The sequence below is a fragment of the Pseudonocardia sp. genome (assembly GCF_035305885.1).
GTDB lineage: Bacteria > Actinomycetota > Actinomycetes > Mycobacteriales > Pseudonocardiaceae > Pseudonocardia.
In genome coordinates this window covers 1-57,671 of sequence record NZ_DATGOP010000089.1, presented here as the reverse complement: position 1 = coordinate 57,671, position 57,671 = coordinate 1, and the positions used below count along the sequence as shown (strand labels likewise).

50 protein-coding genes and 1 pseudogene (1 of these 51 running past the window's edge) are annotated in these 57,671 nt (G+C 75.0%); 24 read left to right on the top strand and 27 right to left on the bottom strand.

What is annotated here, in order from left to right; all coding sequences use genetic code 11:
* On the top strand, nt 1-656 hold the final stretch of the coding sequence (locus VKZ81_RS18695) for an FAD-dependent oxidoreductase (protein ID WP_324242882.1). It extends 862 nt beyond the left edge of the window; 656 of the gene's 1,518 nt are visible here — the last part of the coding sequence; its start codon lies beyond the left edge, outside the window; it ends in the stop codon at nt 654-656.
* Entirely contained in the window at nt 653-2,260 is a 1,608-nt protein-coding gene (locus VKZ81_RS18690) for a bifunctional 3'-5' exonuclease/DNA polymerase (RefSeq protein ID WP_324242881.1), read from the top strand. Before VKZ81_RS18695 ends, VKZ81_RS18690 begins: the two co-directional genes overlap by 4 nt.
* 94 nt (nt 2,261-2,354) lie before the next feature.
* On the opposite strand, the gene VKZ81_RS18685 is transcribed toward VKZ81_RS18690, so the two are convergent.
* The 6 genes and pseudogenes from VKZ81_RS18685 to VKZ81_RS18660 form a co-directional block, all read right to left on the bottom strand.
* Nucleotides 2,355-3,026: a DUF899 family protein gene (locus tag VKZ81_RS18685; protein ID WP_324242880.1), complete on the bottom strand. Its 672-nt coding sequence runs from the start codon at nt 3,024-3,026 to the stop codon at nt 2,355-2,357.
* Nucleotides 3,023-3,490 carry an SRPBCC family protein gene (locus tag VKZ81_RS18680; protein WP_324242879.1) on the bottom strand — a complete coding sequence of 156 codons (468 nt, stop codon included), beginning with the start codon at nt 3,488-3,490 and terminating at the stop codon, nt 3,023-3,025. Before VKZ81_RS18680 ends, VKZ81_RS18685 begins: the two co-directional genes overlap by 4 nt.
* Nucleotides 3,487-3,816 carry an ArsR/SmtB family transcription factor gene (locus VKZ81_RS18675; RefSeq protein WP_324242878.1) on the bottom strand — a complete coding sequence of 110 codons (330 nt, stop codon included), beginning with the start codon at nt 3,814-3,816 and terminating at the stop codon, nt 3,487-3,489. The genes VKZ81_RS18680 and VKZ81_RS18675 overlap by 4 nt, the downstream gene beginning before the upstream one ends.
* A gap of 89 nt (nt 3,817-3,905) precedes the next feature.
* On the bottom strand, nt 3,906-4,811 hold the full coding sequence (locus VKZ81_RS18670) for an SGNH/GDSL hydrolase family protein (protein ID WP_324242877.1): 906 nt from the start codon (nt 4,809-4,811) through the stop codon (nt 3,906-3,908).
* A 48-nt stretch (nt 4,812-4,859) separates the two neighbouring features.
* Nucleotides 4,860-6,054, bottom strand: a pseudogene (locus VKZ81_RS18665) (RNA polymerase sigma factor).
* Between the two features lie 11 nt (nt 6,055-6,065).
* Nucleotides 6,066-7,196: an NAD(P)/FAD-dependent oxidoreductase gene (locus tag VKZ81_RS18660; RefSeq protein WP_324242876.1), complete on the bottom strand. Its 1,131-nt coding sequence runs from the start codon at nt 7,194-7,196 to the stop codon at nt 6,066-6,068.
* Nucleotides 7,197-7,257: 61 nt separating this feature from the next.
* On the opposite strand from VKZ81_RS18660, the gene VKZ81_RS18655 reads away from it, so the two are divergent.
* Nucleotides 7,258-7,719 (top strand): pyridoxamine 5'-phosphate oxidase family protein, encoded by a 462-nt coding sequence (locus VKZ81_RS18655; protein ID WP_324242875.1) that lies wholly within the window; start codon nt 7,258-7,260, stop codon nt 7,717-7,719.
* Between the two features lie 7 nt (nt 7,720-7,726).
* On the opposite strand, the gene VKZ81_RS18650 is transcribed toward VKZ81_RS18655, so the two are convergent.
* Complete coding sequence (locus VKZ81_RS18650) at nt 7,727-9,058, bottom strand: ABC transporter substrate-binding protein (RefSeq protein WP_324242874.1); 1,332 nt, start codon at nt 9,056-9,058, stop codon at nt 7,727-7,729.
* A 409-nt stretch (nt 9,059-9,467) separates the two neighbouring features.
* Here VKZ81_RS18650 and VKZ81_RS18645 point away from each other — a divergent pair, with 409 nt between their 5' ends.
* Nucleotides 9,468-12,116, top strand: a complete 2,649-nt coding sequence (locus VKZ81_RS18645) for a sensor histidine kinase (protein WP_324242873.1) — start codon at nt 9,468-9,470, stop codon at nt 12,114-12,116.
* Here VKZ81_RS18645 and VKZ81_RS18640 read toward each other — a convergent pair whose 3' ends face one another.
* A complete protein-coding gene (locus VKZ81_RS18640) occupies nt 12,117-13,130 on the bottom strand; it encodes an acyl-CoA dehydrogenase family protein (RefSeq protein WP_324242872.1) in 1,014 nt (337 codons plus the stop codon).
* 26 nt (nt 13,131-13,156) lie between these two features.
* Nucleotides 13,157-14,326, bottom strand: a complete 1,170-nt coding sequence (locus tag VKZ81_RS18635; protein WP_324242871.1) for an acyl-CoA dehydrogenase family protein — start codon at nt 14,324-14,326, stop codon at nt 13,157-13,159.
* Nucleotides 14,327-14,425: 99 nt separating this feature from the next.
* Between VKZ81_RS18635 and VKZ81_RS18630 the strand changes: the two genes are divergently transcribed.
* Nucleotides 14,426-15,925, top strand: a complete 1,500-nt coding sequence (locus tag VKZ81_RS18630) for an NAD-dependent succinate-semialdehyde dehydrogenase (protein WP_324242870.1) — start codon at nt 14,426-14,428, stop codon at nt 15,923-15,925.
* Nucleotides 15,926-15,946: 21 nt separating this feature from the next.
* Here the strand turns inward: VKZ81_RS18630 and VKZ81_RS18625 are convergent, their stop codons facing one another.
* The 5 genes from VKZ81_RS18625 to VKZ81_RS18605 all read right to left on the bottom strand — a co-directional run bounded on the left by VKZ81_RS18625 (nt 15,947) and on the right by VKZ81_RS18605 (nt 22,028).
* The gene (locus tag VKZ81_RS18625) at nt 15,947-16,531 is read right to left on the bottom strand and encodes a hypothetical protein (protein WP_324242869.1); all 585 of its coding nucleotides are present in this window, start codon (nt 16,529-16,531) and stop codon (nt 15,947-15,949) included.
* A complete protein-coding gene (locus VKZ81_RS18620; protein WP_324242868.1) occupies nt 16,528-18,498 on the bottom strand; it encodes a hypothetical protein in 1,971 nt (656 codons plus the stop codon). Before VKZ81_RS18620 ends, VKZ81_RS18625 begins: the two co-directional genes overlap by 4 nt.
* Before the next feature lie 215 nt (nt 18,499-18,713).
* Nucleotides 18,714-20,180, bottom strand: a complete 1,467-nt coding sequence (locus tag VKZ81_RS18615; protein WP_324242867.1) for a polysaccharide biosynthesis protein — start codon at nt 20,178-20,180, stop codon at nt 18,714-18,716.
* Nucleotides 20,181-20,232: 52 nt separating this feature from the next.
* A complete protein-coding gene (locus VKZ81_RS18610) occupies nt 20,233-20,589 on the bottom strand; it encodes a hypothetical protein (protein WP_324242866.1) in 357 nt (118 codons plus the stop codon).
* A gap of 173 nt (nt 20,590-20,762) precedes the next feature.
* Complete coding sequence (locus VKZ81_RS18605) at nt 20,763-22,028, bottom strand: glycosyltransferase family 2 protein (RefSeq protein WP_324242865.1); 1,266 nt, start codon at nt 22,026-22,028, stop codon at nt 20,763-20,765.
* A gap of 298 nt (nt 22,029-22,326) precedes the next feature.
* Between VKZ81_RS18605 and VKZ81_RS18600 the strand changes: the two genes are divergently transcribed.
* The 5 genes from VKZ81_RS18600 (at nt 22,327) to VKZ81_RS18580 (ending at nt 26,514) form a co-directional block, all read left to right on the top strand.
* Nucleotides 22,327-23,172 carry a glycosyltransferase family 2 protein gene (locus tag VKZ81_RS18600; protein ID WP_324242864.1) on the top strand — a complete coding sequence of 282 codons (846 nt, stop codon included), beginning with the start codon at nt 22,327-22,329 and terminating at the stop codon, nt 23,170-23,172.
* Between the two features lie 738 nt (nt 23,173-23,910).
* A complete protein-coding gene (locus tag VKZ81_RS18595; protein ID WP_324242863.1) occupies nt 23,911-24,621 on the top strand; it encodes an energy-coupling factor ABC transporter permease in 711 nt (236 codons plus the stop codon).
* Entirely contained in the window at nt 24,618-24,977 is a 360-nt protein-coding gene (locus VKZ81_RS18590; protein ID WP_324242862.1) for a PDGLE domain-containing protein, read from the top strand. Before VKZ81_RS18595 ends, VKZ81_RS18590 begins: the two co-directional genes overlap by 4 nt.
* Nucleotides 24,977-25,744: a cobalt ECF transporter T component CbiQ gene (cbiQ, locus tag VKZ81_RS18585; RefSeq protein WP_324242861.1), complete on the top strand. Its 768-nt coding sequence runs from the start codon at nt 24,977-24,979 to the stop codon at nt 25,742-25,744. Before VKZ81_RS18590 ends, cbiQ begins: the two co-directional genes overlap by 1 nt.
* Complete coding sequence (locus VKZ81_RS18580; RefSeq protein WP_324242860.1) at nt 25,741-26,514, top strand: energy-coupling factor ABC transporter ATP-binding protein; 774 nt, start codon at nt 25,741-25,743, stop codon at nt 26,512-26,514. The genes cbiQ and VKZ81_RS18580 overlap by 4 nt, the downstream gene beginning before the upstream one ends.
* 379 nt (nt 26,515-26,893) lie before the next feature.
* Here the strand turns inward: VKZ81_RS18580 and VKZ81_RS18575 are convergent, their stop codons facing one another.
* The 3 genes from VKZ81_RS18575 to VKZ81_RS18565 are packed head-to-tail and all read right to left on the bottom strand — an operon-like array spanning nt 26,894 to nt 29,617.
* A complete protein-coding gene (locus VKZ81_RS18575) occupies nt 26,894-28,291 on the bottom strand; it encodes an SPFH domain-containing protein (protein ID WP_324242859.1) in 1,398 nt (465 codons plus the stop codon).
* Between the two features lie 32 nt (nt 28,292-28,323).
* The gene (locus VKZ81_RS18570) at nt 28,324-28,758 is read right to left on the bottom strand and encodes an NfeD family protein (protein WP_324242858.1); all 435 of its coding nucleotides are present in this window, start codon (nt 28,756-28,758) and stop codon (nt 28,324-28,326) included.
* A 46-nt stretch (nt 28,759-28,804) separates the two neighbouring features.
* The gene (locus VKZ81_RS18565) at nt 28,805-29,617 is read right to left on the bottom strand and encodes a DUF3097 domain-containing protein (RefSeq protein ID WP_324242857.1); all 813 of its coding nucleotides are present in this window, start codon (nt 29,615-29,617) and stop codon (nt 28,805-28,807) included.
* A gap of 142 nt (nt 29,618-29,759) precedes the next feature.
* Here VKZ81_RS18565 and VKZ81_RS18560 point away from each other — a divergent pair, with 142 nt between their 5' ends.
* The 3 genes from VKZ81_RS18560 (at nt 29,760) to VKZ81_RS18550 (ending at nt 32,557) form a co-directional block, all read left to right on the top strand.
* Nucleotides 29,760-30,581, top strand: coding sequence for an Rv1486c family protein (locus VKZ81_RS18560; protein WP_324242856.1), 822 nt, complete (start codon nt 29,760-29,762; stop codon nt 30,579-30,581).
* Nucleotides 30,582-30,702: 121 nt separating this feature from the next.
* A complete protein-coding gene (locus VKZ81_RS18555; RefSeq protein ID WP_324242855.1) occupies nt 30,703-31,215 on the top strand; it encodes a hypothetical protein in 513 nt (170 codons plus the stop codon).
* 34 nt (nt 31,216-31,249) lie between these two features.
* Nucleotides 31,250-32,557: a sensor histidine kinase gene (locus tag VKZ81_RS18550; protein WP_324242854.1), complete on the top strand. Its 1,308-nt coding sequence runs from the start codon at nt 31,250-31,252 to the stop codon at nt 32,555-32,557.
* 3 nt (nt 32,558-32,560) lie between these two features.
* On the opposite strand, the gene VKZ81_RS18545 is transcribed toward VKZ81_RS18550, so the two are convergent.
* From VKZ81_RS18545 to VKZ81_RS18510, 8 genes are all read right to left on the bottom strand, one after another.
* Nucleotides 32,561-33,322 (bottom strand): response regulator transcription factor, encoded by a 762-nt coding sequence (locus VKZ81_RS18545; protein WP_324242965.1) that lies wholly within the window; start codon nt 33,320-33,322, stop codon nt 32,561-32,563.
* Complete coding sequence (sbnA, locus tag VKZ81_RS18540; protein WP_324242853.1) at nt 33,322-34,332, bottom strand: 2,3-diaminopropionate biosynthesis protein SbnA; 1,011 nt, start codon at nt 34,330-34,332, stop codon at nt 33,322-33,324. Before sbnA ends, VKZ81_RS18545 begins: the two co-directional genes overlap by 1 nt.
* A gap of 110 nt (nt 34,333-34,442) precedes the next feature.
* The gene (locus VKZ81_RS18535; RefSeq protein WP_324242852.1) at nt 34,443-37,052 is read right to left on the bottom strand and encodes an amino acid adenylation domain-containing protein; all 2,610 of its coding nucleotides are present in this window, start codon (nt 37,050-37,052) and stop codon (nt 34,443-34,445) included.
* Between the two features lie 23 nt (nt 37,053-37,075).
* A complete protein-coding gene (locus VKZ81_RS18530) occupies nt 37,076-40,396 on the bottom strand; it encodes a Pls/PosA family non-ribosomal peptide synthetase (RefSeq protein ID WP_324242851.1) in 3,321 nt (1,106 codons plus the stop codon).
* A gap of 734 nt (nt 40,397-41,130) precedes the next feature.
* Nucleotides 41,131-41,334 carry a hypothetical protein gene (locus VKZ81_RS18525; protein WP_324242850.1) on the bottom strand — a complete coding sequence of 68 codons (204 nt, stop codon included), beginning with the start codon at nt 41,332-41,334 and terminating at the stop codon, nt 41,131-41,133.
* Between the two features lie 429 nt (nt 41,335-41,763).
* Nucleotides 41,764-42,888: a M20 family metallopeptidase gene (locus VKZ81_RS18520; protein WP_324242849.1), complete on the bottom strand. Its 1,125-nt coding sequence runs from the start codon at nt 42,886-42,888 to the stop codon at nt 41,764-41,766.
* The gene (locus VKZ81_RS18515; protein WP_324242848.1) at nt 42,885-44,186 is read right to left on the bottom strand and encodes an MFS transporter; all 1,302 of its coding nucleotides are present in this window, start codon (nt 44,184-44,186) and stop codon (nt 42,885-42,887) included. The genes VKZ81_RS18520 and VKZ81_RS18515 overlap by 4 nt, the downstream gene beginning before the upstream one ends.
* Nucleotides 44,187-44,280: 94 nt before the next feature.
* The gene (locus VKZ81_RS18510; RefSeq protein ID WP_324242847.1) at nt 44,281-45,099 is read right to left on the bottom strand and encodes an SDR family oxidoreductase; all 819 of its coding nucleotides are present in this window, start codon (nt 45,097-45,099) and stop codon (nt 44,281-44,283) included.
* A gap of 39 nt (nt 45,100-45,138) precedes the next feature.
* On the opposite strand from VKZ81_RS18510, the gene VKZ81_RS18505 reads away from it, so the two are divergent.
* Both VKZ81_RS18505 and VKZ81_RS18500 read left to right on the top strand, forming a co-directional pair.
* A complete protein-coding gene (locus tag VKZ81_RS18505; protein WP_324242846.1) occupies nt 45,139-46,107 on the top strand; it encodes a LysR family transcriptional regulator in 969 nt (322 codons plus the stop codon).
* Nucleotides 46,104-46,796, top strand: coding sequence for an SDR family NAD(P)-dependent oxidoreductase (locus VKZ81_RS18500; RefSeq protein WP_324242845.1), 693 nt, complete (start codon nt 46,104-46,106; stop codon nt 46,794-46,796). Before VKZ81_RS18505 ends, VKZ81_RS18500 begins: the two co-directional genes overlap by 4 nt.
* A gap of 3 nt (nt 46,797-46,799) precedes the next feature.
* Here VKZ81_RS18500 and VKZ81_RS18495 read toward each other — a convergent pair whose 3' ends face one another.
* On the bottom strand, nt 46,800-47,861 hold the full coding sequence (locus tag VKZ81_RS18495) for a coiled-coil domain-containing protein (RefSeq protein WP_324242844.1): 1,062 nt from the start codon (nt 47,859-47,861) through the stop codon (nt 46,800-46,802).
* Between the two features lie 216 nt (nt 47,862-48,077).
* Between VKZ81_RS18495 and VKZ81_RS18490 the strand changes: the two genes are divergently transcribed.
* Nucleotides 48,078-49,232, top strand: coding sequence for an acetyl-CoA C-acyltransferase (locus VKZ81_RS18490; protein WP_324242843.1), 1,155 nt, complete (start codon nt 48,078-48,080; stop codon nt 49,230-49,232).
* A 33-nt stretch (nt 49,233-49,265) separates the two neighbouring features.
* On the opposite strand, the gene VKZ81_RS18485 is transcribed toward VKZ81_RS18490, so the two are convergent.
* Nucleotides 49,266-50,465 (bottom strand): ROK family transcriptional regulator, encoded by a 1,200-nt coding sequence (locus VKZ81_RS18485; RefSeq protein ID WP_324242842.1) that lies wholly within the window; start codon nt 50,463-50,465, stop codon nt 49,266-49,268.
* A gap of 115 nt (nt 50,466-50,580) precedes the next feature.
* On the opposite strand from VKZ81_RS18485, the gene VKZ81_RS18480 reads away from it, so the two are divergent.
* The 8 genes from VKZ81_RS18480 to VKZ81_RS18445 all read left to right on the top strand — a co-directional run bounded on the left by VKZ81_RS18480 (nt 50,581) and on the right by VKZ81_RS18445 (nt 57,599).
* Nucleotides 50,581-51,843, top strand: a complete 1,263-nt coding sequence (locus VKZ81_RS18480) for a sugar ABC transporter substrate-binding protein (RefSeq protein WP_324242841.1) — start codon at nt 50,581-50,583, stop codon at nt 51,841-51,843.
* On the top strand, nt 51,840-52,769 hold the full coding sequence (locus VKZ81_RS18475) for a carbohydrate ABC transporter permease (protein ID WP_324242840.1): 930 nt from the start codon (nt 51,840-51,842) through the stop codon (nt 52,767-52,769). Before VKZ81_RS18480 ends, VKZ81_RS18475 begins: the two co-directional genes overlap by 4 nt.
* A gap of 20 nt (nt 52,770-52,789) precedes the next feature.
* A complete protein-coding gene (locus VKZ81_RS18470) occupies nt 52,790-53,593 on the top strand; it encodes a carbohydrate ABC transporter permease (RefSeq protein ID WP_324242839.1) in 804 nt (267 codons plus the stop codon).
* Nucleotides 53,590-54,825 (top strand): Tm-1-like ATP-binding domain-containing protein, encoded by a 1,236-nt coding sequence (locus VKZ81_RS18465; protein WP_324242838.1) that lies wholly within the window; start codon nt 53,590-53,592, stop codon nt 54,823-54,825. The genes VKZ81_RS18470 and VKZ81_RS18465 overlap by 4 nt, the downstream gene beginning before the upstream one ends.
* Nucleotides 54,826-54,832: 7 nt before the next feature.
* Nucleotides 54,833-55,684: a phosphoenolpyruvate hydrolase family protein gene (locus VKZ81_RS18460; protein ID WP_324242837.1), complete on the top strand. Its 852-nt coding sequence runs from the start codon at nt 54,833-54,835 to the stop codon at nt 55,682-55,684.
* 10 nt (nt 55,685-55,694) lie between these two features.
* Entirely contained in the window at nt 55,695-55,988 is a 294-nt protein-coding gene (locus VKZ81_RS18455) for an EthD family reductase (protein WP_324242836.1), read from the top strand.
* Nucleotides 55,985-57,139, top strand: a complete 1,155-nt coding sequence (locus tag VKZ81_RS18450) for a Gfo/Idh/MocA family protein (protein WP_324242835.1) — start codon at nt 55,985-55,987, stop codon at nt 57,137-57,139. Before VKZ81_RS18455 ends, VKZ81_RS18450 begins: the two co-directional genes overlap by 4 nt.
* Before the next feature lie 190 nt (nt 57,140-57,329).
* The gene (locus tag VKZ81_RS18445) at nt 57,330-57,599 is read left to right on the top strand and encodes an MBL fold metallo-hydrolase (protein ID WP_324242834.1); all 270 of its coding nucleotides are present in this window, start codon (nt 57,330-57,332) and stop codon (nt 57,597-57,599) included.
* Nucleotides 57,600-57,671 lie beyond the last annotated feature (72 nt).

Genomic DNA, 57,671 nt, shown 5'->3' with positions numbered 1-57,671 from the left:
ACCTCGTGCTCGCCACCGACCCGCCCGCCCTGCGGGCGCTGCTCGCCGCGTCGCCCGAGGCGGCGGCCGCGGTGCCGCGGCTGGCGGCCAAGGCCTCCGCCATCCCGGTGGCGCCGCCGTTCGCCGTCACCCGGCTGTGGCTCGACCGCGACGTCCGCGCCGACCGCGCCACGTTCAGCGCCGTGAGCCGCGAGCGCACCCTCGACTCGATCACGGTCTACTCCCGGCTCGAGGAGCCGTCGCTGCGCTGGGCGGCGCGCACGGGCGGCTCGGTCGTCGAGCTGCACTCCTACGCCTGCACCGCCCCCGACGCCGCCACCGCCGCCGCGCGCATGCGCGAGGAGCTCGCCGCGCTGTGGCCCGAGACGGCCGCCGCCCGCGTGGTGCACGAGGTGGCGCGGATGGAGGCCACGGCGCCGACGTTCCCGCCCGGGGGCGCGGCGGCCCGGCTCACCGTCACCGGCGAGGGGCGCGGCGTGCGGGTGGCGGGCGACCACGTCGACACCGGATTCCTCACCGGCCTCATGGAACGCGCCGCGGTGTCCGGGGTGCTCGCGGCCAACGACGTGCTCGCGGAGGTCGGGGCGGGCCCCGAGGAGATCCGCGGCGGCCCGCAGCGGGGCCTGCTGGCCGGGCTGCTGCCGCGGTCGCGGTGAGGGTCGCGTTCACCCCCGGACCGCGCGAGGGCCCGCCGCGGATCCAGCGGCTGCACTCCGACGGCAGCCCGGCGGCACCGCCCGAGACGCTGCCCGACCTCGACGCGGTCGCCGCCGTGGAGAAGGCCGAGGCGCCGCGGTGGGTGTTCGCGCGGGCCCGCAGCTACCGCCGGCTGCTCGCCGCGGGCGTCGAGGTCGGCCGCGCGCACGACGTCGAGCTGGTCGAGGGCCTGCTCGTCGCCGCGGACGGGAGGTTCGGCGAGCCGCACGGCCTCGCCGCCGCCGTCGCCCGCCTCCAGGGACGCACCCCCGAGCCCGACCCGCCCGCCGCCGACGACGGCCCGCCCGCGCTGTTCGACGCCGCCCCGCCCGGCGACGAGCTCGCCGACGTCGTGGCGGTGCACGCGGCCCAGCAGCGGGCGCTCGCGGCGGCCGGGCCACGCATGCGGTTGCTCGCTGCGGCCGAGTCGGCCGGGATGCTGGTGGCCGAGGAGATGACGGCGACCGGCCTGCCCTGGCGCGCCGACGTGCACGACCACCTCCTCGTCGAGCTGCTCGGGCCGCGCCCGCCGCTCGGCGGTCGGCCGCCCAGGCTCGCGGCGCTGGCCGAGGAGGTCGCCGCCGCGTTCGGGCGCCCGGTCAACCCCGACTCCCCCGCCGAGCTGCTGCGCGCTTTCGCCCGCGCCGGACACGAGCTCACCAGCACACGTTCCTGGGAGCTCGAGCGGGTCGACCACCCGGCGGTCGCCCCGCTGCTGGAGTACAAGGAGCTCGCCCGGCTGCACTCCGCCCACGGTTGGGCGTGGCTGCGCACCTGGGTGCGCGACGGCCGGTTCCGCCCCGAGTACGTGGTGGGCGGGGTCGTGTCCGGGCGGTGGGCCACCCGCGGTGGTGGCGCGCTGCAGATCCCGAAGGCGGTGCGGGCCGCGGTGCGCGCCGACCCCGGGTGGCGGCTCGTGGTCGCCGACGCCGCCCAGCTGGAGCCGCGCGTGCTGGCGGCACTCTCGGGCGACCACGCCCTCGCCCCCGGCGAGGAGGACCTCTACACCGCCCTCGCGGCCCGCGAGTTCGACGGCGACCGGGCGAAGGCCAAGCTCGCGCTGCTCTCGGCGATGTACGGCCAGACCTCCGGCGGTGCCGCCGTCCTGCTGGCCACGCTGCGCCGTCGGTATCCCGCGGCGATGGCGTTCGTCGAGGACGCCGCGCGGGCCGGTGAGGAGGGCCGCCTGGTGCGCTCGCACCTGGGCCGCACCTGCCCACCCGCGCGTCCGGGCGACGAGCGGCCCGCCGCTGCGCGGGCCAGGGGGCGGTTCACCCGCAACTTCGTGGTGCAGGCCACGGCGGCCGAGTGGGCGCTGGTGATGCTCGCCGAGCTGCGCGGGCTGCTGCGCGCGGCGGGCAGCCCGGCCCGCATCGTGTTCTTCCAGCACGACGAGGTGGTGCTGCACGCACCCGCGGAGGTGGCCGACGAGGCCGCGGCGGCCGTCCACGCGGCCGCCGCCACCGCGGGCAGGCGCCTGTTCGGCAACACCCCCGTGCGCTTCCCGATGCAGGTCCGCGTGGTCGAGGGCTACGACCAGCGCCAGCCGGGCAGCCACCGGTAGGCGTCGGTCCCCGCGCCCGCGACGCCGTCGACCGTCCGCCCCGAGGCGATCCAGCGGCCGATGAGCGGCGCGAACGCGCGCAGATCGGGTTCGATCAGTACTCGTCGTGGAGGCGCCACCAGTCGTACGGGGCGCTCTGCGGCCGGCCGGGCGGGGTGTCCTCCCAGGTCTCCTGGCGGCCGAGCGGGGTGCGGTCGAGGATCGACCACACCGTGCCGACCGCCTCGACGCCCCGGCCGTTGGTGAAGTAGGTGCGGAAGACGCGGTCGCCGTGGCGCAGGAACACGCTGAGCCCGAAGCCCTCGGCGGTGCCGCAGTCGGCGGCGAAGTCGGTGCCCGCGCAGGAGTAGAACGGCACCTGCCAGCCCATGCGTTCGCGCAGCGCGGCCAGGTCCTCGTACCGGGCGAGCGACACGTTGGCCACCGTGGTGTCGCGGGCGTGGATGTGGGCGAGCTCGCTGATCTGGTCGGTGAACATGCAGCAGCCCTCGCACCACGGCGGCCCGGACATGAACTGGTAGACCACCAGCTGCAGGCGGCCCTCGAACAGGTCGAGCAGGGTCGCGGGCCCGTTGGCGCCCCGGAAGGTGTAGGAGCCGAACTCCACCATCGGCATCCGGCGCCGCCGGGCCGCGAGCTCGTCGCCCGCGCGCATGTGCGCCTTCTCGGCGGCGCGCAGCTCGGCGGCCGCCGCCTCCCACTCCTCCGCGGTGACGATCGGAGGCAGCGCCTGCACCGGGAGCTCGGTGCGGGTCGGGGTGCTCATGATCCGGTTCCCTCCTCGGTGGTGTGCCCGGCGAGGTGCTCGGAGAGGCGCTCGAGCGCGCTCTCCCAGCCGTCCTGGACGTTCTCCCAGGTCTCCTGGGTGGTGAAGCCGGATTGGTGGAAGGTCATCGCGGTCCGCCCGTCGCCGAGGTCGGCGAGCTCGACGGTGATCACCGACTCCGCGTCCCCGCCGGGCTCGCGCCAGGTGAACACGAGCCGCTCCGGTGGGCGGACCTCCAGGTAGAACCCGCCGGTCGGGAACTCCTGGCCGGTGGCGTCGAGGATCATCGTGGCCCGCCACGCGCCGCCGGGGCGGACGTCCGCGCTGATCGACTCCAGCGGCGTCGAGCAGCCGCGCGGCCCGTACCAGCGGGTGAGGTGGCGCGGGTCGGTCCAGGCCCGGAAGACGAGCTCGCGCGGCGCGGCGAACTCCCGGGTGATCGTGAACTCCCGGGTCGTGCTCACGCCCGGCCTCCCTCCTGCATCTCCCGCAGGTGCTCGTCGAGGCGGTCGAAGCTCTCCTCCCAGAACCGCCGGTAGGCCAGCACCCACTCGGCGACGTCCGCGAGCGGGGCGGCCACCAGCCGGCAGGGCCGCTGCTGCGCGTTGCGCCCGCGGCTGATCAGCCCGGCGCGCTCGAGGACCTTCAGGTGCTTCGACACCGCGGGAAGGCTCATCGCGAACGGCTCGGCCAGCTCGGTGACCGTGGCCTCGCCGTCGGCCAGCCGCGCCAGGATCGCGCGCCGGGTCGGGTCGGCGAGCGCCGCGAACACGGCGTCCAGCTTCTCCACGTACCAAACCTCTCGGTTAATTAACCTCGAGGTTGAGAATAGGAGCCGAGTCAACCCCCGTCGAGGGGGTGCGGTGGGAACGCGACCCGTCAGGCGGTGGCCCGGGACGACGCGTCGCCGAGCGCGTCGACGACGATCTCGCCGATCTCCCGCATGCCGAGCGCATTGGGGTGCACCGGGGCCGCCGGGGCGGTCGGCACGATGCCCTCCACCCACTTCCTGCCCGGCGGCTGGCAGACGTCGTGGCCGATCGACGGTGTGTAGGTGTCGACGTACCGCACGCCGGCCCGGTCCGCGACGTCGGCCAGCATCGCGTTGAGCTCCTTCTCGACTCCGCGCAGGTACTCGACGTCGCCGGGGCTGAACGGCACCACGGGGAAGCAGCCCGGTCCCTCGTCGGGCAGGATCGCCGGGTAGCCGACGAGCAGCACGCGCGCGTCCGGGGACCGGTCCTGGATCGCCTCCAGCACGCGGGCCACCTTCGGGGCGGCCTCGTCGATCCGCTCGGCGAGGCCGTCGGTGCCGCCCGCGGTGTAGTGGTCCTTGCACGCGCTGCCGGTGGGCCGCTGCGGCGAACGCTGCGCGCACTCGGTGACGATGTCGGCGAAGCCGATGTCGTTGCCGCCGATCGAGATCGTCACGAGCTGCGTGTCGGGCGACAGCGCCTCGAGCTGCGGCGGGTTCTCCCCCAGCGGCACGCTCTGCGGGCCGGTGATGTGGTCGGTCCTCGCCCCGCTGCAGCTGGCGTCGCGGAACTCGGCGACGCCCAGCTTCCGCGCCACCACCGACGGGTAGTTCTGGTTCGACCGCAGGCACCCGGCCGGCTCGCCGGTCGTGACCGGCACGAGCGGGCCGGCGGCGTAGGAGTCGCCGAGCGCGACGTAGCGCTGCACGGACGCCTGGCCGGGCTCCGCGGCGGCGGTTGCGGCCGTCGCGAACGGCACGACGGCGGCGAGCACGAGCGGGGCGACCCATCGGACCGGGGAGCGGCGCACACCGGATCAACGACGCGGTGATCGACCCGTTACTGCCGGGTTCGCGGTTCACCCGAGCCGGGCGGCCCGCTCCTCCCGGTCCCGCCGCTCCGGTTCGCCGGCCGTCCCGCGGGCGGCCTCGCGGTAGGCCGCCCGCGGCGCGGCCCGTTCCCCCGCCATCTCCGGCAGGTGGGCGCGTACGGCCGCCACCCGGTGGTGGCCGGCGAGCGGGCCGCCCTCCAGCGTCGCGAGCAGGTCGAGGCCCGCCGCCGCGCCGTCGACCACGGCGACCGCGACGGCCCGGTTCAGCGTGACGACCGGCCCCGGCGCCACCACCGACTGCACCCGGTACGGCTGCGCGATCTGTGCTCGGTGGGTGTCCCCGGCCCGCTCGGCCTCGCCGTGCACCGCGGCGATGGCCGCCTGCAGCTGGTAGGGCCCGATCGGGGCGCGCGCCGTCGTCCGCTCGATCAGCGCGATGCCCTCGGCGAGCAGGCAGCGGTCCCAGCGGCTGCGGTCCTGCTCGGCGAGCGGCACCCGGTCGCCGTCGGGTGGGTGCGGGCGGGCCTGCACGCCTCGGTGATGAGCATCAGGGCGAGACGCCGCGACCTCGGGGCCCGACCTGCACCGGCCCGACCTCACCCGGGAGGCGCTGCGGCTGGTCCGCGGCCTGCACGGGCTTCTGCCCGACGACGGCGAGGTGGCGGGGCTGCTCGACAGGGGGAGAGCACGCGCAGCACCGCGGCGAGGCGGGCCGGCCGCTCGGCCTCGTCCGGCGTCGCGAAGGCGGCTCCCGCGTCCGTGCGCTTCGCGCGGCTGATGCGCTGGGCGATCGTGGCCTCGGGCACGAGGAACGCGATCTCGGCGGTGGTGGGCCCGCCGACCGCGCGCAGGGTGAGCGCCACCTGCGAGGGGTCGAGGCCGGGTGGCAGCGCAGGAACGGCAGCGTGAGCGTGTCGTCGGACGCGGGCGGCTCGACCGGCGCGGCCGCGCCGCGGCGCTCGAGCAGGGCCGACGTCGCCTCGCGGCGCCACCGCGCACGCTCGGCACGCCAGTGGTCGGCCGGCCGCCGCGAAGCGACGGTGAGCAGCCGGGCCCGCGGGTTGTCCGGCCCGCCCTCGGCCGGCCACCGGGCGGAGGCGGCGAGCGGCGCCTCCTGCACCGCGTCCTCGCGCGCCTCGAACCGCCCGTGCCGGCGCACCAGCACGGCGAGCACCTGCGGGGCGAGCGGGCGCAGCACGTCCGCGAGCGCCGCGCGGACCACGGTCGCCGACCCTAGGAAGCGGTGAGCGCGTAACTCAGGGCGACGTGGGCCAGCGCGGACAGCGTCGCCGTCCCCCGCCCGAGCCCCAGGTCGACAGCGGCGTCGAACACGGATTGGCGCCGCGCCGCCGCGTGCACCGCGGCATCCAGGAACCGGGGGCGGCGCAGCAGCCGGGCCAGCACGGCGCCGTGCGCGTGGTGGCGCTCGAACGTGCGGCGCATCGCGGCCCGGTGCGCCGCACCCGCGGCCGCGCCGAGCAGCGCCGCCCGCCCGGCCAGCGCGCCGGAGGCGAGCGCGTCGAAGATGCCCTCCCCGGTCAGGGGGTTGACCAGCGCCGCGGCGTCGCCGGCGAGCAGCACGCGGCCGTCGGGGTGGTAGCGGGGCGCGGTGGACAGCGGCAGGTGGTGGCCCCGGACCGACGCCGGGTCGGGCTCGTGGCCCGGCAGGAGCGCCCGCAGAGCGGCCACGAGCTCGGCGCGCGAACCGCTGCCGCGCTTGTCGAACACCCCGAACCCGACGTTGGCCCCGCCGCCGGGCAGCGGGAACGACCAGGCGTAGGCCGGGTAGGGGCCGCGGGCGAACTCGATGACGAGCGCGTCCGGGTCCACCGCCGTGCGGGCGTAGCCGCGCACCGCCACCGCGACGGCCGACGGCGGGGCGACCGGGGCGCCGATCGCCCGGCGGACGGTCGAGTTCGCGCCGTCGGCGCCGATCACGACGCGGGCGGCGAGCGCGCCGTCGATCACGACCCGGTCGGCCCGCACGTCGAGGCGCCGGACGCGGTGGCGCACCAGGCGGGCGCCCCGCGCCACGGCGGCGGCCACGAGCTCGGCGTCGAAGACGATGCGCGGCACCACGCGGTTGGGGCGGGCACAGGTGCGTTCGACGACCCTCCCGCCGGGGCTGCGCAGCCGCATCCGCGGCACCGGCGGGCCGAGCCGGGACACCCCCGGCACGCCGAGCGCCTCGACGAGGTCGAGGGCGTGAGCGGCGATCCCGTCGCCGCAGGTCTTCTCGCGCGGGAACTCCGCGGCGTCGACCAGCAGCACGCGGACGTCGGGGCGCAGCTGCAGCGCCCGCAGCGCCGCGGCGCACCCGGCTGGTCCCGCGCCCACCACCGCCACGTCGACCTCGTCGTCCACTCCTGCCGTTGTACTCGCCCGACCGGCCGGGCGGGCGCACCGGGTCGGCTACCGTCGGCCCGTGACGCAGGAGCAGCGCAGGGGCCGCCGGATCGCGATGACCCCCGAGGAGGTCGACGCCTTCCTGGCCGAGGAACGCACCTGTCGGGTCGCCACGGCGGGTCCGGGCGGCCCGCACGTCACGCCCCTCTGGTACGCCTGGCACGGCGGTGCCCTGTGGCTGACGTCGGTGGTGCGCAGCCAGCGGTGGGCCGACCTGCAACGCGACCCCCGCGTCGCCGTCGTCGTCGACGCGGGCACCGCCTACGGGGAGCTGCGCGGCGTCGAGCTGCGCGGACGCGTCGAGGTCGTCGGGGAGGTGCCCCGCACCGGTGAACCGGTGCCGGAGCTGGAGGGCCCCGAGCGCCTCTTCGCCCAGCGCTACCTGGGCGGCGGGCCGTTCGCCCACGACGGCCGCCACGCCTGGCTCCGCCTGGTCCCGGACAAGATCACGAGCTGGGACTTCCGCAAGCTCGGCCGCTGACCCCCCGTCACCGGACGGGGCCGCGGAGCGGCTCGACGGCGCCCCCCACCGGGATCTGCGGGTGCCGGGCGTTGCTCACGACCACCAGCTCGTACGGCGCGCTCTGCCCGGGGCGCCACTGGCCGCCCACGAGCGGGATCGTCGCGACCCCCCGCGCCGGACCCGCGGCGAAGTCGAGCGGGCCGACGACCGTGTCGAGCCGCAGGGCGGCGAGCGCATCTGCGATCCCCCTGCGGTCCTCGACGGACCCGGCCGCCACCAGCGCCGCCACCGCGACCTCGAACAGCGCGTGCGCGAACCCGATCGGCTGCGCCCACGCCGCGCCCGTCGCGGCCGTGAACGCGGCGGCCAGGTCGGCCGCGCTCTGCCCGGTGAGCGACGAGGTGAACGGGTGGTTCGGCGACCAGCCCACCTCCGTGGCGAGGTTCACCGCCGACGGGCCGATCTCGGCGACCGTGGCCGGGACGTGGATGCCCTTGCCGATCGTCGCGATCTTCGGCCGGTAGCCCTGCTCGACGGCCTGCCGCCAGAACGCGGTGAAGTCGGCCGGGCCGCACGCGCCGAGCAGCACCTCGGCCCCCGCGTCGCGGAACTCGCGGATCTGCGGCGTGAAGTCCCGGGTACCGCGCACGTAGTTGCCGGGGCCGACGAGCGTGTAGCCGCGCTGCGCGATGGCGGCCGGCAGGCCGGCCTCCGGGTTGCCCCAGGTCAGGCCGTCGGTGTCGTTCACCCAGAGCGCGCCCACGGTCCGGTTGGTGGCGATCTGGTCCCACATGTCGGCGTAGACGGCCTGGACGTCCTCGAGGCCCCACCCGAACAGGTACGTCCACGCGAACCCCGCGTCGGGCCGCCCACCGCGCCCGTAGATCCACGACTGCCACGGGATCGCGGTCGCCACGCACGGCACGCCCGCCGCCTCGCACTGGTCGGCGACCGCGTTCGCGGTGTCGGACGTCCCCGACACCAGCATCAGGTGGACCCCGTCGGCGAGGACGAGGCCGGTGGCGACGTCGGCGGCCCGGTTCGCGTCGGACTGGCTGTCGCGGGTGACGATCTCGACCCGGTGCGGCCGGCCGCCCACCTCGATCGGATTGGCGGCGAAGTGCTCCGCGAGCGCCCCGACGACGAACCGGTCGGCTGCCCCGAACGCGGCCAGGGGGCCGGTCTCGGGGCTCACGTAGCCGATCCTGACCACGTCGGCGGGGGCCCCGGCGACGGGCGCCGCCGACCGAGGCTCGCCGGCGCAGGCCGCACCCAGCACGCCGAGCCCGGCCGCGCCGACGGTCCGGAGGAACTGCCGACGGGTCGACCGCGAGACGCTGGTTGTGCCGTCCTGCATACCGTCCTCGTGATCGCCGTGCGGGGTGGTGTCCGGTCGTCGCGGTCGTTGACCGGAGCGAAGCATCACGGGCAGACATCTGACGTGTCAAACTCGAGAGAGGTGGGACACGCGGGATGCCGCGACCACGGGACGGTCCACCGGCGGTGCCCATACCATGACGCAGCGCAGCGGGCGGACCACCCGTTCAGCGCATCGTGGCGTCCACCTGCCGACAACTATGGGTGACCCTGGCTACACTGCGCATGCAGGTGATCATGGTGCCCCGGGCGGCCAGGGCGGGCCGCCTCGCTCCCCAGCGCCCGAGTGGAGAGAGACCGACGTGACAACGGACGACCGGCCGGCCGCCCGCCGGCGGTCCGCGTGGCCGTCTCCGCGCCACTGGAGCGTACGGGTCAAGTTCGCCGTCGTGGTCGTCGTACCGCTCGTGCTCGCCGTCGCGCTCGGCACGATGCGGATCCTCGACCAGGTCACCGAGGCCGAGGAACGCGACCTCGTCTCCCGGTTCGTCGCCACCCAGGGCATGGTCACGTCCCTCGTCGTCGACGTGCAGCGCGAGCGGTACCGCGCCACCGAGTTCGTCGCCGAGGGCCGGGTCGACGAGCGCGCGCTCGAGGGCGTGATCGGCGCGGTCGACCAGCGCGCGGCGCGCAGCCGCGACGCCGTGGCGCGGCTGGCCGAGGACGTGCCCGCGCTCGTGCTCGTCCAGCAGCAGGCCGAGCAGGCCATCTCCCGGCTCCCACCCCTGCGTGAGGTGGTCACGCGGTCCAACGCGCCCCCCGAGGCCGTCCTCACCCGCTACTCCGAGCTCATCGAGCAGCTGGTGCAGCTCGACACCGCGCTGCTGCGCAACATCAACACCTCCGAGGTCACCGGCCTCGCCAACGCCCTCGCCGGGCTCGGCGCTGCGCGCAACGAGGCGACCCTGCAGCAGGCCCAGATGGCTGTCTCGGTCCGCACCGGCCTGACCCCGACCCTCGCCACGGATCTGCAGTTCACCAACGCGCGCCTGGAGAGCGCGCTGGCCGACTTCCGGGTGTCGCTCAACGCCCCCCAGCGCGTGCGCTACGCCGGGCTGATCCCGGGCTCGGGCAACACCGCCCGCAACGGCCTCGTCCAGTCCGTGCTGGCCGGCGCGCCCCCCGAGGGCGACGGCGTGGCGACCGTCGCGGATGTCTACAGCCGCTTCCTCGGCGAGCTCGACGCCGCCGCCGAGGGGCTGCGCGCCGAGCTGCGCACCGCCGTCGCCGAACGACGCCAGAGCGCGCTCGTCGAGGCGTGGGCCAACGGCGCCGTCCTGCTGCTCGCGATCGTCCTCGCCGGCGTGATCGTCGGCCTCGTCGCCCGCGGGATGATCGCCTCGCTGCGCACGCTGCGCCGCGCCGCCATCACCGTGGCCCAGGACCGGCTACCCGAAGCCGTGCGGCGGATGCGCGAGGGCACCGCTCCGAACATCAACATAGCCACGGTGCCCGTCACCACCCGCGAGGAGGTCGGCGAGGTCGCCCGCGCGTTCGACGCGGTGCACGAGCAGGCCGTGCGGCTCGCCGCCGAGCAGGCCACGCTGCAGAACAACATCAACGCGATGTACGTCAACCTCTCCCGGCGCAGCCAGGCGCTGGTCGACCGGCAGCTCGTGCTCATCGAGCAGCTGGAGGAGGGGGAGGTCGACCCCGAGCAGCTGTCGGACCTGTTCCGGCTCGACCACCTCGCCACGCGGATGCGCCGCAACTGCGAGAACCTGCTCGTCCTGGCGGGCGCCGACATCCCGCGGCCCGCGGCGGAACCCGTCCCCGTACTGGACGTGCTGCGCGCGGCGGTGTCGGAGATCGAGCACTACCAGCGGGTGGTCGTGCAGAACCCGCCGGACGCCACGTTCTCCGAGACCGCGGCCAACGACATCCAGCACCTGCTCGCCGAGCTGCTCGACAACGCCACCAACTTCTCGCCGTCCGACAGCCAGGTGGTGATGAGCTGCAGCCAGGCCCGGGACGGCTCGATCCTGGTGGAGATCTTCGACGAGGGCATCGGGCTCTCCCCGAGCGAGCTCAGCACCTTGAACGAGCGGCTGCGCAACCCGACCGAGTCCACCGCGTCGGTGGCGGCGTCGCGGCGCATGGGCCTGTTCGTGGTGGGGCGGCTCGCCAACCGGCACGGTATCTCGGTGGGGCTGTTCACCGACTCGATGGGCCCGTCGTCGGGCACCACCAACCGCGGCGTCACCGCCCGGGTGACGATCCCCGCCGAGCTGGTGGGCGAGCGCGTGGACGAGCCGGACCAGATCGTGTGGTCCCGCCTCGACGCCGACTCCTCCCCCGCCGTGCCCGACCGCATCGTGCTGCCGCCCGGCCCGGCCCACCGCGCGGCGGGCGGCACCCCCGAGCCGGCGGGCGCCGCGGCGGGCTCGGACGGCGCGTCGCTGCCGTCGGGCCGGTCCCGGCCGGACCGGGACCCCACCAGCGGTGAGACCACGCTGCAGCTGCCGGTGGTGCGCGCCGAGGAGCCCGAGCCCGCGGCCGAACCCGAGCCGGCGCCGCAGCCCGCCGCGGACGTGCGCCCGGAGCCGATCAACCTGTTCGAGCCGGTCGTCCCGCCGCCCTCGCTACCCGACCCGACCGAGCCGCGCCCGGCCGACCCGCTCGCGGCCGACCCCGACGACCTGGAGGCCACCCCGATCTTCGCCGAGGTCACGTCGGGCTGGTTCCACGCGCCGGTGCGGTCCCCCCGGGGCGAGCCGGTGGCCGCGGGGGTCGGAGCGGGGCAGGCGGACCCGTCGGCGTTCGTCACCCGCGCCGACGCGGTGTGGCAGGCGGCCGCCCGGGCGACCGAGGGCCAGACCGCCGGCTTCACCCGCGCCGGCCTGCCGAAGCGGGTGCCGCGCGGGCGCCTGATGCCCGGCAGCGCGATGCCGGGCGAGCCGCCGCCGTCGATCTCGGGGCGCGACCCCGAGGCCGTCCGCGGGCGGCTCAGCACCTTCCAGCGCGGCGTCCGCCACGGCAGGCACCAGCGGGCGGCGGAGGAGGGCCGCTCCGACCGCTCCGACCGGTCCGACGGCTAGCTAGCCGGTGATCAGGGGCCACAGCCCGTCCGGGCCGGCGGCGAGGACGGTGGCGCCCAGCTCGCGGTTCCAGTCGGCGTCCGAACCGTCCTCGTCGCGCCACGCCCAGAGCCGGGTGGTCCACAGGCGCAGGTCGTGCTCGCGGGTGAAGCCGATCGCCCCGTGCACCTGGTGCGCGATCCGGGCCACGGCGCCCGCGGCCTCCCCGGTGCGCGACTTGGCCGCGGCCACGGCGAACCGCGTGGACGGGGCCGCGAAACCGGTGTCGGCGGCCGCCCGGGCCGCGGCCGACGCGGCAGCGGACGCCGCCGCCACCTCGCCCGCCGCCAGCGCCAGCTGCTGCTGCACGGCCTGGAACTTCGCGATCGGGCGGCCGAACTGCACCCGCTCCCCCGCGTAGCGCACGCTCGCCGACAGCGCGGCACGCGCGGCTCCGGCGAGCAGCTGGGCCCGGCCCAGCGCGGCCCGCAGCCGCAGCTCGGCGGCGGCGCCCTCGGGGGCGGGGGCGACGGCGGCGGCCGGGCCGTCCACCGACACGGTGTCGCGGGGCTCCTCCGCGACGTTCGTCCCCTCGGTGACCTCGACGGCGCCCGGGTCGAGCAGCACCACGTGGGCGTCGGTCAGGACGACGACGCCCGCGGCGGCCCGCGCCCACGGCACCCGGCGCAGCTGCCCGCGGACGGTCGTGCCGTCCACCTCGAGGGATCCGGCGGCGGCGGTGAGCGGGCCGTCCGGCAGCGGCACCCCCGCGGCGTGCAGCAGCCAGCCGCCCACCAGGTCGGTCTCCACCAGCGGCACGCGGGCGGCGTGCGCCCCCGCCGCCGCGAGGACCACCGCGGAGTCCTCGAGGGTGCCCTCGCTGCCGCCCGCCGCCGCGGGCAGGGTGAGCCGGGCGAGCCCGGTCTCCTCGAGCGTGCGCCACAGGGCGGCGTCGAACCCGGTGTCGCCGGACGCGGCGTCGCCGAAGATCGACTCGGCGAGCTCCTGCAGCTCCGCGTTCACAGACGTCGTCATCCCCGCTCCCGTCATCCCCGCTCCCGTCATCGCAGCCCCAGCCCTCTCGCGACGATCCCGCGCAGCACCTCGTTGGTGCCGCCGCGCAGCGTGAAGCCGGGCGCGTGCAACACCGCGTCGGCGAGCAGGCGGGCGAACCCGGACTCCGCGCCCGGGTCCGGCGGGATGGAGACGAGCAGGCGCGCCACGTCGATCACCTCGTTCTCGTACCGGGTGCCGAGCTCCTTCACCACGGCCGCGGCCAGCTCCGGGGCCTCCCCCGACTCCAGCGCGCCGGCCACGGCGAGAGACATCCGGCGCAGCGTCCACAGCCGCGCCACGAGCCCGCCGACCTCGCGCTCGGCGCCCGAGGTGCCCGCCAGCTCCCCGACGAGCGCCACGAGCAGCGGGAACGTCGAGAGGAACCGCTCGGGGCCGCTGCGCTCGAACGCCAGCTCGCTGGTGACCTGCTTCCAGCCGGCGCCGATCTCGCCGAGCACCATGTCGTCGGGCACGAACACCCGGTCGAAGACGACCTCGTTGAAGTGGTGGGCGCCGGTGAGCAGCGGGATCGGGCGGATCTGCACGCCGGGCGAGTCGAGCAGCACGATGAACTGGGAGAGCCCGGCGTGGCGGTTCTTCTCGTCGCGCGGCGAGGTGCGGGCGAGCGCGAAGAACGCGTGCGCCCGGTGCGCACCCGACGTCCACACCTTCGTCCCGGTGAGCTCCCAGCCGCCGTCGACCCGTTCGGCCTTGGTCCGCACGCCGGCGAGGTCGGAGCCCGCGTCCGGCTCGCTCATACCGATGCCGAAGTACACCTCGCCCTTGGCGATGCCCGGCAGGAAGCGCTGCCGCTGCTCCTCGGTGCCGAACCGCAGCAGCGTCGGCCCGATCTGCCGGTCGGCGATCCAGTGCGCGGCCACGGGCGCGCCCGCGGCCAGCAGTTCCTCGGTGACGACGTAGCGGTCCAGCGCCGACGCACCGTGCCCGCCGTACTCCTTCGGGATCGTCATGCCGAGCCAGCCGCGCCGGCCCAGCTCCCGGGAGAAGCGTTCGTCCCAGCCCGAGAGCCAGACGTCCGGGCGGGGTGTCCACCGCCCGGCCGCCCGTTCCTCGGCGAGGAACGCCCGCACGTCGGCGCGGAGCGCGGCGGTCCGCGCGGGCAGCTCGGTGGGTGGTGGCACGAGTTCGGGTAGGCGATGCACCGTCGCAGTCACGCGCCCATCCTGAGCCATCCGTCACCGGCGCACCGACGTGGCGCGCCCCACAGGGGTGCCACGGCTGCGTGACCTGCGCCGGGGTGGCAGCATCGCGGCATGACCAACGCCGGGACGAACACCGCTGCCCCCAGCCCCAACGACGAGGCCCGGGTGGTCGACGCCGTTCCCACCGACCTGTTCATCGGCGGTACGTGGCGGCCGGCCGCGGGCGGTCGCACCTTCGTCGTCGACGACCCGGCCACCGGCAAGGCGCTGACCGAGGTCGCCGACGCGAGCCCGGAGGACGGGATGGCGGCGCTGGCCGCCGCCGTCGAGGCGCAACGCTCGTTCGCCGCGATGCCGCCGCGCGACCGCGGTGAGATCCTCCGGCGGGCGTTCGAGCTGATGATGCAACGGATCGACGACCTCGCGCTGCTGATGACGCTGGAGATGGGCAAGCCGCTGGCCGAGAGCCGCGGCGAGGTCACCTACGCGGCCGAGTTCTTCCGGTGGTTCGCCGAGGAGGCGGTCCGCATCGACGGCGGATACGCCGTGGCCCCCAACGGGGCGAGCCGGTTCCTCGTGCACAAGCAGCCGGTCGGGGTGTCGCTGCTGATCACGCCGTGGAACTTCCCGCTGGCGATGGGCACCCGCAAGATCGGGCCCGCGGTCGCGGCGGGCTGCGCGATGGTGATGAAGCCGGCGCCGCAGACCCCGCTGTCGATGCACGCGCTCGCCGCGATCCTCACCGAGGCCGGCCTGCCCGACGGCGTGCTCAACCTCGTCACCACCACGGACGCGGGTGGGGTGATGGAGCCGCTGATCCGCGACGGCCGCGCCCGCAAGCTGTCGTTCACCGGCTCCACCGCGGTCGGCAAGAAGCTGCTGGAGCAGTGCGCGGAGAAGGTGCTGCGCACCTCGATGGAGCTCGGCGGCAACGCGCCGTTCCTCGTCTTCGACGACGCCGACCTGGACAAGGCGGTCGACGGCGCGATGCTCGCGAAGATGCGCAACATGGGCGAGGCGTGCACGGCGGCCAACCGGTTCCTCGTCCAGCGCGGCGTCGCCGAGGAGTTCTCCCGCCGCCTCGCCGAGCGGATGGGCTCCCTCGTCGTCGGGCGCGGCACGGAGGAGGGCGTGCAGGTGGGGCCGCTGGTCGACGCCCGCGGCCGGGACAAGGTCGTCGACCTCGTCCGCGACGCGGTCGACCGGGGTGCCCGGGTGCAGGTCGGCGGCGAGCCGGGCGACGGGCCCGGCTACTTCTACCGGCCCACCGTGCTGTCCGACGTGCCGATGAACGCCCGCCTCACGTCCGAGGAGATCTTCGGCCCGGTCGCCCCGGTGATCGTGTTCGACGACGAGGAGCAGGCCCTCACCGCGGCGAACAGCACCGACTACGGCCTGGTCAGCTACCTGTTCACGGAGAACATCAACCGGGCGCTGCGCGTGTCGGAACGTCTGGAGTCCGGGATGGTCGGGCTGAACACCGGGCTGGTGTCCAACCCGGCCGCGCCGTTCGGCGGCATCAAGGAGTCCGGCCTCGGCCGCGAGGGCGGCACCGTGGGCATCGAGGAGTTCCTCGAGACCAAGTACGTGGCCATCGGCTTCGGCGGCTGACGTTCCCGTCCGTTCGGCCGGTCAGCCGCCCTGGCCGGCCGGCGGGGCCTGGGCGCCGCCGCGCGGCGCGGGCGCGTTCCCGCCCGGCCCCGGCCCGCCCCGGTCGGCGGGCGCGTCCGGGTCGTCCGCCCCCGCCGGCGGGGGGTTCGCGTCGCCGGCCCCGCCTGCCGGCGGGTTCGCGTCGTCGGCGGGCGGGTTGGCGTCTCCCGGCCCCGGCGGGGGGTTCTGCTCGGCCCCGGCGGGCGGCGCGTTCGGGTCGGCCGGCGGGGCGTTCGGGTCCGCCGGGGCGCCTGGTTGGTCGGGCTGGCTGTCCGGGTCCGCCACGGCCTGGTCGGTGTTGTCGTCCTCGCCGATGACGGTCACGAACGTCTCCGGGTCGGTGCGGGTGAGGACCGCTTGGAAGAACGCGGCCCCGCCCTGCATCGCCACCAGCCCGACCAGCGCGACGAACGAGACCGCCGTCGCCGCGGTCAGCACGCGGACCCGCGCCGACTGGCGGTAGTGGCGCGCGGCGGTGGTCTCCACCGCCCACGCCCGCGCACCCATGAGGCCGAACAGCACGAGCACGGCCGCCCAGACGAGGAGATCCAGCCGAGGGTCGATCATCGCGGTGCTCCCGGGAGCCCGGTCGGTTCGACCTTCCGCAGCACGACGTTGAAGCCGTTCTGGTAGGTGATCTCGTACTCACCCGTGGCGACGATCTGCCGCACGACGTCGAGCGACCAGCCCGGTGGCATGAGCTTGAGGTCGCGCCCGTACGCCTCGGTGGACCCGAACGAGACGATGACGTCGGGGTCCTGCAGGTCCACGCAGCGGATCGGGTCGTCGATGAGCTGGTCGCATCCCTCGATCGAATCGCCGCGGGCGTGGGTGTCGACACCGTCGACGGCGTACGGCCCGACGCCGCTGACCAGCGGAACCACCTCGAGCCCCGGTGGCGTGGTCGCGTACACCTCGCGCGACATCGCCACCTCCTCCGGGTAGACGATCATGTACGACTCGTTGCCGCCCCGGATGAGGACGAGCATGCCGAACAGCAGGACCATGCCGCCGGCGAGCACCTTCTCCCACACGCGTCGGTTGCGGCGCACGAGCCTGCGCAGCGCGTCGGTGCCGAGGATCGACAGGATCGGCAGGCCGAACAGCACGATCCGCAGGAACACCTCGCTGCCGTAGCCCTGCGCGGCGAACGCCATGGGCACCGCGGCCAGCGCGATCGGGGTGAGGTCCCGCCTGCGCCGCCAGTACACCCACGCGCCCGCGATGGCGAGCAGCCAGGTGAGGCCGGGCACGACGATGCGCAGCGCCTTGACGAACTTCTGCCCCTCGTCGCCGGCGAACCGGTCCGACACGCCGGCCTGGATGGCCTCCTCGGCGTTGCCGGAGCCGATGATCATGTCGAGCTGGCTGAGCCAGAAGTCGCGGCCGGCGATGAGGATGTACACCGCGACCGCGACGATCCCGACCAGGACCAGGCCCCGGCCGCGGAACCGGCCCACGATCGCGAGCACCACCAGCTGGCCGATGATCGCGAACGGGGTGAGCTGGTGCGTCGGTGCGATCGCGATGAGGCACAGCGCCGCGCAGAAGTAGATCAGCAGCAGCTGCTTCGGCGGCAACGTCGGCCGGTTCGGCGGGGTCAGCGCGGCCACGAGCCACCGCCGGGGCAGCGCGAGCCGCTTCGCGTCCGGGTGCGGTTTCGGCCAACCGGGGACGCCCGCTGCGTCGGTGCGTCGGGTGGCCAGCGGGCCGAGCGCGAACACCAGCGGGGTCAGCATCAGCACGATGCCGGTGGCCTGCGGCGAGAAGTAGTCCTGCTCGATCCAGTTCAGGCCGAGGAACAGCCACGCGGCCGCCCACGGGGCGCGGTGGCCACCCAGCATGGATCGGGCGAGCGCGTAGATCCCGATCGCCCACACCCCGACGACGACCGGCGGGAACCAACGCAGCACCTCGTCGAGCTGGGTGGCGCCCGCGGCGTCGCGGAACCACGCCCACTGCGCGAAGAACGCGGGCCAGTAGAAGCGGGCGTCGTAACCCTCGACGACCCGGCCGTCGCCGGCCATCGCGTCGACGAACCCGGAGATGAGCCAGGCCGTGGAGAACCGCGCGGCCGGCTCGACCACCGACGGGATGCCGTAGGAGCACAGGATCAGCACGGCCGTGGCCGCGCCGAGCATCGGGATCCGGGGTCGCGGCGACCACAGCTCGGTGACGCAGGCCGCGACCGCGCACGCCAACGACACCCACGCGGCGGGGCTGAGCACCTGCGCCAGGCCCCAGCCGTCGAGCGCGGACAGGTCGGTGGTGGCCGCGGCGATCGGCAGGAGCGCCACCGCGGCGAGCGCGAACGCCGGGGAGAGCCAGCGGTGGATCCCGGCGGGCGGCGGCGCGGGCGGGGGCGGCGGCACCGGGGGCCGCCGCTGCACGGGCAGCGCGGTGGTGCGCAGGTCCTCCGGCGCGGTGGGGCGGGGCGGGCGCGGCGCCGACGGCGCCGGCGTGGGCCGGGCGGGCGGCGGGCCCGCCGGGCGCGCGGACGACGGGGCGGCCGGACGACCCGGCTGCGGGGGCACGGGACGGCCCGGCTGCGCGGACGGCCCGGGACGCGGCGCCCCCGGGCGGGGGCCCTCCGGGCGCGGTTCGGGACGGACCGGTGGGCGGCCCACCGGCGGCTCGCGGCGGGCGGCGGGCGGCAGATCCGGGCGTGGACCCGGCAGCGGCGCGCGCCTGGGCGCCGGAGCCGGAGGCGTGCGGCCGCGGCCCGGGTCTCCGCCGCGGTCGATCGATGTCACGGTGCACGCACCTCCACGTCGGTCCGGCGCACTGCCGGGATGACGAGCACAGCGGCCGCACAGGCCACCTGGACGATGATGTAGCCGATCGCCACGAGCCGCAGCTCGGTGACGCCCACGGCGGTGACCGGCAGGGCGATCGCGACGACCAGCACGAGCACGGCGCTGAACAGCTGGAGCCGGTCGAAGCCCAGGCCGTGGCCGAGGGCCTGCCGCACGCCGACCTCGTGCGCGACGACGAGCCGGAAGGCCAGCCCGAGCAGCATGAGCCGCAGCAGGTCGCCCGCCTCACCGTAGGCCGCGCCGAACGCGGCCAGCAGCGGGCCAGCCAGCCCCGCGCCGAGCGCGATCACCGGGAGGAAGACGATGAACAGCCGCTTGCGGGCCCGGGCGACCAGCGCGTCGGTGCGGCGGGGTTCGCGGGCCACGGCGCCGGACAGCGCGTGCACCGTGTAGGCGGCCGCGAGGTCGACCACGACGAACACCTGCCACGCCACGAAGAACGCCGCCCCGGTCTCGGGCCCGAAGCGCACGGTCACCACGATCGGGACGAGGTGGTGCAGCAGCGCGGCCCCGACCACCCCGAGGGCGGCCTGCCCGCGGGACGCGCCCGCGGGCCCCCGGCGCAGCAGCACCGGGAGGACGGCGGCGCCGAGCACGGCGCACAGGACGGCCGGCCCGAGCCAGGACAGCACCACCCCGGGGGCACCGAGACCCGCGACCGCGCACAGGGCGACGAGCGCGCCGATCTGGACCGGCGCGAGCACGACCGTGCGCCACACCGTCCACCGCGCCTTTCCCGCGCCGGCCAGCACGGCGTCGTGGGCGAACAGCACGGCCCAGCCCGCGCAGCCGGCGGCGACGAGCAGCGGACCGACGATCGGCGGCAGGCCCGGGAGCACCGACCCCGCCGCGAGCCGCGGCAACGCGAGCCCGCACGCCGCCCCCACGGCGGCCGCCACCGGCAGCACCGCCGCCGGCGCCAGCCACGCGAGGCGGCCGGGCCGTGGTGAGCCGAACAGCCCGAGCGCGAGCGGGGCCAGCCCGCCGACGAGGAGGAACAGCGACACGGCGAGCTGCGCGCCGCCGAGCGCGCCCGGCGGGACGAGGTGGGCCGCGACGAGCCAGCCGACGAGGGCGCCTGCCGAGCCCAGCAGGGCGCGCAGCGCCATGGCCCGCCCGTCGTCGGCCGGGTGGGCGACGACGGGGATGCCGTCGGTGTCGGCCTCGCTGTCCGGGTCCGGCGCGGCGCCCTGCGGTGCGCCCGCGATCGTCGGGATGTGCGGGGTCTCCGGCCCGACCTGCTGCAGCTCCTCGGTGCGGGCGCGGGACGGGTCGAGGACCACGGTCGGCGGGTCCGCGCGTGGATCGGGGTGGGTGCGGCCGAACACGTCGGGCCGCACGATCGCGGGCTGCAGGACCACCTCCCCTGGAGCGGTGGGTGCTGACTGCCTGCGGCTCACGACACCGCGACCCACCACGGCGCGATCATGCCCGTGCTCCTCCCGACCCGGTTCACTGGGCCACCACCGCGTGCCGGAGCAGGAACGGGATGCTGACGACCGTGATCACGTACAGCGCGAGGTCGGGACGCCAGAAGGCCGCGCTGACCATGATCTGGGCGACCAGCAGCGTGACGGCCACACCGACGCCGACGGTGAGCAGCCAGACGTGCGCGGCGGGGGCGCGCCGCAGGAAGCCCGCCGCGGCCCAGCCGGGACCGAGGACGAGGAACCCGACGGTGACGACGAACCGGAGGTCGCCGAGGAAGCCGCCGGTGGTGCCCAGCACGTTGAACACGCACGCCGCGATGCCCGCGACGACCAGGACCAACGCCACGTAGCGCCGGGCGACACGCGCGCGTGTCAGCACGGCGTTAGAGGGCATGGTCACTTGCTCGCTCCGTTCCTCACCTCGCCACGCCCCCTCCCGGCGCGGCCCAACCGCACGTGTTCCACGGGAGGCGCGGGCACACCTGACCGACGGATCAGTCTAGTCGGGTGAACCACTGAAATCGCCCGGCGCCCCCGGCGGGCGACCCGTGGTCAGGAGGCCTCCTCCTCGAGGGCGAGGCGCAGGCTCACCCCGTCGCGCGGTTCGCGCACCGGGCCCTCGACCCGCGGCTCGTTCTCCGCCCGCACCTGCGGGGCGGGGTGCCGCTCGACCGGCTCGGCCTGCCCGCTCGCGGCCGCCTCGGCGGGGACCGCCGGCTTGGGCTGGCCGTTGGCGTGGCCGGGGACGTGCCCGTTGTGCTGGACGGGGTGCTGGCCGGTGTGGTGCCCGTTCTGCTGGGCGGGGCGCGCACCGTTGAACTGGCCGTTGCGCGCGCCGTTGGCCGGCACGACGCGGTTCGGCCCGGTGTGGGTCGGGCCGGCGTGGTTCTGCGGGGGGCGGCCCGGCGCGGCCGGCGCGGGGTGCGGCGCGGGCGCCTGGGACGCCGGCTGCGGGGTCGAGGCCACCGCCTGGGGCGCGGACGCGACCGGCTGCGGCGCGGGCGACACCACCGGGACGCCGCGGGGCGGGGTGAGCGCCCGGGCTTGCGCCTCCGCCCGCGCGCGCTCCGCCTTCTTGCGGGCGGCGCGCCGCTTCTCGGCGGCGAGCGTGCGCAACACCCTGGTGCCGTCGGCGAAGGTGCGCAGGTTGGTCTGGCCGAAGATCCGCTCCCGCTCCATGGACGGGACCTCGGTGATCTTCAGACCGGCCGCGGCGACCCGGCAGTTCAGCAGGGTCTCGATCTCGAACCCGTCGCCCCACAGCATGCTGCCGTCGGGCGGCTGGGGCAGGTCGATCGGCGGCAGGTCGAGGATCGGCAGGATGTCCCGCCAGAAGGCGTTGTAGCCGTAGCACAGGTCGGTGTACGAGGTGCCGAACAGCGCGTTGGCCACGCCGTTCAGGCCCGCGTTGCCCGACTTGCGCAGGAGCGTGATGTCGTCGCTTCCCCCACCGCGGACGAACCTGCTCCCCTTCGCGAAGTCGGCGCCGTCGACCAGCGCCTGGACGAACCGCGGGATCTCGGCCGGGTCGGCCGAACCGTCGGCGTCGAACATCACGATGACGTCCCCTGTCGCGGCCGCGAAGCCGCACGCCATCGCGTTGCCCTTGCCCTTGCGCGTCTGGGTGATGACCTTGACCCAGGGCAGAACCCGCTGCGCGGTCTCGATCGTGCCGTCGACCGAGTGGCCGTCGACGATGATGATCTCGTGCACCGCGGGCCGCACCGCCGCAATCGCCGGCAGCACGACCTCCAGGTTCCTCGCCTCGTTCCGGGTCGGCACCACCACGGAGACCCGCGGGTTGCCGTTCCGCTGCATCGCCTTTCTCCCCCCCACCGCATCAGCGGCGTGCTCGCGCCGTTCGGATCGCGGCTGCCCGTAGTCACCGCCGGAGACCTTCGTCATCACCGGGCTTATCTCCGCAGGCACCCGCCGCGTTACGTTACGTTTGTGCGACGGGGAGTCCTCCCTTCGGCGACTCCCGCTGCTGCATTCGGCCGGGACGGTTGTCGTGCGCTGGGCGCACTCTACGGACCCGGTTCCACGTGCGCAGCCCCGGGTGCCTCCTTCGGGTGGCCCCGCACGTCGCCTGCACGGTGAGCGGTACCGTCGGCACGTGCTGCCGATCCCCAGCGTCTCCGTCTGCCTGCCGGTTTACAACGGCGAGCGCTTCCTCGCCGAGACGATCCGCAGCGTCCTCGACCAGACCTACCGCGACTTCGAGCTGGTCGTGCTCGACAACGGCAGCACGGACCAGAGCGGCGCCATCGCCCGGTCGTTCGGCGACCCGCGGATCCGCGTCGAGCGCAACCGGGAGACGCTGCCGCAGGCGGAGAACTGGAACCGGGTCGTCGAGCTGGCCCGCGGCCCGCTGATCAAGGTCGTCTGCGCCGACGACCTGCTCCACCCCCGCTGCCTGGAGCTGCAGGTCGCGCCCATGGACGCCGACCCCGGCCTCGCGCTCGTCGCCTCGCGGCGGCACATGATCGACGAGCAGAGCCGGATCATCGTCCCGCGCCGCGGGCTGAAGGGACTGGTGGGCGTGCACACGGGCGTCGAGGTGGCCCGGAAGGTGGTGCGCAGCGGCTCCAACCCGATCGGCGAGTCCAACAACGTGCTGTTCCGCCGCGACGACTTCTTCACCGTCGGGGGCTGGAGGGCCGACCGCCCCAACGTGATGGACCTCGACCTGTGGCTGCGGCTGCTGCAGCTCGGCGACTTCCTCGGCCTGCCGGAGCCGCTCGCGGCGTTCCGCATCTCGAACGACAGCATCTCCTCGAGCAGCGACGACGAGCTCTACGCGCAGCAGCGCATGCTCATCGAGGAGATCGGCGAGTCGCCGTACTTCCAGGTCCGCAGCCTCGACCTCGCCGTCGGGCGGGCGCTCGCGCCGGCGGGGCGGGCCCGGCGCCGGGCGCTGTACGCGCTGTCCACGGTGGCGTCGCGCGGCAAGAGCGCCTGACCCCACCCCGGCGAGTCGCGCTCTGGGTGCGGCGAGTCGCGGGCTGAGCCCCGGCGAGTCGCGGTCTGGGCGCGGCGAGTCGCGCTGTCGGTGCGCGCGAGTCGCGGACTGCGTGTGCGGAGGCGAGAGCCGCGGCCGAGTACGGGGCGCACCCAGGACGGATGCCCGCTCGCGGCCAGGCCTCCGATCGCTCACGCCAAGACTCACGCGGTGTCGGCGGCCAGGCCTCCGATCGCGGCGGCGCAGCCCGGGCTGCCGGCGGCGCCGCGCAGGGTGCGGGGCCGCTCCTCGCGGGTCAAGGGCGCCTGGCGGCGTCGCTGACGCGATCGCTTCGCGACCCTTGACCTGCGCGCCTCCGCGGCCCCTTCGGCAGGCCCCGCGGGCAGGCCGGAGCCCGCCCGCCCCGGCGCGCGGCGCCGCCGGCAGGTCCCGTGGGCGCGGGCTCGCCCGGGGAGCGACTGCACACACCGCGGGTGGGTGAAGTCGCTGGTCAGGGCGTTGGTGTCGGCTCGAGCGCGGGCTCGCGCACCCCGACCGCGACTCGCCCGCACTCAGCCCGCGACTCGCGCGCACCCACGACGCGACTCGCGCGTACTCAGCCCGCGACTCGCCCACACCCAGAGCGCGACTCGCCGGGGTGCTTATCGCACATCACTTGCGACTGCCGAATCTCAGCGGTTGCTACTAGTGTGAGCCGAGGTCATCCGACCGCTACCCACCGCGTGCGAGGGAGGTCGCATGGTCTCCACCCAGGTGCCCCTGGCCATGCACATGAGCGACGGGTTGGTGAACGCGCCCACCGCGGTCGGGTTCGGCCTCGTCGCGGCCGTCGGTCTCGCGATCGCGGTGCACCGGGCGCGCGCCGACCTCGACGATCGGACGGCCCCGATGGCGGGGCTGGTGACCGCGTTCGTCTTCGCCGTCCAGATGATCAACTTCCCGATCCTGCCGGGCGCGAGCGGGCACCTGCTCGGCGGGGCGCTGGTCGCGATCCTCGTCGGCCCGTGGGTCGGGTCGCTGTGCATCGCGATCGTGCTCGCGGTGCAGGCCCTCCTGTTCGCCGACGGCGGGCTCACCGCGCTCGGCACCAACATCGTCAACATGGCGCTGGTCGGGGTGTTCGCCGGCCACCTGGTCGCCACGGCGCTGCGCCCGCTCGCCCGTCGCGGCCGGGCCGGCCTGCTGACCACCGCGTTCGTCGCCGCCCTGGTCAACACGGTCGTCGCCGCGCTGGCGTTCGTCGTGGAGTACGCGATCGGCGGCGCCGGCGGGGCGACGCTGGGCACGGTCGCCGCGCTGATGCTCGGCCTGCACGTGCTGATCGGCATCGGCGAGGGGATCATCACGGCGGCCACGGTCGGGGCGGTGGCCGCGGTGCGGCCCGACCTGCTGCACCTGCTGCGCGGCGCCCCCACCACCCCGCTCGAGGTGCGCGGGAGCGCGGCGTGAGCGCCCCCGTCGGCAACCGCAGGGCCGCGGGCTTCTTCCTCGGCTTCCTCGCGGTGGCGCTCCTCGTCGCGGGCGGCCTGTCGTACTTCGCCAGCCCCGACCCGGACGGCCTCGACACCGTCACCCTCCACGGGTGCGAGGTCGTCGAGACCGAGGCGGGCGAGCAGCTGGAGGGCACCTGCATCGCCCAGAACGCCGACGACCACGCGCTCGCCGACAGCCCGCTGGCCGACTACGCCGTCGGCGGCGGCGACGGCACGGTCGGGCTCGCCGGGGTGATCGGTGTGCTCGTCACCCTCGTCGTCGCCGGTGGGTTGTTCTGGCTGTTGCGCCGGCGCCCACCGGAGAAGCGGTAGTGGGCGCGGGCCACAGCCACCCCCTCTACCTGCCCGGGGAGTCGCCGGTGCACCGGCTCCCGGCCGAGGTGAAGATCGTCGCGGCGTTCGGGGTGGTGCTGTGCGTGGTGGCCACCCCACGCGAGGCGTTCTGGGTGTTCGGCGGCTACCTGCTGCTGCTCGCGGCCGTCTGGGTGGCGGCGCGGATCCCACCCGGGTGGATCGCGCGGCGCGCGCTCATCGAGGCGCCGTTCGTCGTGCTCGCGGTGCTGCTGCCGTTCACCGGTGGGGAGCCGCACGTGGAGATCGCGGGCGGCGTGACGCTGTCGGAGCCGGGACTGCTCGGCGCCTGGAACATCCTCGTGAAGGGCACGCTCGGCGTGCTCACCTCCCTCACGCTCGCCGCCACCACCCCGCTGCGCGACCTCCTGCTCGGGCTGCAGCGGCTGCACGCGCCCGCGATCGTCGTCACGATCGCCACGCTCATGCTCCGCTACGCCGACGTGATCGTCGGCGAGGCCCGCCGGATGCGCCTCGCCCGCATCTCCCGCGGGCACGACCCGCGCTTCCTCTGGCAGGCCGGGGCCACCGCCCGCGGCGTCGGGTCGCTGTTCGTCCGCTCCTACGAGCGCGGCGAGCGGGTGCACCTGGCGATGGTGTCGCGCGGCTGGACCGGGAGGATGCCGGCGCTGTCGCAGCAGCGGACGAGCCGGGCGCAGTGGCTCACCGGGCTCGCCGCCGTGGGCGTCGCGGCCGCGCTCGCCGTCACCGGGTGGGTGGTCGCGTGAGCACCGCGCCCGAGCCCGCCACGGCCGCAGCCCCCTCCCCCGAGCCGCCCTCGCTCGAGGTGCGCGGGCTCGCCTTCGCCTACCCCGACGGCCACCAGGCCCTCTACGGCATCGACCTCACCGTGCGCCGGGGCGAACGGGTGGCCCTGCTCGGCCCGAACGGCGCCGGCAAGACCACGCTGGTGCTGCACCTCAACGGCATCCTCACGCCCGGCAGGGGGTCGGTGGTCGTCGGCGGGCTGCCGGTGGAAAAGCAGCACCTGCGGGAGATCCGCAGGCGCGTCGGGATCGTCTTCCAGGACCCCGACGACCAGCTGTTCCTGCCGACCGTCGGCGAGGACGTCGCGTTCGGCCCCGCGAACTTCGGCGTGAGCGGCGCCGAGCTGGAGGCGCGGGTGGAGGCGGCGCTCGCCGCGGTCGGGATGAGCGAGCACCGCGACCGCTCGCCGCTGCACCTGTCCGGCGGGCAGCGCAGGCGGGTCGCGCTCGCCACCGTGCTGGCCTGCGAGCCGGAGATCCTCGTGCTCGACGAGCCCTCCACCAACCTGGACCCGGTGGCCCGCCGCGAGCTCGCCGAGGTGCTGCTCGGGCTGGACACGACGATGCTGATGGTCACCCACGACCTGCCGTACGCGCTGCAGCTGTGCCCGCGCAGCGTGGTGCTCGACGACGGCGTCGTCGTGGCCGACGGCCCGACCCGCGAACTGCTCCGAGACACCGAGCTGCTGCGCCGGCACCGCCTCGAGCTCCCCTTCGGCTTCAGCCTGTGAGGGGGGCGTCGTGCATCACCTGCACCACCGGCCGGAACCCGACGCGCTCGTAGCGGCGCACGGCGGCGGTGTTGTCCGCCGCGACGCTGATCGTCCCCGAGGTCGAACGTCGGGCCCGAGGGCACGAGCCGGCACATCGCGTAGCCGACCACCTCGTCGGCGCCCTCGCGGCGGGCGAGGAAGAGCAGGCCGCTGCCGTCCTGCAGCCAGGCGACGTACTCGCGGCGACGGAGCTCCCACGCCTCGCCGGCCGGACGCACCGGCACCCGCCCGTCGACGACGGCCCGGTGGTGCTCGACCATCGCCTTCCACAGCGGGGCCAGCGCGTCGACGTCCGGCAGCCCGCCGGGCGTGATCACCACGTCCACCCCGCGCGCTCCTACTGCTGCGGGGGCGGGGCGGGGTAGCCCGGGCGCGGGCCGCCGTTGCCCCTCCCGCTCTGGTCGGTCGGGGTCTGCGGGATCCCCCGCGGTGGGGTGGGCAGCGAGCTCTCCGGCGCCGGCGGCTGAGGCTGCTGCGGCGGCTGGGGCTGGGGCTCGGGCCGGGGCTGCGGGCGCTCCTCCCGGGGCGGGGCCGGGGTGGGGTCCGCCTGCGGGGCGGGCCGCGCCTGCGGGTTCGACGCCGAGGACGTGCCCGGGGTGTCCGGGATCGGCGCGCCGATCGGCGGCACCTCCTTGCGGGCCTGCGCCTCGGCGTCGGCGACCACCTTCGCGATCTCCGGGTCGCCGGTCGTGTCGAACCAGCCCTTGATCGACTCGTCGTCCTCCTCGGGCTTGGCGCGCAGGGCCTCCTCGTCGACCGGCGACGGTTCGAAGCGGAACACGCCGTCCTCGCCGGGCGCACCGAGCATGCGGGTGAAGCCCTCCAGCGCCTTGCCGAAGTCCGACGGCACGATCCAGACCTTGTTGGCCTCGCCCTGGGCCATCTGCGGCAGCGTCTGCAGGTACTGGTAGGTGAGCAGCTCGGGCGTCGGGCGGGCCGCCTTGATCGCGGCGAACACCTTCTCGATCGCCTTGGCCTGGCCCTGCGCCTGCAGGTACTGGGCCGCCCGCTCGCCCTGCGCGCGCAGGATGCGCGACTGCCGCTCGGCCTCCGCGTCGAGGATGGCCGCCTGCTTGGCGCCCTCGGCGGTGAGGATCTGGCTCTGCTTCTGGCCCTCGGCGCTGCGGATGGCCGACTCCCGCTGGCCCTCCGCGGTGAGGATCATGGCCCGCTTCTCGCGGTCGGCCTTCATCTGCCGCTCCATCGACTCCTGGATCGACGGCGGCGGGTCGATGGCCTTGATCTCGACGCGGCTCACGCGGATGCCCCACCGTCCGGTGGCCTCGTCCAGCTCGCCGCGCAGGACGGTGTTGATCTGGTCGCGGGAGGTGAGCGTGTCCTCCAGCGTCATGCCGCCGACGACGTTGCGCAGCGTCGTCGTGGTGATCTGCTCGACGCCGGTGATGTAGTCGGAGATCTCGTAGACGGCCGCCTTCGGGTCGGTCACCTGGAAGTAGACGACGGTGTCGATGTTGACCGTCAGGTTGTCCTGGGTGATCACCGGCTGCGGCGGGAACGAGACCACCTGCTCGCGCAGGTCGATGCGCTCGCGCACCCGGTCGATGAACGGCACCAGGAACACCAGGCCCGGGTCGGCGGTGGCCTTGTAGCGCCCGAGGCGTTCGATCACGGCGGACGTGGCCTGCGGGATGATCTGCACCGCTTTGACCAGCGACACCACGACGAGCAACACCAACAGCACCACGACGATCAGCACGACGGTGCCTTCGGTCACGGCAGCCCCCTCGAATAGAGCGGTCGGAAGTTTCAGTCCTGTGCGACGACGACCGCGGTGGCGCCGGAGATGTTCAGCACGGTCACGCGGGCCCCGGGCTCGATCGGGCCGTGCCCCTCGCTCGTGCGGGCCGACCACAGCTCACCGCCGATCTTCACCCGGCCACCGTGCTCGTCGACCCGTGACACCGCGACGGCGGTGCTGCCCAGCAACGCCTTGTGGTGCATCACGGCCGGGTCGACGCCGCGTTCGAGGCGGCGGCGCAGCGCCGGGCGGACCGCGAACAGCAGCAGCACGGACACGACGGCGAACACGACGCCCCCGACCACCGGCCCGCCGACGAAGAACGACACCCCGCCCGCGGCCAGCGCGCCGCCCCCGAGCATCAGCAGCACGAACTCGCCGGACAGCAGTTCGGCCACGATCAGCAGCACGCCGACGATGAGCCAGATCACGGCGGCCGTCATGGCGCCGATCCTGCCAGAACGCCCGCTTCCGCGTGGCCGCTCGAGATCATGTGGTTACGAAGTCGATGAGCCGCTCGACGGCACCGATCAGCGGCGTCTCCAGGTCGCGGTAGGTGCGGACCGCGCCGAGCACGCGGCGCGCCCCCTCCGCGGGCTCGCCCCAGCCCAGCGCCCGGCAGACGCCGGTCTTCCAGTCGGTGCCCCGCGGCACCTGCGGCCACGCCCTGATCCCCACGACCGACGGCTTCACCGCCTGCCACACGTCGACGTAGGGGTGGCCGGTGACGAGCACGTGCGGGCCCGCGACCGCGGCCGCGGCGCGGGTCTCCTTGGAGCCCTCGACGAGGTGGTCGACGAGCACCCCGAGCCGCCGCTGCGGGCCCGGCTCGAACTCGGCCACCGCGGCGGCGAGGTCGTCCATGCCGTGCATCGGCTCCACGACGACGCCCTCGACGCGCAGGTCGTGACCCCACACGCGCTCGATGAGCTCGGCGTCGTGCAGGCCCTCCACCCAGATCCGGGCCGCGCGCGCGGTGCGGGCGCGCAGCCCCTCGACGCGCACCGACCCGGACGCGGAGCGGGCCGGCCGGGCCGGGGCCCGGCGCGGGACCACGAGCGTCGCCGGCGCGCCCTCGTACAGGAACGCCGCGGGTCGCAGCGGGAACACCCGCCGCCCGCCGTGGCGGTCCTCGAGGGTGACGGCGCGCGCGTCGACCTCCACGACCGCCCCGCAGAACCCGCTCTCCGGGTCCTCCACCACGAGGCCGATCTCGGCCGGCACCTCCGGGATCTGCTTGCGCCTCCGGACGCGGGTGCCGTCGGCGGTGAAGGCCCCTCGGTAGTCGTGTGCACGGGTCACGGCCCCTTGTCTACCGGGCGGCCGAACCCGCACCCGAGCGCGACACGCCGGGTCACCGCGCGTGAGCTGCGGCAACGGAGCGTGCTCGGCTTCACCCCCAGGCGGCGGTGCCGACGCACTCGGACGTGGATAGCCTTTCGCCGTGCCCTGCCCCTCCGCCACCTTCACCGTGTGGGCCTCGGCCTGGCTGGTGGGCGCCGCCGCGCCCGACGACGTGCTCGACGCGCTCGTTCCGTGGGCGGACGCGCACGACGTCCAAGCCGCCGATTCGGACACTGCGCACCAGACGAACCTGCCCGCCCCCGGGGAGCCGGTGAGCTCCCCCGCGTTCCTGCTGGCGGCGCTGCGCCGCGCCGCCGCCGGGCGCGCGGCCGCCGGTCCGGCGCGCCTGGTGCTGCCCGCGCCCGGCGACGTACGCGGCCTGCCCGGCCCGGGCGCGTTCAGCACCGCAGCGATCACGGCGGGCGAAGGTGTGCTCTTCCCGGACACCGGGCCGGGAGGTGGGCTGGGGATCGTGCCCACCCGGGTGGCCGACGGCGTGCTGCGCTGGACCGTCTACCGGGTGCCGGAGCCCGGCCCGCCGCCGGAGTTCGTGGCCCTGAGCCACGCCGAGCGCGAGCTGCGCGAGCAGGTGCGGCAGTCGACGTCGGTGCTGACCTCGCTCGGGATCGCACGGCACCGCCCGGGGGTCCGCGAGGAGATCGCCGCCGCCCTGCGCGCCCGGCCGACGGCGCTGTGGCCCGCCGGCATGCCGCAGCAGGCGCTGCGGGTCCTGCAGCACGCCGACGAGGTGGAGGCGATCCTCGCCGCGGCCAAGGTCGACGACCCGGGCGGCGCGCTGTCGGCGTCGGCCGCGAACGCCCGCCGGGAGGCGCTGCGCCCGGTCGAGACGGCGGTGCGGGTCGCCCGGCGCGCGGCGGTGGCCGAGGCGGTCCGCGTGCTGGCGAGCAGCCCCCTGGTCTGACCCGCCCCGGGGCGAGCCGCTTTACCGTCGCCTTGCCGTCGCGTGGTCCCGCGCTGGTCGGCAGGGGTCTAGCCTGGTCCGCGCCGGATGCCCCGGCGACCCGACGATCGAGGGCGGGGCGGTGACCGTGGACCTTCGCTTCGCGGCTTTCGTCCGGATCACCCGTGACCCGGAACTCCGCAGGCTGCTCGTCAACCACGCCGACCGGATCGACCACGACCGGCACGGCCGCGGGGCGCCGCCGGGCACCCCCTTCCTCGCGCTGACGTGGTCGCCGCTCGGGTCCGCCGGGGCGGCCTGCGGCGCCGAGCTGCTGACCGCGCGCGTCCACGTGCCCCGCGGCGACGGGCGCGACCCCCGCTTGGTCGACACCGCGCTCCTCGAGACCGTCCCCCGCAGGCTGGAGGCGGCGCTCACGGTCGCATCGCTCGACCCTCCGGTCAGGGCGCTGTGGCTGGGCACGTCCTGCGTGACGGTGGACGGCACGCGCGACACCCTCTCGCAGGCCAGCACGTTCGAGATCTCCGCTGCACCGCCGGGTCGCGGGCAGGCCGTGGTGCCCCGCCTCACCCCGCGGACCGCGGGCCGGCACCGCGTCCCCCGCGCCCTCGCCCGGGTGCCCGACCTCGCCTGAGCCGCGATGCGACGGCCGCGGGAGGGGAGGCGCCGTGCGGACCCGGATCATCAGCGTGGCGGTGTGGGCGGCCGTCCTGGCGATCGCCCTGTTCGGCGTGCCGCTGGCCGTCGCCGTCCACGAGTACGCGATGCGGGTCGAGCAGGGCGAGCTCGCGCGCGTCGCCCGCAACACCGCGATCTCGGTGGCGGGCGACGTCTCCGACGAGGAGCGGATCCGCAGCATCGCGCTGCCGCGCCGGCTCACCGTCGCGGTCCACGGCGAGGACGGCGAGCCGCTGTTCGGCGTCTGGCCGCGCGCGGGCCGGGCGGAGCTCGACCGGGCCCTCGAGGGCGAGGCCACCGGGACGCGGGCCGGCGGGGAGATGGTCGTCTCCGTGCCGGTCACGCACGAGGACGACGTGATCGGCGCGGTTCGGGTCTCCGCGTCGGATCGCCCCGTGCTGGCGGGCGTGGCGCTCGTCTGGGCCGGGATGATCGCGCTCGCCGCCGTCGCCGTCGGCGCCGTCTGGGCGCTGGCGCAGGGGCTCGCGCACCGGCTCACGCGCCCGCTCGAGGACCTCGTCGTGGCCGCCCACCGCCTCGGCGACGGCGACTTCAGCGTGCGCACGAAGCGCGGCGGGATCCCGGAGATCGACTCGGTGGGCAGCGCGCTCGACCACACCGCGGAGCGGCTCGACGACCTGGTCGCCCGGGAGCGCGCGTTCTCCGCGGAGGCCTCGCACCAGCTGCGCACCCCGCTCGCCGGGCTCCGGATGCGCCTCGAGGCGGCCCTGGAATCGCCGGGCCAGGACCTGGAGGCGGCGATCGTCGCGAGCCTCGCCGACGCCGACCGCCTCGAGGCGACGATCGAGGAGCTGCTGGCCCTCGCCCGCGACGGGCGGTGCGGCCGGGCGGACCCGGTCGACCTGCGCGCCCTGCTCGACGAGCTGTCCGCGGGCTGGCGCGACCGCCTCGCGCTCCACGGGCGCGACCTCGACGTCGCGATCGGCCCGCAGGTGCCTGCCGCGTGCGCGTCGGCGGCGGCGGTGCGGCAGGTCCTCGCCGTGCTGGTCGACAACGCGAGCACGCACGGTGCGGGGACCGTGACGGTGCGGGTCCGCGAGGCCGGCGACGCCGTCGCGATCGACGTGGCCGACGGCGGGCCGGGCCTCGACCGGCCGGACGTGATCCTCGCCGACCGCGCGGCGCGCAACGGCCACGGGCTGGGCCTGCCCCTGGCGCGCCGGCTCGCGGAGGCCGAGGGAGGCCGGCTCGAGCTCGCCCAGCGGAGCCCGCCGGTGTTCACCCTGCTGCTGCCGCCCGCCGTCGACGGTGCCGTGGCCGAGCCGCGGCCGGCCTGACCCTCAGTCGCGACCCGGCTCCTCCTCCGGCCCGCCGAGCTCCAGCCGGTACCCGTGACCGCGCAGGGTCACGATCCTCGGCACGAGCGCGGCGCCCCCGGCCGCCGAGTCCGCGATCTTGCGGCGGAGCGCGGCGATGTGCACGTCGAGGGTCTTGGTCGACCCGAACCAGTTCTCGTCCCAGACGTCGGCCATGAGGGTCTCGCGGCTCAACGCCACCTCCGGCTCGGCCGCCAGCCGCGCGAGCAGGTCGAACTCCTTCGCGCGCAGGCACAGCTCCCGTCCGGCGAGCTCCGCGCGGCGCCGCGCGACGTCGACGACGAGGTCGCCGACCGGCCGCACCGGCGACGCCCCCGCCCGCACCTCGGTGCGGCGCAAGTGGGCCCGGATGCGGGCGTGCAGCTCGGCCAGCCGGACCGGTTTGACGAGGTAATCGTCCGCCCCGGCCTCCAGCCCGACCACGACGTCCATCTCCGACGCGCGGGCGGTCAGCATGACGATGACGCACCCCGGCCGGGCGCGGCGCAGCTGGCGGCAGACCTCGACGCCGTCGACGTCGGGCAGCCCGAGGTCGAGCAGCACCAGGTCGGCGCCCGCCGCCCCGGCCAGCCCGGCCGCGCCGGTCCGGGCCCAGACGACCTCGTAGGCGTGGTTGCGCAGGCTCCCCGTCAGCACCTCGCCGATCGACGGGTCGTCCTCGACGAGCAGGATGCGGCCGACGACGGCGGGCCGTCCGCCGGCGGCGGGGGCGCACGCGGCGGTCATCACGCCGACGACGGCAACCCGGCGCCGACCCGCTCCGGGCGCGTCTCGTCGGGGGTGGCGGCCAGGGCGTCCGGGCCGTAGCGGGCCTCGACCCAGTCGTTGTGGTACACGGTCTCGAGGTAGCGCTCCCCGAGGTCCGGTGCGATGGCCACCGCGATCTCGCGCCCCGACCCGTGCCGGGCGAGCCAGCGCACCGCCCCGCTCACGACCGTGCCGGTCGACCCGCCGAACAGGTACCCGGCCCGGGCGAGGCGCCAGCAGGCGCGGATCGTGTCGGCCTCCTCGACGAGGACCACGTCGTCGACGTAGGCCTCGTCGAGCAGCGGCGGGCGCACCCCCATGCCGAGCCCGGGGATCATCCGGCGGCCGGGAGGCCCGCCGAAGGTGACCGAGCCGACGCTGTCGACCGCGACGACGCGCACGAGCGGGTGCCAGGTGCGGAAGTAGCGGGCGCAGCCCATGAGGGTGCCCGTGGTGCCGGCCCCGATGAAGACCACGCTCAGGCGCGGGAACTCGCGCGCGATCGCCGGGGCCGTGGTGCGGTAGTGCGCGCGGACGTTGCCGGGGTTGCTGTACTGGTTCAGCCACACGTACCGGTCGTCCGACGCGCAGAGCGCCCGGACGAAGTCGATCCGCGCCTGGACGAGCCCGCCTGCGGGATCGGCCTCGTCGATCACGTGCACCTGGGCGCCGAGCGCCTCCATGAGCCGCCGCGTGGTCGGGCTGCAGCGCGAGTCGGTGACGCACAGGAAGCGGTAGCCCTTGCTGGCCGCGATCATGCTGAGCGCCACGCCGAGGTTCCCGGACGACGACTCGACGATGATCGACCCCGGGAGCAGCACGCCGTCCCGCTCGGCGCTGTCCACCATCTCGGCCGCGGCCTTCAGCTTGATCGAGCCTGCGAAGTTGAAACCCTCGCACTTCAGGAAGAGGCCCTGCCCCACGATCGGCCGGAGGTCGACGTAGAGCGAATCCTCGGTGAAGCCGTGAGGATGGGAGATGACCGGCACGGTGGCCTCCTGACTGCGTGTCCCGCCGATCAGCCGGACCGGCGGGGATCGTGGAAGAACTCGTCGCCGCCGAGCGGCGTGTGGGACGAAGACGACATCGGACCTCCTGTTCACCCCAGCAACGCGCCCTCGTCGGGCAGGGCGGGCGCGCGATCCGGCTCCCGCTGCGCCCCGTCGTCGAGGAGGCCGGCGAGATCGGCGAGCACCGGGTGGCGCACGATGTCCTTCAGCGACACCGCGCGGTCCAGCGCGACCACCAGCTTCACCGCCGACAGCGACGTGCCGCCGCGGTCGAAGAAGTCGTCCTGCCGCCCGACCTCCTCGGGCGCCACCCCCAGCACCCCCGCCCAGGCCGCGGCCAGCCGACGCTCGGTGGGCGTGCGCGGCGCGTCGCGGTCCTGGGCGCACGCGAGCTGCCCGGCGAGCGCGGTGAGCGCCCTCTTGTCGATCTTGCCGTTGCCGGTGACGGGCAGCTCCGCGCGCCAGTGGACGACCGACGGGACCATGTACTCGGGCAGGGACGCCCCGAGCCGCTCCCGCAGCGCGTCGCCGTCCACCGGCTGCTCGCCCGTGCAGAACGCGACGAGGTGCCGGTTGCCGTCGGCGCGCTCGGCCACGACCACCGCGGCGTCCCGCACGCCGGGCGTGCGCAGCACGGCGTTCTCGATCTCGCCGAGCTCGATGCGGAACCCGCGGATCTTGACCTGGCTGTCGCGGCGGCCGAGGAACTCGAGCTTCCCGTCGGGGCGCCAGCGGCCGCGGTCACCGGTGCGGTAGAGGCGCTGGTCGGGCCGGTGGGGGTCGGTGGTGAACGCCTGCCGGGTGCGGGTGCGGTCGTTGATGTACCCGCGTCCGACGCACACCCCGGAGAAGACGATCTCACCCGGTGCGCCGAGCGGGACCGGGGCCAGGTTCTCGTCGACGACGTAGGCGCGCACGTTGCGGACCGGCCGCCCGAGCGGCACGCGGCCCCCCTCGGGTGGGCGGTCCATCACCTCGTGGTTGGTGTCGTCGGAGGTCTCGGTCAGCCCGTAGGCGTTCACGAGGACGACCCCGGGGAAGGCCGCGAACCAGCGCTGCACGAGCTCGGTCTTCAGCGCCTCCCCGGTGGCGGACACGCAGCGCAGGTCCGGCAGCGCGCACGGCCGCTGCTCGAGGTAGGACAGCACCGCCTCGAGGTAGGAGGGCACGAGCTGCAGCACCGCCACCCGGCCGGCGCGCGCGGTCTCGACGAACCGCGCGACGTCGAGCACCGTCGCCTGCGGGACCAGCAGGGTCCGGCCGCCGACCAGCAGCGCGGAGACCAGCTGCCACAGCGAGATGTCGAAACACTGGGGCGCGGTCTGGGCGACGACGTCGCCCTGGCCGATGCCGAGGTCCTCGATCTTCGCGAGGACGTGGTTGAGCATGCCGGCGTGCTCGCACATCGCCCCCTTCGGCTCCCCGGTGGAGCCGGAGGTGAAGTAGATGTAGGCGAGCTGATCGGGCGTGACCTCCACCCCGAGGTCGGTGTCGGCGGCGTGCGCCTCGGCCCCGGCGTCGGCCACTGCGTCGGCCACTGCGTCGGCCACTGCGTCGGCCACGGTGAGCGCCCGGATGTCGCCCTCGCACAGCTCGACGGCCCGCGCCAGGTTCGCCGTGCTGCCGTCCTCGGTGAGCACGAGCCGGCACTCGGCCCGGGCGAGGGTGGTGGCGATCCGCTCGGCCGGGAAGTGCGGTTCGATCGGCAGGTAGGCCCCGCCGGCCTTGAACACGGCGAGCACCGCGGTCAGCCAGTCGAGGTCGCGCTCGGTCACGACCGCCACGACCTCCTCGCGGCGCAGCCCGCGGGCCAGCAGCGCACGCCCCAGCCGGTTGGCGCGGGCGTTGAGCTCTCGGTAGGTGAGCCGACCGTGCCCGTGCTCGGCGGCGACGGCGTCCGGGTGCAGCCGCACCCGCTCCTCGAACAGCTCGTGGACACGCCGGTTCGGCAGCTCCCGGCGCGGTCCGGCGAGCCCGTCGAGCTGGAGCCGGAGCTCGTCGTCCGACAGCAGGCTCGCCCGCCCGGGGTCGGCGTCCGGGTCGGCGCTGAGGGCGGCGAGCGCCGCGCGGTGGTACCCGCCGATCCGGGCGGCGGCGTCCGCGTCGAGCGCGTCGCGCCGGTACCGCACCCGCAGCCGGAGCCCCTCCCGCGCCCGCAGGACGCCGAGCGCCAGGACGACGCCACCGGGCAGCGCCTCCCCGGCACCGGGGTCGGCGGTGGGGTCGGCGGTGGGGTCGAAGGCCGTCTCGAACCGCGGCTCGGGCAGCTGCAGCTGCGCACGCAGCTCCTCGACCGGGAAGGACCGGTGGGCCTGCAGCTGCGCCTCGAGCTCGGCGGCGTCGGCGACGAGGTGTCGCCAGGACCCCGGCCGGGTCATGAGCGGGCAGGGCAGCGGGGGCGCACCGGCCTCGGCGACGTAGCCGGTCGTGATCTCGGTGTCCCCGGACAGCGCGCCGAGCACCGCGGCGTGCGCCGCCAGCAGCAGCGCGCTCGGCGGCGCACCCAGCTCCGCCGCCACCCGCTCCAGCGCGGCGGCGAGGTCGTCGGGCACCCGCGTCTCGTGGTCGGCCACCGGTGTCTCGCGGTCGACCCCCGGCTCGTGCGTCCAGCGCGGCACCCGGGTGGCCCCACCGGCCAGGAGCACCCCGGTCCAGAAGGACCGCGCGGCCTGCTGCGGCCGGGTCGTGTGTCGGGTCATCTCGTCGTCACCACCGTCCGCCGTCACCCGCCGCCCTGCAGGGCGGCCCACGTCAGGTCGTCCACCACGCCGGTGGCCGGCAGCCCCCGGGAGGTCTGGTACTCGGCCACGGCGCTCTGGGTCGAGGCGCGGTAGGCGCCGGTCGCCCGCAGCGGCTTCCCGAGGGCGACGATCAGCGCGTGTTGGAGCCGGTGCACGTCCTCGCCGGTGGCGCCGGGCCCGAGGGGTGGCCGCGGTCCGGCGGCCTGGATGGCCATCGCGGTCGACCGCCCGACCGTCCCGCTCGGGTCGCCGGCCACGCCGGCCATCGCCTGGAACCACTGCACCGCCGCCACGGTCGCCTCGTCGAAGCGGCCGTGGGCGGGACCGGTGTAGTAGCCCAGCGCGGCGAGCTGTTCCTGCACCGCCGCGACCACCGGCCCGGCGCTGCCGAGGCCGAGGCCGCCGTCCAGCTGAGGCAGGTCGGCGTAGCGGAACGGGGTGGGGGCCACCGCGTGCGGGATGGGCTCGGGCGCGGTCGGCTGCGCCACCGGCTCCGGGGTCGGCTCCGGCGTCGGGGGCGGCGTCGGAGCGGGCGCTGGAGCGGGCGCTGGAGCCGAGGCGGGGATGGCCGGGACCGGGGTGGGCGCCGTCGTCGCCGCGGGCGCGGCCGCGATGGCCGGCTGCGCCGGCGCGTGCACCTGCGGCAGCTGCGCGGTGAGCACCCGGGTGTCGACGACCTGCACGACGCCGAACGCGTCCAGGCCGAGCAGCACGACGAGCACCGCGACCAGGGCGAGGTGCCCGCGCCTGCTCCTGGCCCGCTCCGCGGGGGACGGCACGGTGAGCCCGCCGCGCACGTCGCGCGCCGGGTTGCCGACCCACTGCGCCCCGGGCGGGACCTGCTCGCCCTTCATGAGGAAGGCGTCGGCTCCGAGCTCGGACCGGTCCCCCATCGTGACGCCGTAGTGGACCCACGCCCCGACCCCGACCGTGCAGCCCGAGCCGATCACGATGCGGTCGGACTTGAACGCGCCGTCCTCCTGGGAGTGGCACTGGATGTGCGAGCCCGCGTTGAGGGCGACGTCGTCGCCGATCGTCACGAGCGTCTTCTCGACGATCCCGCAGCCGTCGTCGAACAGCCGCCGCCCGACCTTCACCCCCAGCAGCCGCCACGCGATGGCCTTGAACGGGGTTCCGTTGAGGACCTGCAGGTGGGTCTGCACGAGCGCGCCCTTCCAGAAACGCTCGTGGCGCCAGAACTCGCGCGTGTAGATCGAGCAGTTCAGCGGGCGCAGGCGCCGGAACCCGGTCGAGGCGCGCTCGACGAACGCGAACCATAGGGTGGTGAACACCAGGACGGAGACGGTGGCGATCGCCACCGAGGTCACCCCGGCGAACCAGTGGGTGTCGACGGCGATCGCGTACAGCAGCATCACCGCGAACACGTGCACCCACCGCCCGAACAGGTACAGCAGCATCGACACGGCGTTGTGCCGGTTCTTGGCGTGCAGCCGGTGGCGCCGCTCCAGACGGCCGATCCCGCGGTCGAGCGCGGTGTCGCGCTCCACGGTGCGCGGGATCTCGAAGCACGGCGAACCGAGCAGCCCGACGCCCTCCCGGACGGGGCCGTCGACCGGCACCATCACCTTCGTGGCGAGCAGGCAGTTGTCGCCGGTGCGCCCACCCGCGGGGTAGACGACGCGGTTGCCGAGGAAGTTGCGCGCCCCGATCCGCACCGGCGTCACCCGGAACGAGGTGCTCGAGTACTCGGCGTTGAGCATCGACAGGCCGTCGGCCACCATCGTCCCGGTGCCGACGGTGCACAGGTCCGGCGACTCGTCCTTGACGTCCGTGCCGAAGTTCGACCCGGTCTGCAGCACCGGCTTCAGGCGGTAGCCGAGGTAGCGCAGGTAGCCGGTGATCACGACGGTGTCGCCGAAGAGGCGCTTGTAGGTCTTGACGCCGCTGAAGCCCACGAGGGCCCGGTGGGCCGCGTAGCGGAACCCGTAGAGCGGGTACACGCGGTCGGGGCGGACGGCGAGGCGCAGCACGCGCGGGGCCACGCCCACGACGACGAGCCCGACGAGCAGTGGCGTGCAGAACAGCAGCAGCGACGCCAGCAGGACGTGGTAGTAGAACTCCCAGCTCGTGAGGACGACCTGCTCGGCCTCGAGCAACACCGCGACCTGCGGGATCTCGATCACCAGCAGCACGATCCCGCCCACGAGGAGCGGCGCGACCACCAGCAGCCTGGTCACCAGCTGCCCGACGGCGTACAGCGTGCGCCGCGCCGTCCCGCACCGCAGCCGGGGCGCATTGCGGTAGTCGGCGTCGGCGCGCTGCGCCGGCGAGCCGTGCCAGTGCTCGCCGTCGGGCACGGCCTGGCCCGGCTGCAGCGAGGAGGCGTGCCCGAGCTGGGCGCCGTCGCCGATCGAGGTCTCGATGTCGAGGACCGACTGCTCGCCGACGACCGCGTTGCGCCCGATCGTGACCCCGCCGGGCTGCAGCACCCCCGCCCGGACCCGGTAGCAGGTGATGAGGGCGTCCTTGCGGACGACGGCGCCCGCCCCGATGCGCAGCAGGTCGGTGCACACCGGCGGCATCCGCGACAGCAGCAGCACCCCGCGACCGATCTTCGCGCCGAGGGCGCGCAGGTAGAGCACCTGGATGGGCGAGCCGACGAACAGCAGCGCCGGGCTCGCGCCGATGAGCGTGCGCACCACCCAGAACCGCAGGTAGGCGAAGCTCCAGAGGCGGATCGGCGCCCGCGTCCACCGGCCGATGAGCACCCACTTCACCACGACCGGGAGGGCGGACATCCCGAAGAACGTCGCCACGGTGAACGCCACCGACCGCAGGTAGGCGTCGACGAACCCGGTGGCGCCCGTGATGAAGCCGATCCCCGCCACGAGCACGAAGGCCGCGAGGTAGGCCATGCCGAGGTAGCACAGCAGCTGCACCGCGCCGCACGCCACGTAGCGGGCCGTGCTCCCGGCCGCGTGCGCCTGCGGCGCCCCGGGCCGCGGTCCCCCGGACGACCCGTTGCTCGACGGACCGGTCGACGCCGCGGGCAGCGGCTCGGCGGCGTCGATCATCGCGGCGAGACGGCGCACCGTGGGATTCGCGTAGACGTCCTTGATCGACACCGACGGCAGGTCGGCGCGCTTGCGGATCCGGGCGCAGAGGTGCGCCATCACGAGCGAGTCGGCGCCCAGGTCTTCGAAGAAGTTGCTGTCGACGGGCACGTGCTCGACCCCGACGAGGTCGGCCAGCAGGCCGGCGACGGCCTCCTCGGTGCGGCTCGCGGTGCTGGTCGCCGCCCGGGGGGCAGGCGCCGGCGCGGGCCGGCGAGCTGGGATCATCGCGTGCCACCTCCCACGTCCCGCATCGGCTGGTCGGGATCGGGAGGACTCGCGAAGACCGCGTACACCGTTTCGCCCCGTTGCGCGGTTCGCCCGGACGCCTCACCCGGCTGCGGGTTCCGCGTCCGGCGAGGCGACAGCGCCGGGCCACCGACACGGAGCAGGACGCAGAGGCGTCACCCGGGCGCAACCTCCCGAAGCAGGCGGAGATGCAGGTGCGAACGGGTGGTTCGCGCGGCGCGCCGGCCGGGAGGTCGCCTCGAACGGTCCAGCTCGCGGCCCCGCGGCCCGGGCCGGCGGCGCGGCTCAGCTGCTCAGCGCGATGGCCACGTGCCGCGCCGGAGGCCGCGGCTGTTCTGCGGCCGGTACGCGCCGCAACCGCGTCGCCCGCAGGCGCCGCAGTCGCTGCCCGGCCGGTAGTGCTCGTGCGCCTGCCGGCTGTGCCCGCAGACGCAGGGGTCGACGGCGGCGCGCTGCGCCGGTGGGGATCCGGTCACCGGCTCGCGCCCCGCGTCGGCCGGTCGTTCGGCCGGGGCGGTGGTGCGCTGCGTGGGCAGACGGGTGAGGACGGACGGGCCCGCCGTGCCCTTGTGGGCCCGCCGATGCTGCCCCGTGCCGTCGTGGTGTCCGGACGCCGACCCGCCCATGAGTCCCCCATCCCCCGCATCGCTCCGGTGGCTCGGGAGAGCCGTGGACGCACGGTGTGTGACGGCTCGGACGCAGCGGCCGGGCCGTTACGGGCGCGGGAGCAGCGGGGGCGGCGCAGCCGGTCCGCCACCCGCCGGGGTGAGGTGAACCGGCAGCCGCCCCTCGCCCAGCCCGCGGCTGCAGGCGGGCATGCGCTCGCGCTCGCGCCGCGACGACCGGAGGTGCCACACGAGGACGCAGTCGCGGGCCGACAGCGGGCGCAGCCGCTCCCGGTCGCCGTTGCCGATCACGCGGCGGTCGACCGGCCGGGCCGGCGTGCGCCCGATCAGCCGCGACAGCCGGAGCCGGCGGGGGTCGTCCAGGGCCGGACGAGCTCCACCCTGGCCGGCGTGACGGCACGCCACCCGCCGTGGGCGCTGTCGAGGATCCGCTCCTCGCCCGCACCGATCGCTCGATCCGGCGCCGCCGGTTCGGCTGCCACATCGGGTCGTCGACCGGGTGCCACGGCAGCCCGGTCAGCTCGCCCATCCGGCGAGCCGGCGTGGTCTTCCCGGAGCCCGAGGTGCCGTGGACCGGGATCCGGGACGGTCCGCCCGCCGTGCTCCCCCGGTCCGGACGTCACGGGGACACGGTGGTCGGCATCGCAGCACGGCCACCTTCACGCAGCGAGATCGCGTGAAGGTGGCCGTGCTGCAACCGGAGCAGGTCGGGCCGCCGGCTCAGGCCGGCGTGCACCAGCGGTCGAGCAGCTCCCGGTAGATCTCGACGGCCTGTTCGACCCGGCCGGCGAGGCAGTACTCGTCGACGACGTGGCACTGGGCGGGCTCGCCCGGGCCGAGCACGACGGTCGGCGCCGGGCCGCCCTCGCCGCCGAGGATCCCGGCGAGCACGGAGGCGTCGGTGAAGAACCGGGCGGGCGGCGCCACCGCGTCCGAGGCGCCCGCCGCCTGCAGCGCGGCCCGCACCATGCCGACGAACGGCTCGTCGGCGCCGGTGTCGACCGGCGGCAGCACGACGTGATCGGCGACCTCGACCCCGTCCCCGGCGAGCAGGCCGACCTGGGCACGCAGCTTCGCCGCGTCGACCCCCGGCACGGTGCGGACGTCGAGCATGAGCTCCGCCGCGTCGGGCACGACGTTCGGGGCGACGCCGCCGCGCAGCACCCCGACGTTCGCGGTGACCGGCCCGAACCGGTCGTCGCGCGGCCAGCCGGCGTGGTCGTGCAGGGCCACCGCGGCCCGCGCCAGCCGGACGACGGCGTTGTCCCCCAGCTCGGGCGCGGATCCGTGCGCGGCGCGGCCGGTGGCGCGCAACCGCATCCAGTGCGCGCCCTTGTGCGCGATCACGAGTGCGTTCGCCGTCGGCTCCGCGACGACCAGCGGGCCACCGCGGGCCATCGCGTTCCGGCCCGCCGCGTCCAGCCCGACCAGGCCGGTGCAGCCGGTCTCCTCCCCCGCGGTCAGCACGAGCTGTACCCCGCGGCAGGTGTGCGGGCGGGCCGCGTGCTCGACCGCCGCGACCACGGCGGCGGCGACGCCGGACTTCATGTCGCTCGCGCCGCGGCCGACGATCTTCTCGCCGTCGCGTTCGGCCGCCCACGGGTCGACCGACCAGTCGTCGGAGACGGGCACGGTGTCGAGGTGGCCGGTGAACGTGAGCGGCGGGCCGTCGCCACCCGCGGTGCGGGCCACGAGCTGCTCGCGCCCCTGCTCCCACGCCAACAGCTGCGTGCCGAACCCGGCCTCCTCGACCAGCGCCGCGCAGTGGCGGGCCGCGGCCCCCTCGCCGCCCCCGATCGTCCGGAACCGGATGAGCTCGCTCAGCAGGTCGAGGGCGCCGGTCACCGCAGCACCTGCCCCTTCGTCTCGGGCAGCGTCAGGATCACGACGAACGCGATCGCGGCGCCCGTGGCGACGTACCAGAAGAACGCCAGCTCGTAGCCGGCCGCCGACAACGTCTGGATCACGAGCGGGGCGGTGCCACCGAACGTGGCGACCGTGAGGTTGTACCAGGCGCCGATGCCGAGGCCGCGCAGCTCGGTGGGGAACAGCTCGCTCATGATCGCGGGCGCGATCGAGGTCATCGCGGTGTAGAGGCCGAGCCCGACGCCGAAGACGACGAGCATGTTCCAGAACCCGGGCCCGATCAGCGCCGACAGCGGCACGATCAGCAGCGCCGTCGCGGCGGACCAGATCATGAGCTGCGGCTTGCGGCCGAACCGGTCGGACAGGACCCCCATCGGGTACTGCAGCACGACGAACAGCGCCGTCGCGGTGGACAGCGCCCAGAACACCTGACCGGCGTCCGCGCCGCGCGTGCTCACCGCGAACGGGGTGAGCGCGGAGAAGAACGTGTAGTAGCAGAGCGTGGACAGCAGCGTGAACGCGACGAGCTGCCCGACCGCCTTCGGGTGGTCGCGCAGGGTCAGCCACAGCGGGAACCGCAGCTCCTTCGCCTTGGCCTTGTTCTCCTCGAACTGCTCGGTCTCCGGCATGGCCCGCCGCAGCCACAGCCCGATGATGCCGAGCACGCCGCCGATGATGAACGGGATGCGCCACCCGTAGGCGGCCAGCTGCTCCTCCGACAGCACCGCGGTGAGCAACGCGCCGAGCAGCGAGGCGAGCAGCACCGCGGAGCCGGTGGAGATGTAGAAGAACGACGAGTAGCGGCCCCGCCGCGACGGGGGCGCGATCTCGGCGAGGTAGGCCGAGGCGTTGGAGACCTCGCCGCCCAGCGACATGCCCTGGCCGACGCGGGCGAGCAGCAGCAGGATCGGCGCGAGCCAGCCGACCTGGTCCCACGTCGGCAGGATGCCGATGATGAACGACCCGCCCGCCATGAGCATGATCGTGAGCAGCATGGCGGTGCGCCTGCCCCGCAGGTCGGCGAACCGGCCGAGCAGCCAGCCGCCCAGCGGGCGGAAGAAGAACGCGAGCGCGTACGTCGCGAACGTGTTGATCAGCGCGAGCGTCGGGTTCTCCGGCGAGAAGATCTGCGTCGCGAAGAAGATGCTGAACGTCGCGTAGATCGTCCAGTCGTACCACTCGATGGCATTTCCGACCGACGCCGCGACGAGCGTCCGGACGGGTAGCCGGTGACCCGGCGTTTCCTGGGCGAGGGACGATGTCGTTCGGTCGGGCACTGCTCACTCCGGTGTGTGTGACGGACGGTGAGGCGACATTAGGCCATTCGGCGCCCTCCGTCACGTGAGACGTCTGACGTCTCGGTGAGCGTGCTCAGCGGTCCACGGCGATCGCCACCTTCGCGCACGCATCGAGGTCGACGAGCTGCTGTTGCAGCTTGGCGCGGATCCGATCGACCGCGGCGCGGCCCAGCGGGAGCCGCAACGGCGCGGACGGCGAGCGGACGGCGTCGATGATCGCCTCCACCGCGCGGGCCGGGTCGCCGGGCTGCGCACCGTTGTCCTCGGCGAAGCGCTTGCGCAGGGCGCCCGCCGGCCCGTCGGCGTAGTCGTCGATCGGCGTGGCGCGGTGCAGGGACCGGCCGAGGAACTCGGTGCGGAACGGGCCGGGCTCGACGATCGTCACCCGGATCCCGAACGGCGCCACCTCCCCGGCGAGGGCCTCCGACGCCCCCTCCAGCGCGAACTTGCTGGTGGAGTACAGGGCGTGGCCGGGGTTGGCGACGACGCCGCCGACCGAGGACATCTGCACGATGTGCCCGCGCCTGCGGGCCCGCATGTGCGGCAGGACCGCGCGGGTGACCGCGAGCGCGCCCAGGAGGTTGACCGCGAGCAGCTCGCTGATCTGCTCGTCCGAGACCTCCTCGAGCGCGCCGACCAGGCCGTGGCCCGCGTTGTTGACGACGACGTCGATCGGCCCCGCGGCCAGCGCCGCGTCGACCGCGGCCCGGACCTGCGCGGGGTCGGTGACGTCGAGCGGGAGTGCGAGCACGGCGCCGGGGTGGGCCTCGACGAGGTCGTCCAGCGCGCGCGGGTCGCGGGCCGTCGCGACGACGGCCTCGCCGCGGGCGAGGAGGGTCTCGGTCAACGCCCGCCCGAACCCGGCGGAGCTCCCCGTGATGAACCAACGCATGTGGCCAGCGTGGCGTCCGGACATTCATATGTCCAAGACATGTTCGTTCTCGGACTCATCACCGTGCACTATGAAGAGGTGGAGCTGCGTCAGCTCGTGTACCTCGACGCCGTGGTGCGCCACGGCGGGTTCACCCGCGCCGCGGAGCAGCTGCGGGTGGCCCAGCCCGCCGTGTCGGTCCAGATCCGCAAGCTGGAGGCCGAGGTGGGCGCGCAGCTGCTGCAGCGCACCACCCGCACCGTCGCCCTGACCCACGCCGGGGAGCTCGTGCTGCGGCGCGCCCGCGCGGCTCTGGCCGAGCTCGACGCCATCCGCGACGACGTCGCCGGGCTCTCCGGCGGCCTGATCGGCCGGGTGCGGATCGGGGCGATCCAGGCGCTCGACCCGTTCGACCTGCCCGGCGCGCTCGCCGCGTTCCACCGCAGGCACCCGGGCGTCGAGCTCGCGCTCTCCTCCGGCGCGCTGCGCCAGCTGCTCGACGGCCTCGACCACGGCGAGTTGGACCTCGCGATCGGCCCGCTGCCGCCGGGGCTGCCCGCCCGGTACGCCCGCACCCCGCTGTTCACCGACGAGCTGGTGCTCGTCACCGCCCCGGACCACCCCGCGGCGGGCACCGACCCGCTGCCGCTGGCCGCGCTGCGCGACGAGCCGTTCGTGTGCCTGCCCGCCGACAGCGGGTTGCGGGCGATCCTCGACCGGCTCGCGGCCGAGGCCGGCTTCACCCCGCGCGTCCCGTTCGAGACCACGCACCTACCCCGCCTGCGCGACCTCGCCGCCCACGGGCTCGGCGTCGCGCTCGTCGCGCGGTCGGTGGCCGAGGCGGCCGGCCCGCCGGTGGCGGTGCACGGGGTCGACCCCGGCCCGCAACTGCGCCCGGTCGGGCTGCTGCACCGCGCCGACGCCGCGCTCGGCGCCGCCGCCGAGGCCTGCCGGTCGTTCCTCGCCGGGTGGACGGCACGAACGGACCTCCCGGGCCGGGCCGACACCGGCGAAGATCCACACCCATGAGCGATGGTCGAGTGGTCGTGGTGACCGGAGGCAACCGCGGGCTGGGCCGGGAGGTGGCCCGGCAGTGCGCCGCGCGCGGCGACACCGTCCTGCTCGGCGCCCGCGACCTCGCCGCCGGCGAGCGCGTGGCCCGCGCGCTGCCGGGCCGGGTGCGGGCGGTGCGGCTCGACGTCACCGACGCCGACGGGCTCGCCGCGCTCGCCGCCGACGTGACCCGCAGCGAGGGTCGGGTCGACGTCCTGGTCAACAACGCGGCCATCCACTACGACACGTGGCAGACCAGCGTCACCGCAGACCTGGGCGTGGTCCGAGAGGCCCTGGAGACCAACCTGCTCGGCGCCTGGCAGACCACGCTCGCCCTCCTGCCGCTGCTGCGCCGCAGCGCCCACCCGCGGATCGTCATGGTGAGCAGCGAGGGCGGCTCGCTCGCCTCGATGGGCGGCGGCACCCCCGCCTACAGCGTCAGCAAGGCGGCGCTCAACGCGCTCACCCGCACCCTGGCCGGCGACCTGCGCCGGGAGGGCATCCTCGTCAACGCCGTCTGCCCGGGCTGGGTGGCCACCGACATGGGCGGTCCCGGCGGGCGCCCGGTGGCCGAGGGCGCCGCCAGCATCATGTACGCGGTCGACCTGCCCGACGGCGGCCCGACCGGCACCTTCACCCGCGACGGGCGCCCCGTGCCCTGGTGACGATCACGGCGAGCCGGGATCGCGCGCCTCGCGCACGGCCGCCGCGACCAGGGCCCGCAGCTCGTCGGCGCCGCGGGCCCGCTCGCCCTCCAGCTCGCGGCGCAGTCGCTCCAGCTCGGCGTCGGCGCGGGCGCGCAGCGCCGCCTCCGCCTCCGCGCGGTCCCGGGCGCGGGCCAGCTCCCGGTCGAGCCGCTCGCGGGTCTGCCGTTCCGCGGTGAGCGCGGCGACCGCCTCGTCCCGTTCGCCCGCCAGCTCCCCGCGGACGCGGTCGGCCTCGGCCGCCGCCCGCTGTGCCTCGTCCCGTGCCGCGGTGGCGCCCGCCAGCTCCGCCGCGGTGTCGGCGAGCTGCGCGCGCAGCGCGTCCCGCTCGGCGCGGTGTTCGTCCGCGCGGGCGCGGGCGGCGTCCCGCTCGGTGACGGCGCGCTCGGCCCGCACCCCCGCCTCCCGGGCCGCCGCCTCGGCCTCGGCGGCCCGTTGCTCCGCGGCGTCGGCCCGCTCCTCGGCCCGCTCCCGCGCCGCCACGGCCTCCTGCGCCTGCTGACGCGCCGCGCCGAGCGCCTCGGTGGCCTCGAGGGCCTGGCGCGCCGCCGCTGCGGCCCGCTCGACGGCGGCCGCCTTCTCCTCCTCCGCCTGCGCGGCCTGCTCGCGCGCGAGCCGGGCGTCCCGCTCGGCCCGCTCCCGGGCCTGCTGCGCCTCCACGCGGGCGGCCTCCGCCTCCGCCGCGGCCCGGTTGGCCGCCTCCACGGCGGCGAGCGCGCCGCCCTCCACCTCGTCCAGCCGCGTCCGGACGGCGGCGAGGGCCTCGGCGAGGTCGGCGACCGGCCCCCGCAGCGCGTCGACGTGCTCGCGGAGCCGATCGGCGTCCAGTTGGAACGTCGCGCGGCCCGCGTCGAGGCCCAGCGCCTCCAGCGCGTCGCGCTCCGCCCGGGCCATCTGCGCGCAGGTCTTGCCACCCGGCCAGCGGGTGTCCTTGCAGAACGAGCGGCGCCGCCCGCCCTGGGGGCCCGGAGGGGGCAGCTCGGCCCGGCACTTGCTGTAGCCGCAGCGTACGACCTCGTCGATCATGGTCTCGCAGGTTACACGTTCGACGTTTCCAAACTCAGCACCCCTCTTCGAGTTCAGAAACTCAAACCAGCAACCAACGAAACGGGTGTTTCGTTGGCGCGGACCCCGTCTGATGGGCCTCTGGAGATGGACCCTGCCGATGCAGCCCGGTCGCGGCCCTCTGCTCGGGCACCGCACGAGCTGGGCGCCTCGGGTGCCTGGGTACCGTGGTGATCGATGGCCGGCCCCGACGACCGCACCCCCGTCCTGCTGAGCGCCGCCCGCACCCCGGTCGGCCGGTTCTCCGGTGCCCTACGCGGCATCGACGCCGTCGACCTGGGTGCGCACGCGATCCGCGCCGCGCTCGACCGGGCCGGCAACCCGGTCCCCGACCAGGTCCTCCTCGGCAACGTCGTGCAGGCGGGCAACGGGCAGAACCCGGCGCGGGTTGCGGCGACCCGCGGCGGCGTACCCATGACGGTGCCCGGGATCACCCTCAACAACGTGTGCCTCGCGAGCCTGAGCGCGGCCGGGCTCGCCGCCACGCTCGTGCGCGCCGGTGAGCTCGACGTCGCCCTCGTCGGCGGCTTCGAGTCGATGAGCCGCGCCCTGCACGGCGTCCCGGTGCGCGCCGCGCCGCGCGTGGGCGACGGCGCCATGGTCGACCTCCTCGTCCGCGACGGCTTGTGGTGCGCGCTCTGCGAGCAGGGCATGGGCGAGATGTCCGACGGGGTGACCAGCGAACTCGGCATCGGACGCGGCGATCAGGACGCCTTCGCGCTGGAGAGCCACCGCCGCGCCACCGCCGCGGCCGGTCTGCTCGCCGAGGAGATCGCCCCGCTGCCGCAGCTGGACCGCGACGAGGGCGTGCGTCGGGACACCTCCCTGGAGAAGCTCGCGGCCCTGCGCCCCGCGTTCACCCCGGACGGCACGCTCACCGCGGGCAACTCGTCGCAGATGTCCGACGCCGGTTCAGCGGGCGTCGTCACGAGCGCGGCCCGGGCCCGCGCGCTCGGGATCGAGCCGCTCGCCGAGATCGCCGGCTACGCCACCGTGGCGGGGCCGGACCCCACCCTGCACCTCAAGCCCGCCGCGGCCGCGGGCGCCCTGCTGAAGCGCCACGGGCTCACCCCGGCCGACATCGACCTGTGGGAGATCAACGAGGCGTTCGCCGCCGTCGTGCTGGCCAGCATGCGCGACCTGGGGGTCGACCACGAGCGCGTCAACGTCAACGGGGGTGCGATCGCGGTCGGCCACCCCCTCGGCGCCTCGGGCTTCCGCCTGGTGCTCACGCTCGCCCACGAGATGCGCAGGCGCGGCGCCGAGCTCGGCCTCGCCGCGATCTGCGGCGGGGGTGGCCAGGGCGGGGCACTGCTGCTGCGCCGCCCGTGACGTCGCCGCGAGCAGCCGGCCTGCGGCGGCCGGTCACGCCGACCAGGAGCCGGCGAGGATCGCCCGGTCCACGGCACCTGGCTCCAACACCGTGTCGATCACCGCGAGCGCGGCCCCCCGGACCCCGGCCAGCTCGCCCAACGCCGTCGTGGTGAGCCGCAGGTTCGCGCTCGAGCCGGGTAGGGCCGTCTGGTAGAGCGACTCGCGGATCCCGGCGAGCAGGGACTCGGCCTCGGTGAGGTAGCCCCACATCGAGATCGCCGTCGGGTTGAGCAGGTTCACCACCGACGACAGCACCTCGCCGATGCGCCGTCCGGACCGGCGGATGAGGTGCACCGCGTCCCGGTCACCGTCGTTGGCGAGCTGCACGACCTGCGAAACGTGGTCGACGGGGCGGCCCGCAGCCGCCATCTGCCGCACGAGCGCGTTGCCGCTCGCGACCGCGTCGAGGCACCCCGCGCTCCCGCACACGCACGGGTCGTCGGCGTCGGTCACCTTGATGTGGCCGAGCTCGCCGGCGAGCCGGTCGGCCCCGCGCACCGGAACGCCCCGGACCACCACCGCGGCGTCGATCAGCGTGCCGAGCTTGACGCACACCAGCACCTCGGCGTCGGGCCACGACGCGCGGTGCTCGGCCAGCCCGAGCATGGCGACGTCGAGGTCGAGCAGCACCGGCACGTGGTAGCGCGCCGCGAGCGCGTCGCGGAACTCGTCGCGATCCCATCCAGCGGCCGAGAGCCCGTGCGCGCGCGCGTACGCCTTCAGCTCGAACGTGCTGGGGGTGCCGACCCCGACCCCGACGAGGGCGCCGCCGGCGGCCTCGTCGGTCAGCTCGTCGAACGTGCGGTGCAGCAGGTCGAGCAGGGCATCGGGCCCCTGGGCGACGTCGACGGCGCAGAACCGGGAGGCGAGCACCTCGCCGTCCAGGTCGGTGGCGGCCACCCGCACGCCCGTGAGCCCCAGGTGGGCGGCGAGCACCGTGCCGGCCCGAGGGACGAACCCGAACACGGCAGCAGGACGGCCGCGCGCGCCCTCGGTGCGCATCTCGCTGCGCACGAGATCGAGCCGCTGCAGGTGGTCGAGCCGCTGCAGGATCGTCGAGCGCGCGACGCCCATGGCGTCCGCGAGCTGGGTGACGGTGCGGGCGCGCCCGCGGCGGATCATCCCGAGCAGCACGCCCGCCCCCTCCACCGATGCGGGGGTCGGCGGGTGGCTGCGCTCGAAAACGGCCATGGGGCCAACATAACGTCCGGACATTTACGTCGAGAATCTACATATATATCTTGCAGGTCGCCATAACGCTGCATAGGCTCTCGCCCGACGCCCACGTCGCCGTGGAGGACCTCCGATGAGATCGCGCCTGCCCGTACTGGCACTCGCCCTGCTGCTGGCGACCTCGGGCCCTGCGATCTCCGCCTGCGCGATCTCGAGCGTCGCGGCCAGCAGCCCGGACACCACCGTCCTGACGTTCTGGCAGTACTACGACGGCACGCAGAAGGAGTGGCTCGAGGCCGAGGTGCAGCGGTTCGAGGAGCGCAACCCCGGCGTCGAGATCGAGCTCGTGCAGGTGGTCGGCAGCCAGCAGGACCAGAAGCTGCTCGCGTCGGTGGCCACCGGGACCACGCCCGACCTCTTCATCAACAACATCGTGGTCGACTTCCCGACCCTCGTCGCGGGCGGCGTGATGCTCGACCTCACGCCCTACTGGGAGTCGTTCCCCGACGCCGACGCCTTCCCCGACCACGCCACCTGGGAGGACGGGGGCCGCATCTACAACCTGATGTCGTACACGAACCTGCTCGGCCTCTACTACAACCAGGACATCCTCGACGAGTACGGCCTCGCTCCCCCCAGCACGCTCGACGAGCTGCAGGCCGCCGTGGAGACGATCAAGGCGGACGGGAGGTACGAGGGCATCGCGCTCTCCGGTGCCGCGGACGTCGAGGGGGCGTGGCTGTTCGCCCCGCAGCTGCTCGGCCTCGGCATCGGCTACTGCAACCTCGCGGAGTCGGCCCAGCAGGTCACCGACGCCTTCCGGCGCATCGCCGCGTGGCGGGAGACGGACGCGCTGCCCCGCGCCGCGGCCACGTGGGACCAGAACGCGGCGTGGCAGCAGTTCATGACCGGCCGGTACGCGTTCGCGCTCAACGGCAACTGGCAGCTCGGCAACGTCAAGGAGGCCGGGTTCCGGTACGGCACGGCGCAGTTCCCCGCGCCCCCGGGCGGGCGGAGCCGGGTCTTCCCCGGCGGGGAGGGCTTCGCGATCGGGTCGAAGTCGCAGCACCCCGACCTCGCGTGGAAGTTCCTGGAGCAGCTCATGTCGCCGGAGAGCGGCCTCGCGGTGTACCGAGCCGCGGGCTCCATCCCGCTGCACGAGCAGGCCGCGGCGGCGCCGGAGATCCGGGAGGATCCACTGGTCGCGCCGTTCGTCGCCGCGACCCGCGATGCGGCCCCGTGGCCGAACAACCCGAACACCGCGGCCATGCAGAAGGCGCTCGGCACCGCGGTCAGCTCCGTGATCTCCGGCGAGCAGCCACCCGAGGACGGGGCCCGGGACGCGATCGAGGGCGTCGCCGAGGCCCGTGAGCAAGGCGGCGGAGGATGCGCATGAGCGGGCTCGCCACGAAGGTCCCGGGTGTCGCGGCGCCGCCGCAGGACCAGCAGGCGCGGCACCGGAGCGCGATCACCCCGCTCGGCTTCGGCGTGCCCGCCGCGGTCGTGCTGGTCGCCATGGCGATCTACCCGCTCGTCGTGCTGTTCCAGATGTCGGTGAGCGACGTCGGGCCGAGCAACATCGTCGGCGGGTGGTCGTTCGTCGGCCTGGACAACTTCGCAGGCGCGCTCGGCGACCCCGAGACCTGGTACGCGCTGTGGCGCACGCTCGGGGTCTGCGCCGTGCTGCTCACCTCCAACCTGGTGCTGGGCTTCATCTGCGCCTCGGTGCTGGCCGAACCCGGCCGGGGCAGTGGCGCCGTGCTCGGGCTGATGGTGTTCATCTGGGCGCTGCCGCCGCTGGTCAGCGGCAGCGTCTGGAAGTTCCTGCTCGACGACTCCGGAGCGCTCAACTCGGTGCTCGGGGTCGTCGGCGTCGGCCCGGTGCCGTGGCTCAGCTCACCCGCGGCTGCGCTGTGGACGGTGGCGGGCGTCGTCGCGTGGTCGGCGCTGCCGTTCTCGACGCTGATCCTGCGCGGCGCGATGCTCGCCGTGCCGAAGGAGGTCCTCGAGGCCGCCGCGATCGACGGGGCGGGATTCTGGACCACGCGGGTCCGCATCGTGCTGCCGCTGCTGCGACCCACGATGTGGATCCTCGCCATCCTGACGGTGATCTACGCCTTCAAAAGCTTCGACTTCGTCTACGTCCTCACCGAGGGCGGCCCGGGCAGCTCGACCAACACCCTGCCGGTGCTCTCCTACTACACCGCGTTCACGCAGTTCGACATGAGCACGGGCGCCACGGTCGCGGTGCTGTCGATGGTCGTGGTCGCCGTCTGCGCCGTCCCGTACGTGCGCCGGATCAACGCGGAGGCACCCCAGTGATCACTGCTCCCCAACGAGCCTTGTTCGCCGTCGTCAAGGTGGTGCTCGGGCTCGCGTACGCGGTGCCGCTCGCCTGGATCCTCGTGACCTCGTTCAAGAGCACCACCCAGGTGCTCACGGATCCGAACGGCGTGGTCTTCGCCCCCACCCTCGACACCTACCGCGAGGTGGTCGGTGAGGGGGCGGCGGCGATCGTCACCTCGGCGCAGATCAGCGTGGTCGTCACGGTCGTGGTCGTGGCGCTGGGGGTGCCCGCGGCGTTCGCGGCAGCAGCGCGGTTGAGCGGCCGCGCGGCACGGGTGATCGCGATCGCGCTGGCCGGGCTGCTCGTCCTGCAGATGATCCCCCAGCCGATGACGGTGATCCCGCTGTTCAGCGTGCTGGCGCAGTGGGGGTTGCTCAACACCCTCCCCGGCCTGATCCTCGCCGACGTCGCGGTCATGCTGCCGTTCGCGACCATGCTGCTTCGCCCGTACGCGCAGGACGTACCGCGGGCGCTCTACGAGGCCGCGGTCATGGACGGGGCCGGCCCGTGGCGATCGTTCCGCTCGATCACCGTGCCGATGATGCGCAACGGCGTGTTCACCGTCGCGAGCGTCGTCTTCATCAACACCTGGGGCGAGTTCGTCTACGCGATCAACCTGCTGCCACCCGGCGTCGTCCCGCCGGTCAGCGGGTTGCTCGCCGCGCAGAACACCACCTACGCCGCCAACTGGAACGGGCTGATGGCGCTCGCGGTGCTGACCTCGCTGCCGCTGGTGGTGGTGTTCGCGATCTCCCAGAAGCGTCTGATCAGCGGGCTGTCGCTGGGGGCGGTCAAGTGAACGTGGTGCTGGTCGGGGCCCTCGACACGAAGCACGCCGAGTACGGCTTCGTCCGGGACCGGATCACGGCGGCCGGGGTGCCGTGCCTGGTGGTCGACACGTCCGTGCTGGGCACGCCCGGGATCGCCGCCGACGTCGACCGGCGGGCCGTGGCGCAGGCGGCGGGCGCCGACCACGAGGCGCTGGCCGACGCGGGCGACCGCAACGCCGCCGTGGCCGCGATGGCCAGGGGCGCCGCCGCAGTGGTGCGTGACCTGCACCGGGCGGGCCGGGTGGCCGCCGTGGTCGTGCTCGGGGGGTCGAACGCGGGCTTCGTCATGAGCGAGGTCGCGCCGGTGCTGCCGCTCGGCGTGCCGAAGGTGCTCGTGTCCACGGTGGTGGCCGGCGACACCCGCCCGTACGTCGGCACCAGTGACGTCACGATGATCTACCCGGTCGTCGACGTCGCCGGGCTGAACTCGGTGAGCACGCCCGTTCTGGCCAAGGCCGCCGACGCCGTCGTCGGGATGGTCACCGGACCGCCGGTCCCGGCCCGGGCGGACCGCCCCGTCGTCGGCGCCACGATGTTCGGCGTCACCACGGCCTGCGTGCAGGCCGTGAGCGAGCACCTGGCGGCGAACGGCGCCGAGGTGCAGGTCTTCCACTGCACCGGCACCGGCGGACGCACCTTCGAGTCCCTGATCGCCTCGGGGCTCTTCGCCGCCGTCGCCGACATCACCACCACCGAGCTCGCCGACGAGCTGGTCGGCGGCGTCTGCACGGCGGGACCGCACCGGCTCGAAGCGGCGGCGGCACACGGCGTGCCGCAGGTCGTGAGCGTCGGCGCCCTCGACATGGTCAACTTCGGCCCGCGCGACACCGTGCCCGCCGAACACACCGGACGGCACCTCATCGCCCACAACCCGTCGGTCACGCTCATGCGGACCTCCCCGGCCGAGAACGCGGAGCTGGGCCGCATGATCGCCCGCAAGCTCGCGGGGGCGCGCGCGTTCGTCGAGGTCCACGTGCCGCGGCGGGGCTTCTCGCAGATCTCCGCGCCCGGCGGGCCGTTCCACGATCCCGACGCCGATGCGGCGCTGATCGGCGCGCTTCGCGCAGAGCTCGACCCACGCATCCCGCTGCACGTCCACGACCTCGCCATCAACGACCCCGCCTTCGCCCGCCACATCGGCGCCGCGCTTGCCCGGGCGCTGCGCTCGACCACCAGCACGCCACGCACGAAAGGCACGTGATAACCCGATGTCATCCCGATCCGAGCTCGTCGCCCGCCTGCGCGCGAAGGTGGCCCGAGGCCAGCCGATCATCGGCGGCGGCGCCGGCACCGGCCTGTCGGCGAAGTGCGCGGAAGCCGCGGGCCTCGACTTCGTCGTCATCTACAACTCGGGCCGCTTCCGGATGGCGGGACGCAGCTCGATGGCAGGCCTCATGCCCTACGGCGACGCCAACGCCATCGTGATGGAGATGGGCGCCGAGGTGCTGCCCGTGGTGCGCGACCTGCCGGTGCTCGCCGGCGTATGCGGCACCGACCCCTTCCGGCTGATGCCGCAGTTCCTGCGCACCGTCGCCGAGGCGGGCTTCTCCGGGGTGCAGAACTACCCGACCGTCTGCCTGTTCGACGGGATCATCCGCGCCAACCTCGAGGAGACCGGCCTCGGCTTCGACAAGGAGGTGGACATGATCGCTGCCGCGCACGCGCTGGACCTGTTCACCTGCACCTACGTGGCCAACCCCGACGAGGCCGCCGCCATGGCCGAGGCCGGCGCGGACGTCGTCGTGCCGCACATGGGCCTGACCACGTCCGGGATGATCGGGGCGCAGACCGCGCTGTCGCTCGCCGAGGCGAAGGAGAAGGTCGCCGAGCTCGCCGCCACCGCGCGGGCGAAGAACCCCGACGTGCTCGTCGTCTGCCACGGCGGGCCGATCCACTCCCCCGCCGAGGCGGCCGAGGTGATCCGGGACGTGCCCGGCGTGCAGGGCTTCCTCGGCGCCTCCAGCATGGAGCGGTTGCCCACCGAGGTGGCGATGGTCGACCACATGCGCTCCTACCTGCGAATCGAGCTGCCGACCACGACCCGGACGGAGGCGAGCTGACGTGTACCGCATGACGATCCTCTACGGCACGCCGACGGATCCCGAGGCGTTCCGCGAGTACTACATCGACAAGCACGTCCCGCTGGCCCGGAAGATGAAGGGCCTCACCGGTTGGAACCTGCAGTGGACCGACGGGAACCCCGACTGGATCCTCGTCGCGGAGCTCTACGCCGAGGACAAGGCGGCCATGGACGCGGTGCTCGCCTCGCCGGAGGGCGTCGCCGCGCGTGAGGACCTGGAGAACTTCGTCACCGGGGGCGTGGTGTTCCTGAGCGGCGAGGTGGAGCAGGTGGCCCTGTCATGAGCGGCGGCGCCGGCCTCGTCGTCGCCGTCGCCGGTCTGGGCTTCGGCGCCGAGTTCGTCCCGATCTACCTCAGCCACCCCGACGTGGCGACGGTCGTGCTCGTCGAGCCCGACCACGAACGCCGCCGCGCGCTCGCCGACCGGTATCGGCTGCCCGCCGGCTACGGCGACGCCGATGCGGCGCTCGCCGACCCGGGCGTCGACGCCGTCCACGTCTTCGCGCCGGTGCACACGCACGCGGACCTCTCGGTCGCAGCCCTCGAGGCGGGCAAGCACGTGGCGTGCGCCGTGCCGATGGCCACCACGCTGGAGGACATAGACTGCGTCATCGCGGCCCAGGAGGCCTCCGGGTGCAACTACATGATGATGGAGACCACGGTCTTCGCCCGCGAGTACTTCGCCGTCGCGGACATGCACCGAGCCGGGGAGCTCGGCGAGGTCACCCTCTACCGCGGCTACCACATCCAGAACCTCGACGGGTTCCCCGTGTACTGGCAGGGCTTCCCGCCGATGCACTACGTGACGCACGCGCTGTCGCCGGTCCTCTCCCTGCTCGACACCACCGTCGCGAGCGTCCAGTGCCAGGGCGCCGGGCGGCTCGCCGAAACCCGCCGCACCGGCGGCTTCGACAACCCGTTCCCCACCGAGGTGGGGCTGTTCCGCCTGCGGGGCACCGACGTGCTGGCCGATGTCCAGATGTCGTTCTCCCAGACCGCCCGCAGCTACATCGAGGGGTTCTCGATCTACGGCGACCGCCGCGGCGTCGAGTGGCCGATCGACAACGAGGGCGAGCTGACCGTCTTCGACATGTTCGGCCCGGAGCCGGGGCGGCGTGGCAACCGCGTCGAGACGAGCACGCTCGCCCCACCCGATCGCCCCGAGCTGCTCCCGGAGCCGCTGCGGCGGTTCGTCCGGCCCACCACCGTGCGGCTGCCGGGTATGCCGGCCGCGGTCGAGGTGGGCGCAGACCACGGTGGTTCGCACCCGTTCCTCGTGGACGAGTTCGTGCGCAGCATCGTCGAGGGGCGGGCGCCGCTCATCGACGCCCGGCGGGCGGCCGCGTGGACGGCTCCGGGGATCTGCGCGCACGCCTCTGCGCTGGCCGACGGCGCGTCGGTACCGGTGCCCGACTACGAGCCCGGTGCCGGGTGATCAGCGGGAGCCGAAGGCCGCCTCTGCCGCCGACCGCACCCGGGATGCCTGCACCATCGGGTGAGCGCGGCGGCCATGACAGGCTCAGCAGCAGGTCGCGGACCGCGGCCGGCTGGTCAGCAGGTGGCGCACCGGTCGGCGCGTCGGCTTCTGGTGGCTCGTCGCGCGCCGGTTCAGCCCGTTCGACGCGGTGTTCCTGCCCGCCAACGGCGCGGTGGTCGACGCGCCGCACCTGCAGCCGCCGAGCCCGCTGCCGGCCGCGATGGACCCGAGGCAGGCCGCGGCGGCCGCGGAGATCCTCGATGCCCGGTACGCCGTGCCGATGCACTACGAGGCGGAGCAGCTGGACAAGGTCGCGGGCTACGTCGAGATCCCCGACCCGGAGAACGAGTTCCGCGCGCACGCCGGACGGCGCGCACACGTGCTGGCCGTCGGGGAATGGCTGGATCTGGCGACGTGACCGGAACTCCGCTGTGGCGACGGGGAACCCGACGAGGGCCGTCCGTGATTCGTAGGCGAGGGCGCGAGGGAC

Bases quoted from the DNA above. Each gene is read 5' to 3' on its own strand.
- VKZ81_RS18495 (WP_324242844.1), bottom strand. From the start codon at position 47,861: ATGATCGACGAGGTCGTACGCTGCGGCTACAGCAAGTGCCGGGCCGAG.
- VKZ81_RS18545 (WP_324242965.1), bottom strand. From the start codon at position 33,322: ATGACCGCCGCGTGCGCCCCCGCCGCCGGCGGACGGCCCGCCGTCGTC.
- VKZ81_RS18625 (WP_324242869.1), bottom strand. From the start codon at position 16,531: ATGATCGACCCTCGGCTGGATCTCCTCGTCTGGGCGGCCGTGCTCGTG.
- VKZ81_RS18530 (WP_324242851.1), bottom strand. From the start codon at position 40,396: ATGATCCCAGCTCGCCGGCCCGCGCCGGCGCCTGCCCCCCGGGCGGCG.
- VKZ81_RS18595 (WP_324242863.1), top strand. From the start codon at position 23,911: ATGGTCTCCACCCAGGTGCCCCTGGCCATGCACATGAGCGACGGGTTG.
- VKZ81_RS18450 (WP_324242835.1), top strand. From the start codon at position 55,985: ATGAGCGGCGGCGCCGGCCTCGTCGTCGCCGTCGCCGGTCTGGGCTTC.
- VKZ81_RS18475 (WP_324242840.1), top strand. From the start codon at position 51,840: ATGAGCGGGCTCGCCACGAAGGTCCCGGGTGTCGCGGCGCCGCCGCAG.
- VKZ81_RS18505 (WP_324242846.1), top strand. From the start codon at position 45,139: ATGTTCGTTCTCGGACTCATCACCGTGCACTATGAAGAGGTGGAGCTG.
- VKZ81_RS18490 (WP_324242843.1), top strand. From the start codon at position 48,078: ATGGCCGGCCCCGACGACCGCACCCCCGTCCTGCTGAGCGCCGCCCGC.
- VKZ81_RS18460 (WP_324242837.1), top strand. From the start codon at position 54,833: ATGTCATCCCGATCCGAGCTCGTCGCCCGCCTGCGCGCGAAGGTGGCC.
- VKZ81_RS18640 (WP_324242872.1), bottom strand. From the start codon at position 13,130: ATGACGACGTCTGTGAACGCGGAGCTGCAGGAGCTCGCCGAGTCGATC.
- VKZ81_RS18480 (WP_324242841.1), top strand. From the start codon at position 50,581: ATGAGATCGCGCCTGCCCGTACTGGCACTCGCCCTGCTGCTGGCGACC.
- VKZ81_RS18630 (WP_324242870.1), top strand. From the start codon at position 14,426: ATGACCAACGCCGGGACGAACACCGCTGCCCCCAGCCCCAACGACGAG.
- VKZ81_RS18500 (WP_324242845.1), top strand. From the start codon at position 46,104: ATGAGCGATGGTCGAGTGGTCGTGGTGACCGGAGGCAACCGCGGGCTG.
- VKZ81_RS18535 (WP_324242852.1), bottom strand. From the start codon at position 37,052: ATGACCCGACACACGACCCGGCCGCAGCAGGCCGCGCGGTCCTTCTGG.
- VKZ81_RS18485 (WP_324242842.1), bottom strand. From the start codon at position 50,465: ATGGCCGTTTTCGAGCGCAGCCACCCGCCGACCCCCGCATCGGTGGAG.
- VKZ81_RS18650 (WP_324242874.1), bottom strand. From the start codon at position 9,058: ATGCAGGACGGCACAACCAGCGTCTCGCGGTCGACCCGTCGGCAGTTC.
- VKZ81_RS18605 (WP_324242865.1), bottom strand. From the start codon at position 22,028: ATGCAGCGGAACGGCAACCCGCGGGTCTCCGTGGTGGTGCCGACCCGG.
- VKZ81_RS18455 (WP_324242836.1), top strand. From the start codon at position 55,695: ATGACGATCCTCTACGGCACGCCGACGGATCCCGAGGCGTTCCGCGAG.
- VKZ81_RS18510 (WP_324242847.1), bottom strand. From the start codon at position 45,099: ATGCGTTGGTTCATCACGGGGAGCTCCGCCGGGTTCGGGCGGGCGTTG.
- VKZ81_RS18570 (WP_324242858.1), bottom strand. From the start codon at position 28,758: ATGACGGCCGCCGTGATCTGGCTCATCGTCGGCGTGCTGCTGATCGTG.
- VKZ81_RS18685 (WP_324242880.1), bottom strand. From the start codon at position 3,026: ATGAGCACCCCGACCCGCACCGAGCTCCCGGTGCAGGCGCTGCCTCCG.